The 56,579-nt window shown below is 59.9% G+C and carries 56 protein-coding genes, 1 tRNA gene and 1 pseudogene (2 of these 58 cut by a window edge); 29 read left to right on the top strand and 29 right to left on the bottom strand.

The features are described from left to right. The 7 genes from LB565_RS08515 to LB565_RS08485 form a co-directional block, all read right to left on the bottom strand. Positions 1 to 438: the 5' portion of an ABC transporter ATP-binding protein gene (locus LB565_RS08515; protein ID WP_224582759.1), read on the bottom strand. It extends 288 nt beyond the left edge of the window; 438 of the gene's 726 nt are visible here — the first part of the coding sequence; its start codon is at positions 436 to 438; its stop codon lies off the left edge, out of view. Continuing rightward, positions 435 to 1,394 (bottom strand): PQQ-dependent catabolism-associated beta-propeller protein, encoded by a 960-nt coding sequence (locus LB565_RS08510; RefSeq protein ID WP_224582757.1) that lies wholly within the window; start codon positions 1,392 to 1,394, stop codon positions 435 to 437. The genes LB565_RS08515 and LB565_RS08510 overlap by 4 nt, the downstream gene beginning before the upstream one ends. After that, positions 1,382 to 2,602, bottom strand: coding sequence for an ABC transporter substrate-binding protein (locus tag LB565_RS08505; RefSeq protein WP_224582755.1), 1,221 nt, complete (start codon positions 2,600 to 2,602; stop codon positions 1,382 to 1,384). The genes LB565_RS08510 and LB565_RS08505 overlap by 13 nt, the downstream gene beginning before the upstream one ends. Positions 2,603 to 2,672: 70 nt before the next feature. Beyond that, the gene (locus tag LB565_RS08500; RefSeq protein WP_224582752.1) at positions 2,673 to 3,182 is read right to left on the bottom strand and encodes a ferritin-like domain-containing protein; all 510 of its coding nucleotides are present in this window, start codon (positions 3,180 to 3,182) and stop codon (positions 2,673 to 2,675) included. A gap of 76 nt (positions 3,183 to 3,258) precedes the next feature. Continuing rightward, positions 3,259 to 4,125, bottom strand: coding sequence for a DUF3618 domain-containing protein (locus LB565_RS08495; protein ID WP_224582751.1), 867 nt, complete (start codon positions 4,123 to 4,125; stop codon positions 3,259 to 3,261). Further along, positions 4,122 to 4,514: a phage holin family protein gene (locus LB565_RS08490; RefSeq protein ID WP_224582749.1), complete on the bottom strand. Its 393-nt coding sequence runs from the start codon at positions 4,512 to 4,514 to the stop codon at positions 4,122 to 4,124. The genes LB565_RS08495 and LB565_RS08490 overlap by 4 nt, the downstream gene beginning before the upstream one ends. Then, entirely contained in the window at positions 4,511 to 5,125 is a 615-nt protein-coding gene (locus LB565_RS08485; RefSeq protein ID WP_224582747.1) for a hypothetical protein, read from the bottom strand. The genes LB565_RS08490 and LB565_RS08485 overlap by 4 nt, the downstream gene beginning before the upstream one ends. Positions 5,126 to 5,194: 69 nt before the next feature. On the opposite strand from LB565_RS08485, the gene LB565_RS08480 reads away from it, so the two are divergent. Both LB565_RS08480 and LB565_RS08475 read left to right on the top strand, forming a co-directional pair. Then, positions 5,195 to 5,491, top strand: a complete 297-nt coding sequence (locus tag LB565_RS08480) for a hypothetical protein (protein ID WP_224582745.1) — start codon at positions 5,195 to 5,197, stop codon at positions 5,489 to 5,491. A 51-nt stretch (positions 5,492 to 5,542) separates the two neighbouring features. Next, positions 5,543 to 5,869 carry a low affinity iron permease family protein gene (locus LB565_RS08475; RefSeq protein WP_224582744.1) on the top strand — a complete coding sequence of 109 codons (327 nt, stop codon included), beginning with the start codon at positions 5,543 to 5,545 and terminating at the stop codon, positions 5,867 to 5,869. 430 nt (positions 5,870 to 6,299) lie between these two features. On the opposite strand, the gene LB565_RS08470 is transcribed toward LB565_RS08475, so the two are convergent. The 3 genes from LB565_RS08470 to LB565_RS08460 all read right to left on the bottom strand — a co-directional run bounded on the left by LB565_RS08470 (position 6,300) and on the right by LB565_RS08460 (position 9,440). Continuing rightward, a complete protein-coding gene (locus tag LB565_RS08470; protein ID WP_224582743.1) occupies positions 6,300 to 6,503 on the bottom strand; it encodes a hypothetical protein in 204 nt (67 codons plus the stop codon). A gap of 469 nt (positions 6,504 to 6,972) precedes the next feature. Next, positions 6,973 to 7,362 carry a response regulator gene (locus LB565_RS08465; protein WP_224582742.1) on the bottom strand — a complete coding sequence of 130 codons (390 nt, stop codon included), beginning with the start codon at positions 7,360 to 7,362 and terminating at the stop codon, positions 6,973 to 6,975. Positions 7,363 to 7,430: 68 nt separating this feature from the next. After that, positions 7,431 to 9,440, bottom strand: a complete 2,010-nt coding sequence (locus LB565_RS08460; RefSeq protein ID WP_224582741.1) for a sensor histidine kinase — start codon at positions 9,438 to 9,440, stop codon at positions 7,431 to 7,433. A 414-nt stretch (positions 9,441 to 9,854) separates the two neighbouring features. Here LB565_RS08460 and LB565_RS08455 point away from each other — a divergent pair, with 414 nt between their 5' ends. The 9 genes from LB565_RS08455 (at position 9,855) to pqqE (ending at position 16,100) form a co-directional block, all read left to right on the top strand. Continuing rightward, positions 9,855 to 10,784 (top strand): NAD(P)/FAD-dependent oxidoreductase, encoded by a 930-nt coding sequence (locus tag LB565_RS08455; protein ID WP_224582740.1) that lies wholly within the window; start codon positions 9,855 to 9,857, stop codon positions 10,782 to 10,784. A gap of 35 nt (positions 10,785 to 10,819) precedes the next feature. Then, positions 10,820 to 11,095 (top strand): hypothetical protein, encoded by a 276-nt coding sequence (locus LB565_RS08450; protein ID WP_224582739.1) that lies wholly within the window; start codon positions 10,820 to 10,822, stop codon positions 11,093 to 11,095. Between the two features lie 176 nt (positions 11,096 to 11,271). Further along, the gene (locus LB565_RS08445; RefSeq protein ID WP_224582738.1) at positions 11,272 to 11,484 is read left to right on the top strand and encodes a hypothetical protein; all 213 of its coding nucleotides are present in this window, start codon (positions 11,272 to 11,274) and stop codon (positions 11,482 to 11,484) included. Positions 11,485 to 11,765: 281 nt separating this feature from the next. Further along, entirely contained in the window at positions 11,766 to 12,338 is a 573-nt protein-coding gene (locus LB565_RS08440; protein WP_224582737.1) for a DUF1003 domain-containing protein, read from the top strand. A 373-nt stretch (positions 12,339 to 12,711) separates the two neighbouring features. Beyond that, positions 12,712 to 12,846, top strand: a complete 135-nt coding sequence (locus LB565_RS29820; RefSeq protein ID WP_263488410.1) for a hypothetical protein — start codon at positions 12,712 to 12,714, stop codon at positions 12,844 to 12,846. A 134-nt stretch (positions 12,847 to 12,980) separates the two neighbouring features. After that, complete coding sequence (gene pqqB / locus LB565_RS08435) at positions 12,981 to 13,919, top strand: pyrroloquinoline quinone biosynthesis protein PqqB (RefSeq protein WP_224582735.1); 939 nt, start codon at positions 12,981 to 12,983, stop codon at positions 13,917 to 13,919. Next, a complete protein-coding gene (gene pqqC, locus LB565_RS08430) occupies positions 13,916 to 14,674 on the top strand; it encodes a pyrroloquinoline-quinone synthase PqqC (RefSeq protein ID WP_224582725.1) in 759 nt (252 codons plus the stop codon). The genes pqqB and pqqC overlap by 4 nt, the downstream gene beginning before the upstream one ends. Continuing rightward, complete coding sequence (gene pqqD / locus LB565_RS08425) at positions 14,671 to 14,967, top strand: pyrroloquinoline quinone biosynthesis peptide chaperone PqqD (RefSeq protein ID WP_224582723.1); 297 nt, start codon at positions 14,671 to 14,673, stop codon at positions 14,965 to 14,967. Before pqqC ends, pqqD begins: the two co-directional genes overlap by 4 nt. After that, entirely contained in the window at positions 14,964 to 16,100 is a 1,137-nt protein-coding gene (gene pqqE, locus LB565_RS08420) for a pyrroloquinoline quinone biosynthesis protein PqqE (protein WP_224582722.1), read from the top strand. The genes pqqD and pqqE overlap by 4 nt, the downstream gene beginning before the upstream one ends. Before the next feature lie 60 nt (positions 16,101 to 16,160). Here pqqE and LB565_RS30010 read toward each other — a convergent pair whose 3' ends face one another. Beyond that, positions 16,161 to 16,415 carry a DUF6894 family protein gene (locus tag LB565_RS30010; RefSeq protein ID WP_411970619.1) on the bottom strand — a complete coding sequence of 85 codons (255 nt, stop codon included), beginning with the start codon at positions 16,413 to 16,415 and terminating at the stop codon, positions 16,161 to 16,163. A 363-nt stretch (positions 16,416 to 16,778) separates the two neighbouring features. After that, positions 16,779 to 17,879, bottom strand: a complete 1,101-nt coding sequence (locus tag LB565_RS08415; protein ID WP_224582721.1) for a mandelate racemase/muconate lactonizing enzyme family protein — start codon at positions 17,877 to 17,879, stop codon at positions 16,779 to 16,781. 235 nt (positions 17,880 to 18,114) lie between these two features. Here LB565_RS08415 and LB565_RS08410 point away from each other — a divergent pair, with 235 nt between their 5' ends. The 7 genes from LB565_RS08410 (at position 18,115) to LB565_RS08380 (ending at position 26,257) form a co-directional block, all read left to right on the top strand. Beyond that, positions 18,115 to 18,783, top strand: coding sequence for an FCD domain-containing protein (locus LB565_RS08410; RefSeq protein ID WP_224582716.1), 669 nt, complete (start codon positions 18,115 to 18,117; stop codon positions 18,781 to 18,783). A 24-nt stretch (positions 18,784 to 18,807) separates the two neighbouring features. Then, entirely contained in the window at positions 18,808 to 20,469 is a 1,662-nt protein-coding gene (locus tag LB565_RS08405) for a GMC family oxidoreductase (protein ID WP_224582714.1), read from the top strand. 58 nt (positions 20,470 to 20,527) lie between these two features. Then, complete coding sequence (locus LB565_RS08400) at positions 20,528 to 21,508, top strand: ABC transporter substrate-binding protein (RefSeq protein WP_224582712.1); 981 nt, start codon at positions 20,528 to 20,530, stop codon at positions 21,506 to 21,508. 60 nt (positions 21,509 to 21,568) lie between these two features. After that, positions 21,569 to 23,122, top strand: a complete 1,554-nt coding sequence (locus LB565_RS08395; RefSeq protein WP_224582710.1) for a sugar ABC transporter ATP-binding protein — start codon at positions 21,569 to 21,571, stop codon at positions 23,120 to 23,122. Beyond that, a complete protein-coding gene (locus LB565_RS08390) occupies positions 23,119 to 24,123 on the top strand; it encodes an ABC transporter permease (RefSeq protein ID WP_224582709.1) in 1,005 nt (334 codons plus the stop codon). The genes LB565_RS08395 and LB565_RS08390 overlap by 4 nt, the downstream gene beginning before the upstream one ends. 4 nt (positions 24,124 to 24,127) lie before the next feature. Beyond that, a complete protein-coding gene (locus tag LB565_RS08385) occupies positions 24,128 to 25,096 on the top strand; it encodes an ABC transporter permease (protein WP_224582708.1) in 969 nt (322 codons plus the stop codon). A gap of 198 nt (positions 25,097 to 25,294) precedes the next feature. After that, a complete protein-coding gene (locus LB565_RS08380) occupies positions 25,295 to 26,257 on the top strand; it encodes a manganese catalase family protein (protein ID WP_224582707.1) in 963 nt (320 codons plus the stop codon). A 667-nt stretch (positions 26,258 to 26,924) separates the two neighbouring features. On the opposite strand, the gene LB565_RS08375 is transcribed toward LB565_RS08380, so the two are convergent. After that, positions 26,925 to 27,422: a response regulator gene (locus tag LB565_RS08375; protein WP_224582705.1), complete on the bottom strand. Its 498-nt coding sequence runs from the start codon at positions 27,420 to 27,422 to the stop codon at positions 26,925 to 26,927. Beyond that, positions 27,397 to 30,099 carry a PAS domain S-box protein gene (locus LB565_RS08370; RefSeq protein WP_224582703.1) on the bottom strand — a complete coding sequence of 901 codons (2,703 nt, stop codon included), beginning with the start codon at positions 30,097 to 30,099 and terminating at the stop codon, positions 27,397 to 27,399. The genes LB565_RS08375 and LB565_RS08370 overlap by 26 nt, the downstream gene beginning before the upstream one ends. A 1,452-nt stretch (positions 30,100 to 31,551) precedes the next feature. Here LB565_RS08370 and LB565_RS08365 point away from each other — a divergent pair. Genes LB565_RS08365 through LB565_RS08355 form a run of 3 tightly spaced genes read left to right on the top strand, consistent with a single transcriptional unit; the run spans position 31,552 to position 33,390 of the window. Beyond that, positions 31,552 to 32,307 carry a DUF4142 domain-containing protein gene (locus LB565_RS08365; RefSeq protein WP_224583104.1) on the top strand — a complete coding sequence of 252 codons (756 nt, stop codon included), beginning with the start codon at positions 31,552 to 31,554 and terminating at the stop codon, positions 32,305 to 32,307. 26 nt (positions 32,308 to 32,333) lie between these two features. Beyond that, positions 32,334 to 32,939, top strand: coding sequence for a general stress protein (locus LB565_RS08360; RefSeq protein WP_224582701.1), 606 nt, complete (start codon positions 32,334 to 32,336; stop codon positions 32,937 to 32,939). Between the two features lie 13 nt (positions 32,940 to 32,952). After that, positions 32,953 to 33,390, top strand: coding sequence for a hypothetical protein (locus tag LB565_RS08355; RefSeq protein WP_224582691.1), 438 nt, complete (start codon positions 32,953 to 32,955; stop codon positions 33,388 to 33,390). A gap of 62 nt (positions 33,391 to 33,452) precedes the next feature. Here the strand turns inward: LB565_RS08355 and LB565_RS08350 are convergent, their stop codons facing one another. The 5 genes from LB565_RS08350 to LB565_RS08330 form a co-directional block, all read right to left on the bottom strand. Then, positions 33,453 to 33,653, bottom strand: coding sequence for a hypothetical protein (locus LB565_RS08350; RefSeq protein ID WP_224582688.1), 201 nt, complete (start codon positions 33,651 to 33,653; stop codon positions 33,453 to 33,455). A 736-nt stretch (positions 33,654 to 34,389) separates the two neighbouring features. Then, positions 34,390 to 35,274 carry an SIR2 family NAD-dependent protein deacylase gene (locus tag LB565_RS08345; RefSeq protein ID WP_224582687.1) on the bottom strand — a complete coding sequence of 295 codons (885 nt, stop codon included), beginning with the start codon at positions 35,272 to 35,274 and terminating at the stop codon, positions 34,390 to 34,392. Between the two features lie 1,209 nt (positions 35,275 to 36,483). Beyond that, positions 36,484 to 36,768, bottom strand: a complete 285-nt coding sequence (locus LB565_RS08340; protein ID WP_224582685.1) for a hypothetical protein — start codon at positions 36,766 to 36,768, stop codon at positions 36,484 to 36,486. A 398-nt stretch (positions 36,769 to 37,166) separates the two neighbouring features. Further along, positions 37,167 to 37,385 carry a hypothetical protein gene (locus LB565_RS08335; protein ID WP_224582684.1) on the bottom strand — a complete coding sequence of 73 codons (219 nt, stop codon included), beginning with the start codon at positions 37,383 to 37,385 and terminating at the stop codon, positions 37,167 to 37,169. 62 nt (positions 37,386 to 37,447) lie between these two features. Next, positions 37,448 to 38,020: a hypothetical protein gene (locus LB565_RS08330; RefSeq protein ID WP_224582682.1), complete on the bottom strand. Its 573-nt coding sequence runs from the start codon at positions 38,018 to 38,020 to the stop codon at positions 37,448 to 37,450. A 207-nt stretch (positions 38,021 to 38,227) separates the two neighbouring features. On the opposite strand from LB565_RS08330, the gene LB565_RS08325 reads away from it, so the two are divergent. The 6 genes from LB565_RS08325 (at position 38,228) to LB565_RS08295 (ending at position 43,959) form a co-directional block, all read left to right on the top strand. Further along, entirely contained in the window at positions 38,228 to 39,562 is a 1,335-nt protein-coding gene (locus LB565_RS08325; RefSeq protein ID WP_224582680.1) for an amidase, read from the top strand. 477 nt (positions 39,563 to 40,039) lie between these two features. Continuing rightward, entirely contained in the window at positions 40,040 to 40,258 is a 219-nt protein-coding gene (locus tag LB565_RS08320; protein WP_224582678.1) for a DnaJ domain-containing protein, read from the top strand. A gap of 1,143 nt (positions 40,259 to 41,401) precedes the next feature. After that, positions 41,402 to 41,707, top strand: a complete 306-nt coding sequence (locus tag LB565_RS08315; RefSeq protein WP_224582676.1) for a hypothetical protein — start codon at positions 41,402 to 41,404, stop codon at positions 41,705 to 41,707. 412 nt (positions 41,708 to 42,119) lie between these two features. After that, the gene (locus LB565_RS08310; RefSeq protein WP_224582674.1) at positions 42,120 to 42,743 is read left to right on the top strand and encodes a hypothetical protein; all 624 of its coding nucleotides are present in this window, start codon (positions 42,120 to 42,122) and stop codon (positions 42,741 to 42,743) included. A gap of 88 nt (positions 42,744 to 42,831) precedes the next feature. Beyond that, positions 42,832 to 43,422, top strand: coding sequence for a hypothetical protein (locus tag LB565_RS08305; RefSeq protein ID WP_224582673.1), 591 nt, complete (start codon positions 42,832 to 42,834; stop codon positions 43,420 to 43,422). 276 nt (positions 43,423 to 43,698) lie between these two features. After that, positions 43,699 to 43,959 (top strand): SOS response-associated peptidase family protein, encoded by a 261-nt coding sequence (locus LB565_RS08295; protein WP_224582671.1) that lies wholly within the window; start codon positions 43,699 to 43,701, stop codon positions 43,957 to 43,959. A gap of 204 nt (positions 43,960 to 44,163) precedes the next feature. On the opposite strand, the gene LB565_RS08290 is transcribed toward LB565_RS08295, so the two are convergent. Further along, positions 44,164 to 44,358 carry a KTSC domain-containing protein gene (locus LB565_RS08290; RefSeq protein ID WP_224582669.1) on the bottom strand — a complete coding sequence of 65 codons (195 nt, stop codon included), beginning with the start codon at positions 44,356 to 44,358 and terminating at the stop codon, positions 44,164 to 44,166. A gap of 846 nt (positions 44,359 to 45,204) precedes the next feature. Between LB565_RS08290 and LB565_RS08285 the strand changes: the two are divergent. Next, a pseudogene (locus tag LB565_RS08285) lies at positions 45,205 to 45,315 on the top strand (DUF6494 family protein); the annotation flags it as partial. A 182-nt stretch (positions 45,316 to 45,497) separates the two neighbouring features. Here the strand turns inward: LB565_RS08285 and LB565_RS08280 are convergent. From LB565_RS08280 to LB565_RS08240, 9 genes are all read right to left on the bottom strand, one after another. Next, positions 45,498 to 45,794, bottom strand: a complete 297-nt coding sequence (locus tag LB565_RS08280) for a DUF982 domain-containing protein (RefSeq protein WP_224582667.1) — start codon at positions 45,792 to 45,794, stop codon at positions 45,498 to 45,500. Between the two features lie 200 nt (positions 45,795 to 45,994). After that, positions 45,995 to 48,163, bottom strand: coding sequence for an amylo-alpha-1,6-glucosidase (locus tag LB565_RS08275; RefSeq protein WP_224582666.1), 2,169 nt, complete (start codon positions 48,161 to 48,163; stop codon positions 45,995 to 45,997). 210 nt (positions 48,164 to 48,373) lie between these two features. Then, positions 48,374 to 49,468 (bottom strand): glycosyltransferase family 4 protein, encoded by a 1,095-nt coding sequence (locus LB565_RS08270; protein WP_224582664.1) that lies wholly within the window; start codon positions 49,466 to 49,468, stop codon positions 48,374 to 48,376. A gap of 1,167 nt (positions 49,469 to 50,635) precedes the next feature. Beyond that, positions 50,636 to 51,166, bottom strand: a complete 531-nt coding sequence (locus LB565_RS08265; protein ID WP_224582662.1) for a hypothetical protein — start codon at positions 51,164 to 51,166, stop codon at positions 50,636 to 50,638. Positions 51,167 to 51,837: 671 nt separating this feature from the next. After that, on the bottom strand, positions 51,838 to 52,131 hold the full coding sequence (locus tag LB565_RS08260; protein WP_224582660.1) for a hypothetical protein: 294 nt from the start codon (positions 52,129 to 52,131) through the stop codon (positions 51,838 to 51,840). A gap of 159 nt (positions 52,132 to 52,290) precedes the next feature. Beyond that, positions 52,291 to 52,551 (bottom strand): RNA-binding protein, encoded by a 261-nt coding sequence (locus LB565_RS08255; RefSeq protein WP_224582659.1) that lies wholly within the window; start codon positions 52,549 to 52,551, stop codon positions 52,291 to 52,293. 851 nt (positions 52,552 to 53,402) lie between these two features. Next, positions 53,403 to 54,854: a DUF6538 domain-containing protein gene (locus tag LB565_RS08250; protein ID WP_318012132.1), complete on the bottom strand. Its 1,452-nt coding sequence runs from the start codon at positions 54,852 to 54,854 to the stop codon at positions 53,403 to 53,405. Positions 54,855 to 54,892: 38 nt separating this feature from the next. Then, positions 54,893 to 54,969, bottom strand: a tRNA-His gene (locus LB565_RS08245). Between the two features lie 340 nt (positions 54,970 to 55,309). Beyond that, entirely contained in the window at positions 55,310 to 55,774 is a 465-nt protein-coding gene (locus LB565_RS08240) for a phasin (RefSeq protein ID WP_224515769.1), read from the bottom strand. Positions 55,775 to 56,036: 262 nt separating this feature from the next. Here LB565_RS08240 and LB565_RS08235 point away from each other — a divergent pair, with 262 nt between their 5' ends. Then, positions 56,037 to 56,579, top strand: the start of a protein-coding gene (locus LB565_RS08235; protein WP_224582656.1) for a PAS domain S-box protein. The gene runs 3,420 nt beyond the window's last position; only the first 543 of its 3,963 coding nucleotides appear in the window; its start codon is at positions 56,037 to 56,039; its stop codon lies beyond the right edge, outside the window.

Here is a 56,579-nt window from a genome sequence, read left to right as displayed (position 1 = left end):
TGCGATCTCCACGCGTCGGCGCTGACCGCCGGACAGCGCGCGGGCGGGATGATCGATCCTGTCCAGCACTCCCAGGCGGCTGAGTTCCTCCCTGGAGCGCTCCTTGCTCAGGTCTGTGGGAAGCCCATGCAAAGCCGCGTGGTAGCGCAGGTTCTCCCCCACGGTAAGGTCGAGGTCGAGCGTCGGCAGTTGGAAAACGATGCCCATTTGCGCGAGCGCGGCGGATGGGTTCGCCTCCATCGCCTGGCCAAAGACATGCACAGATCCTGCCCGCGCGTGATAGAGACCAGTGATCAGCGAGAACAAAGTCGTCTTGCCGGCGCCGTTGCGTCCAAGCAGGATGCACATCCTCCCTTCAGCCACAGCGAACGAGACCCCCTGGAGAACCCGCCGGTTTCCGAAACTGTGGCCCAGATCCTCGACCGACAAGGCGTTCATGGGCCGATCACGACGCTCCATGGGCCGCGCCCCACCGGCAGCGATTTCACCACCTCCTGATTCTCCAGGTCGATGAAGGAGATGTCGCCCGAGTTGCCGTTGGCGCTGATCAGGCGCTTCTGGTCGTCCGAGAGCGCGACATGCCAGGGCCGCTGGCCGACGAGGTAGAGGCGCCGGACCGCGAGGGTCTTGGTATCGACCTCGGCAATCCTATTGGCCGGACCGAGCGCTACATAGGCGTTCGCGCCGTCGCGCGACATCACGATACCGACCGCCTGCACGCCCTCGCGCCGAATACCCGGCACCTCGAACTCGATCTTGCCCGTTTGAGCGCGCGTCGCGGCGTCGAACACCGTGGCGGTGCCGCGGATTTCGGACGACACCCACAATTGCTTGCCGTCCGGCGAGAACGCCGCCGCGCGCGGTCGCGTGTCGATGAGCAGATTGTCAATGAGCTCGAGCGTGGCGGCATCGATAAGATGGACCATGCTCGTGGTCTCGGAGGTGCAGGCGACCGTGCGGCCGTCCGGACTAACCGCGATGCCTTCCGGCTCCACCCCGACATCGACGGTGCCGACAACCTTGGCCGCCGCGATATCCACGACCGAAACCAGATTGTCGTTCTCATTGGCCACAAAGAGCCGTTTGCCATCCGGGTGGACGACGAAGAATTCCGGATCGGCGCCCGAAGGCAATCGGCCGACCACCTGCCGCCTGGCGAGATCGATCATGTCGATGCGGTTGTCGTCGCCTTCGGCAACGAAGAGCGTCTTCTTGTCGATCGAAAGCGCCATTCCGCGCGGACGCCGGCCGACTTCGATCGTGTCCTGAAGGGTCATGGTCGCCCCGTCGACGACGGCGACGGTGTTGTCCTGCTCGTTGGAGACGTAAATCGTCTCTGCCGAGGCGGAACGAGCCATCAACATCGAAAGGACGAGCGCGATCAGAACTTGCACGTGCTCTCCTCCAGATCGATGCCCAGAGTGTCCAGCGCGGTACGTTGATGCAAGAAGCCCGGTTGTGGCGAGCTCGAGACGAGCAGGCGAGGACCAGTGATCAGGATGGGCTGGCGCATCTGCCCGTCCCACGGACGGAAACTCAGCCCCTGTCCCTTGAAGCCGGCGAGAAGGAAATCGTCACCGCGCAGATAGTTTCCGATCACGGTCGGCTCGAGACTGTGCAGCCGCGTCGCCGCCTCGCCAACGCTTCTGACGGCAAGCCAGGCGGCGTAGTCGCTGGGCAGCATCCAACGCCCAGCCAGCTTGTGGAAGCGATCCTGGAGCTGCGTGGCGCCCCACTCCTCGTTGACCGCACTCCAGCCGGTTACGACCAGTCCTTGCGTCCCGGCCACCGGTCTCGGAAGAGCGGTGCGCCCCTCGAGATAGGCGCCGAATTCATCGGCTTCGTCGGCAATGACGAGCACATCATAGTCGCCGACTTGCGTGGCGGCGGGGATCTCGGTCTGCAGCGTGACGTGCCCGGTGTCCGCGCGGCCGTTGGCGGGCCGGAACGTCCAGGGCTGGTCGACCGTGATTTCCGCTCCGAAGCGCGTCGCGGCGCGCCGGAAGGCAGCGGCCATCGCCTGATCCTGCGGATGCGGGCCGACCAGCAGGAACCAGTGCTGCCAGCGTTTCCAGATCAGATATTCCGCCAGGGCGTCGGCGAGCATGGCGTAGCTCGGAATTGTGTGCAGCACGTTCCTGCGGCAATCCTCCTGACGCAGGCGATCATCGGGTGCGCGGCTGTTGAACAGCGTCATCCGCTCGGCGCCGGGTGTTGCGCTCGCCTGCAGCAATTGGGGCGCATCCAGATCGGCAACCACAAAGCTGATGCCGGCGGCGGCGAATTCCTTGATCGCTTCGGCTGGCGTCTCGCCGACCTTGAGGATGACTTCCTGTAACCGGAATTGCTGGCCGAGAAAGCGGCCAGTGCCCGTGTCGTCGACAATGCCCAGCCGGGCGCCTTGGAGGCCATCGTCGGTGACCGTCTGATCGAGAGGTCCCAGCGGCAAAGGCGGAGTCCGCTGTTGGCCAAGATAGCCGATCACCATAGTATGCGGCTCGGCAAGCCCGGGGACAGGTGCGGCGAGGAGCATGACCAATGCCAGCGCCTGCCTTATCCGGCTCAGGTCGCGCAAGCGAAGCCTAATGTTCGAAATCGGCACGGGCACTCCAGGACCGCAGCGACCCTAATGCTTTGGAACAAGGAATGTTCCTGGTTCAAGCGGACTGAAGTCAGCGTTTCGCGCTGTCGCTATCTGCGTCTGCCCGCGTCAGGAACTGTTCCGTGACCTGCGGCAGGTTGCTCTTCAGCCACTCGGCCATGGCTTCCTCCTCACGCAGGTTCTGTTCGCACACGCGGGCAATCTCTGCCTCGCCCGCGGCATTGGCCGCGGCGATGAGGATCGTATAGGACGCGATTTCCATGTGTTCGAACGTGTAGCTCGCAAGCGAGCCTTTCATGACCTCGTCGCCGGCGAAGACGCCGCTGATCGACTGCGCCGTGGCGGTCAGCTTGCCGCCCGCGTCCTTCAGCATGGACGACCCTTCGTCCATGCCATCCAAGCAGGTCTTCAGCCGCCTGGCCTGCTCTTTCGTTTCTTCCAGATGAGTGCGAATTCGCTCGCTGAGTTCAGGGTAGCTCTCAATCCGGCTCAATTGCCCCGACAGCATCGTCTCTGCCTGTTCCTCCATGGCGTGAGCGTCCCTCAACCATTGGACAAGCCATTCGCGCGATTCAGCCATTGCGGTGTCTCCATCTATCTGACGCCGCCCGAACCGAGGGAGGCGCGCATTGTTCCTTGACGTGTTGAGAAAGCGGCTACGATTTCCGGGACGAGGACGCGTCGGAATCGGAAAGTTTCTCGCGCACCGATTCGTCGGCCTTGTCGGCCGCGGCTTTGACGACCCCGCCGACCTTGTCGGCCAGCGTGCCCTCGCTCGACGCCTGCCGTCCGGCTTCGTCGCTCGCCGTCTGGTAGGCTTCGGCCGCGACTTGCTTTGCAGCGTCGAGGCCTTCTTTCAAAGTGTCTTGGGCAGTCTCCCCAAGCCTCTCGCGATAGGCCCCCAACCGCTCATCCTCGACCTCGGTGTGGGGCAGCATGGCGCCGATCGCAGCTCCGATGGCAAGGCCGATGGCGGCCGCGGCGAGAGGCTGGTCTTGGAGCAGACTATGCGCCGATCGGCTGGCGCTCGTCGCCATATCGGCCGCAGCTGCCGCCGAGCTCGCCAGTGTGTCGGCTGCGCTGCTTGCCATGTTCGACACTGTGCCGGCTGCTTCGCTTGCCATTCCCGAGACGGTTCCGGCCGCCCCGCGGGCCGCTTCGGCGACAGAGCCTGCTGCATCCGAGGCGGTCGAACCCATTCCAGAGCCGAACGCTCCATCATCGAGGCCAGGACCGCGCCGCGTCACCCCAGCGCTGCCAGCCGAAGCACCGGAGGCGCCGCTGCCCAACATCAGCCAAGCCAGGCCCGCGCCGATCACGGTCAGCGGCAGTGGATTGTCGCGCACCTGGAGTTTCAGATTGTGAAGCATGTCGGAGCCCGCGCCGCCTTTGAAAAGCCCAGTGAACTCGTCGAAGAGCTGCCCAGGGGTCATTTTGTCGCGAATGGAGTCGGCGGTCGCTATGACCCTTGCGCGGGTGGCTTCCGCCTCGCGTTCGAGCTCGGCTGCGGATCTCTCGGTCATCGCGCTTGTTCCTTGATCACGTTCACGTCACGCTTGAGCTGTTCCTGTGTACGGTCCGGCGCGAGCTCGGAAGGCGCCATGCTCGCCATGCCGGTCCGCAACAGGATCACTCCCAGCACGGCAACGACCACGCCGACGAGTAAAGCGGACCACCCGGCGCCCAGACCAAGGCGGGCCAGGGCGATCACAAGCGCCTGCAACAAAATCAGCAGCGCTGCGAGCAGGCATATTGCGCCGCCCAGCACCTCGACGGCGCCTGCGCCAGCCTTGGTCGCGGCCTCCGATATCTCTGCTCTTAGGAGCCTCGCCTCCGTTTGTAGGAGCGTACTCACCTCTTGGGCCAGATCGGCGACCAACGTGCCGATACTTGGATTGTCCTGAGTGCTCATTTCTTCAGCTCCGCTGCCTTGCCGGGTATGCCGCCGTCGGAACCCCAATTTGCTGGAACGCTATCCCGGCGCGCGCTCGTTCCCGGGCCGGTTTGTCCGGGGTATTCGGGCGTGGTGGCATCCTGCGTCGGGTGGCGCGTGCCGGGCGGGGAAGCCTTTATGAAGCGGCCAAGTGCCAATCCCGCCAGAACCGAACCGGCAAGAAGCGCTCCAGGATTCTGGCGGCCAAAAGACTGAACTTCTTCGAGCACTTGTCCGAACGGCTTCTCCTTCAACGAGGAGGACAGCCGCTCCAGCCCGCTTGCGGCCTCCTGCATGAACTTCGAGGCCGCACTCTGGTCGCTGTTAGCCAAGTGATCGCTCGCGGCGCGCAAAGCGCCGCCGAAAGCGGACAGGCTCGATCCGATATCGCGCTGCGTCTGCTCGGCCTTTTCGGAGACGGCCTGCTGGGCTTCGGCGGCATAAGCTCCAGCCCTGCGGGCGACCTCGTCGCGGGCCTCGTGGAGAGCTTCGCCGGCGCTTTCCGTTTCTTGCCGGATTCGGTCGGAAACTTCGTCCTTCGCTTTGGCAAAGTCGGCGGACTCGGGACCCCGATCAGTCTCGCGCTGCATGGTGCCTCCTAATGAAAGCCGAGGAAGGAAAGCACTGCTAGCACAACGACAATCAGACCTATGAGATAGATGACACTGTTCATGGTGCAGCCTCCTCGATCTAGTTCGAACTTCCTGCCGGCTGCGATGTTCCCCTGGACGAGCAGCTTTTTAGCAATTCGTCATTTGCCCTGGGCTTTGCCCTCAAAGCGGCAAGCTCCTCGTCTGGGCAAAGCAGCCTGGGCCGCGACCCGGCATGGCGAGGAAGGCCCCACCTCGAAGTTCGTCACGGTGGGCTTCTGGATCTTCCTCTTGCCCATCCTCATCATGTTCTCGGCTCTCTTTGCCGCTTACGCTGTCTCTCCAAGGCGGCGTCTGACGGACTAGCGCCAAGCCGACTCGGCGGGAACCCGGATCGCCCTCAGCCGTTCGCAGGCCATGGCAGCATTGCAGTTTCGAGAAGCGCTGACCAAGGTCGGCACGTTGACGTCCCGACCGGCAGCCTTTTTGATTTTAGGCGGCTACACTGTTTCGTGGTTTGTCTTCGAGCGGGAAACGCTCGACTGGCACGGCATCGCGACGCTGATCACCTGGGCAATGACGCTGCTTATCCAAAGGGCCGAGCATCGCGACACCCAAGCCCTGCAGGCGAAACTTGATGAGCTGATCAAGGCGAACGAAAAGGCTCGCAACGAGATCGCCGAAATAGACGACAAAGAGCCGGAAGAAATCGAGGAAATGCGAGATTCGGGCGAACAAAGCTGAGCCAACACGCCGCATGACAGCTGGTCACGCCTAGAAGGTGGGGCCATGCAGGTACCCCCATACTGGAAGAGCTTGCGCCACTCGGCCCGGTTTTCGACCGCTGCAAACCATTGAGGCGTCCGTTGCGAAACGGGAGCATTAGGATCATCTCGCAATTCCGGTCTTGCGTCACCGAAGAAGCCAAACTGATGGAAGCGACCCAGGTGCCTTTGGATCGCGTTCAGCATCCTGATAGCTAGGTCATCTTTCTCGTCGGGCCGTCGACACGCTGTTCCCACATCCAGTCCGCTAACTAGCGGCCGAGGTGGATTGGAATTGGGGATCCGGTATTGAAAGCGTCGGACGGGACGCTCAGTTGAGTGAGCACAGATTAGGCGGGTGGGACGCGCCTCCAATTACGATGCCCTGATATGATGAAAATCGGCGGTTACTATCCACAGCCCTTGAAAGCAAATCGGTACACAACCTTGTCTGCCTCATCCGTAACTCGAATCCAGCGCTGTTCGTCGCCACGTGTGTTCACGACCCCACTGCCCGTTGCCGTTTCAGCTGCCACCCATGGCGTATCGGCTTCGATGGTATGTTCAGCCACAACTCTGTCCCGGTCCATCTCTTCCACTCGATAAGCCTTCATGTGCAATCTCTGCTACGTTCATTCCCTCTCCGAACACAGAGCGAGCAAGCTTTGTTCCTGCCCCGAGCGGTCGGCTTCCAAGGGCAGCTAAGGCAGATAGGCGATCGGGATGTCCTCGCCGTCTGCCTTTCTCGAGCGTGGAGGTGCCTGATGTCTAATCGTAAGTTGCTGGGGTCCTTAATTCCGCCTTGCAGGCAGCCGACCGGCCTCCGCGCCGGTCCAATTGCCGCCCAATCTGCTGTTCGGAATCAGGAACGCTCGGCATCCCGGCGCGCCGGCGGCGGCCTGACCATCTTCTTGCTCGGCAGCGGTGGGGCCTTGTCCCTGGGTCTCGTTTCCTTGATCGTCTTCTTCATCGTGCGGTTGAAGTTCTCCTGGGAGACGTTCCCAGCGGCGCCGCGGTTTGGTCCTCGGCTGCTTGCAGGCGATCCATCTTTCGGCATCAGGCGTCTAGCTCCGACGGCTCGTGTTAGGATGCGTCGATGGTCGACAGGTGGTTGAGCAACGTGGATACCGCCGTGACTATCTGTGGCATGAAGAACGGCTTGGCAATCATGATGCTGTTCGGGACACCTTCGTGAGCCCAATGCGCCGCACTGTCGCCGCTTATGTAGACGACCGGCAAGACATTATTGGTGCGGCGAAAACGTCGCGCCAGCTCCCATCCCGTCTCGCCAGAACCCAGACGAATATCGGTCACCAGCGCTTTGAATTTTTCCGGGTCGGCATCGTAGGCGGCCACCGCGCTCGCCGCGTTATTTGCCCCGACGACTTCGAAGCCAGCTTCTTCAAGCGCAGACTCCAGGTCGAGCAAAATCATTGTCTCGTCTTCAACGATTAGGACCGCACCATCGCCCATATGCAAGTACCCCCCGAGCGAACCCCAACGCCCGATCGGAACTTATGTTCCGTGAGCGTTACGGGATGTTATCTTTCCTCGCTCAAGTTCACGCGGAACGCACAATGTAAACCAGCCCGATCGTAGGTGATCTTCACCCCACCAGCGTTCTTTCCCTCGAATACCCGCTGGAGCAGCTGCGTACCAAATCCACTTTTCCCAGGGGTGACAGGTGGACCGCCCTTCTCATGCCAATCGAGCTCAAGAACCCGGTCGCCTCCAGCCTCCTGCAGCTTCCAATTGATCGCGATAGACCCCGTTGCGTTGGAGAGCGATCCATATTTGATCGCGTTTGTCGTCAGTTCATGAAGCGCTAGGGCGAAAGAGAGCGCGATGTTGGGTGGAAGCCAGACTTGTTCGCCGCTGAGGTCGAAACGGTCGAGAGATGCATGCGCCTCAACGGCGGCCGCAATCAGAGCGCTGAGGTCGGCGCCGCTCCAGTTCTCGCGGGTCAAGATGTCGTGCGCCTTTGCCAGAGACACAAGTCGGCTGGAAAGCGCCTGACCAGCCTGTGCCAGGCTGCTGGCGTTGCGCATGGTTTGGGCGGCTATGGCCTGAACCACAGCAAGGGTGTTCTTGACCCTATGGTTCAGTTCATTGACGAGCAACTGGCGCTGTTCCTCCCCCCGTTTGCGGTCAGATATGTCCAGGCTGATCTGCACTGCGCCCACCACCGACCCTTCCGAGCTGCGAATGGGCCGCGCGCTGGAAAGCAGATATCGCTGCGCCCCTGATGGAAGAGTGTAGGCAAATTCCTCGTTGGTGGTCTCTTCACCTCGCATTGCCTTGCTAAGCGGGCGGTCCTCCCGGCTGATGGTTTGGCCGTTTTTGTAGGCAAGAGTATCGATCACCAGATCCGGCTTTCCAAATGGCCTGTGAGGCTCGGGCGACAGACCCATAAGTTCCGCCGCAAACCGGTTGCGGATAACTTGGCGCGCCTGCGGGTCATAGGTAAACCAGACCGCAGCGGGAACCGTCTCTAAGACCGTTTCCAACTCGCGCGTGCGCTCCGCAATTGCTTGCTCTGCCGCGATCATGGCCTGACCAATCGTATCGAATTCCGCGACCGAGGTAAGAATCGGCTCCACAGCGTGGCCGCTGCCGAGCGCATCGGCTCGCCCGACGAGATCTGCGGTGGCCTTGGTGAACCTCCTGCCGACGAAGTAGGCCAGGGCGAGCGAGAAAAGCAGCGCCGAAAGACCGATCCCTCCGATCTGCGCGAACGACCACCAGAGTGGCGCCTGGAGCTGGGATAGTGGAATGTTGGCGGTGTAAAACCAACCAGAATAGGGTGATCGAAAGTATCCAGCCAGCAATCTCTTCCCTTCGAAATTCTGAGACTGGAAGGTTCCGGAGCGGCCCACGACCTTGGCCACGTATTCAGGCAAACCGGGCCTGCCGGCGACCTGATCATGCATTTTGGATCTGGCGACATATTTTCCCTCGCGGTCCCCGACGCCGACCGTCCATCCCTCCGGAACCGCTGGCAGCATGGCAAGGCGGATGCGCTCGGTAGGAACTGATACCGAAAGGAATAACGGTTCGCCGCTGAAGCCCGACACCTGCGCAGTGACGGCGACGCGATACTCGTTAGCCCTGTGCCCGGCGAACACGTTGCCGACGAGAATTCCAGCCAGTTTCAGTTGCTCGCGTTCGTCAACTGTAAGCGGTGTTGTTAAAGGCATGTCGGAGGCCAGCTCAGGTCCGGTGCTTGCCAACTGGCGACCGTCGAGATTCCGCAGTGTGATTACCTCGTCCGTCCCTTGGACAAGGCGGCGCGCTTCTGCGCCAAAGGCCAGCAAGTCTCCATTGACCAGAGCCGGGGACCTGGAGAGGCCGTCAAGAACCGCCTTGAGATTAGAGAGTTCGCCTTCGACCACCAGCGATACCTGTCGAGCGGTCCACAGGGCTTCCTGCTCGATCCGCGACCTTTCATGCAGTGCGTACGTCACCAATAGATAGGCAGCGAAAAGCCAGACCGGCAACACGGCTGCCGCGATTAGTCCAAGCAGATGGGCGCGTGCCGATCGACGAGACAATCTTGTCCCCTGTCCACCTTCAAAGGTACCTTAATCCCATATGCGCGAACGACAAGCGCGAGGAGCCTGCGCGAAGCGCTACATTAGCGGCGTGCGTGAGGTGTTTACGGCATCGAGGACGCCAAACGCGCCTGACAAGCAGTGACGCGCTGCGCGGAAATTCCTGAACCAAACATCGGCGTGCGCTTTAAAAGCGAAAGGGGATGCCACAGGACTGTATCGTTTATGAACAGACTAACGACAAAACTTCCATTCCGTCTGGGCAAGTTGAGGAGGAGAGCTCCCTCGCCTCGAATGCTTTTCCTTATAGACAGGTGCGAAGAGCAAGGCAGTCCTAGGCACCTTAATCCGCAAGCCCGCGGCCTGTCACGATCCACTCTCAGGGGTTCAAGTGAGCTCGTTGGGATTTAGGTCGTGACAGATCAGGGACATCATCGCGCTGAGCAAATTGACTGCTTGATAGTTGGAGGTGGCCCCGCCGGGCTCGCGGCCGCGACTTATCTCGGCCGCTTCCGTCGTCGAGTCGTTCTTTTCGATGCCGGTGAAAGCCGCGCGAAGCTCATTCCGATTACCCGCAACTGTCCCGGTTTTCCCAACGGTCTATCCGGCCCTGACCTGCTAAATCGTTTGCGGCAACAAGCCTTGCTGAGCGGCGCGGAGCTTAGGGACGAAGCAGTCCAAGATATCAAGCGCGACGGGAGCGAGTTTATTGCTGCCGGCCCAACATCCGTTCGAGCCCGTGCGGTGCTCCTGGCAACGGGTGTGGTCGACACGCTTCCTGACATCCCACTGGCTACCGACATGATTAGAGGGGGGACAATGCGCCTTTGCCCGATCTGCGATGGCTACGAGGTCATCGATAAGCGTGTCGCAGTAATGGGCCCTTTGAAAGAGGCGGTGAAGAAGGCGTCGTTCATGCGAACCTACACCCGCGACCTTACCGTACTTGCGACCGACGGGGCGTGTCGAATGGATGATTGCTCAGGCCCACTGAGGGAGGCTGGAATCCGGGTTGAGGCCTGCATTCCCAATTCGCTCCGCCCGCTCGGTGAACATGCCATTGTCGTACTCTCCGGCGGAGCGACCGGCGCATTCGATGCGATCTATCCGGCGATGGGATGCAGGACAGGGGCTAAGTTTGGGATAGACCTCGGGGCGACTTGCGACGACCTCGGATACCTTATTGTAGATGCGCACCAGCGAACCGTTGTGCCCGGTCTCTATGCCGCTGGTGATGTGGTGAACGAAATCAACCAGATCGCGGTAGCGTTCGGCGACGCCGCGATCGCGGCCACGGACATTCACAATCAACTTGCAGACACCAACCACGGCTTTCGTCACTGACCGCCATGCACCTTGTTCAAATACTGCTTCCCTGCATGGATAATGACGGTCAGCCTTTCGCCCAAGAAGACTTCGAGAGGGTAAAGGAAGAACTGGCGAGCCGCTTCGAGGGTGTTACCGCCTATCTTCAGGCTCCTGCGGATGGTTTGTGGAGAAAGGATGCCGAGTCAAACGCCGACAAGATCGTCATCTTTGAAGTCATGACCGAGGAGATCGACCTACGTGAGTGGCGTGATCGCCGTACGGCGCTGGAGAGGCGTTTCCGGCAGGAGAAGGTGATTATTCGCTATATGCCGATCACGCTGATTTAAGCCGCGAGGTCCGATAGATCTTCAAGTCAAATCATTTGCCAACTGCCGTTCACGCGCGCAACGGCAAGGGAAGCGACGTGCACTGCTCGGCCTGAATTGCGATGATCAGTCATATAAACTGAAACCTTGCGGACCTCCGCACGTTGCAGTGCTGCCAACCACAAGTGGGAGCTTTCATGCAGAGTGTGAATCGAACCGGACATCAGTGGAACCAGGCGTATGACCCGGTCGAATTCGCAGAAAAGCACGGGTTGACGGTAAGGCAGGCTATCGTCGTCATCGAAAGCAACGGTCCTTCTCGCGAAAAATGCGACCAGGCAGGTCACGCCTTCGCCGCAGCTTTAAAGCAATTTGGCCGCAGCCGTCATCAGCGCAAAAGGTCCGCTTGACCATCCCTTTTCCTGGAAGGGTGACGCTAGCGCCGCGGGGGAAAGAGACCACTCTCCGACTAGCTTCGCGGTCTGGTCGATTTTTCGGCGCACAGACATGGCCGTTAATAGGCTCTGCGGCCACGCAACCAACGCCGAGGAATGACGAGCGGTGATCCGCAGGATTCGCCAATGCGGCGGCAGCATTGGCGACAGGAACGTGGATGCGCGCGTTCGAAGCCGAGCAAAATGGAGCGAATTGTCGAACAGGGAGTTAGGCAGCCTAGATGGGAGAGACAAGAATGGGTGCCACGGCCGCCCCCGACAGCAAGGGCTACGGCACGCCAACCACCCCGGCGGCGGAAGGCCTCAGCCCTGCCCTGGCGCGGAACATAGAGGCGTTGGTCGCGAGACGGAAACGCGACGCGAAGTCTGCATCCCTGGAGCAACGCACGGCCGCAGCTATCAGCAGCTTCGCCGGCAGCATGATGTTCGTCTATATCCACCTTGTCTTGTTTGGGGCGTGGATCGCACTCAATCTCGGCATCGTAACCTTCATAAAGCCGTTTGATCCATCGTTGGTCATCCTGGCCATGTTCGCCTCGGTCGAGGCGATCTTTCTGTCGACATTCGTTCTGATCAACCAGAACCGCATGGCGGCCGAGGACAATGCCAGGGCAGACCTCGATCTGCAGGTCAGTCTGCTGAATGAACATGAGACAACCAAGCTCATCAAACTGGTCGAAGAGATTGCCAAGCGGCTGGACGTGGATACCAAAGGTGACGACGAGCTGAAGGAGCTCAAGCGCGACGTGGCACCCGAAGCTGTTCTGGACAAAATCGAAGAGGTGGGCGAACGGGCGACGCCAAGTTGATCCCGCAGCCTGTGCTGGCGCTTCGGCTCTCGCCAACCGCGCGAAGCTCGCTTGATCTGCTACTTTGCCCTGAAGCGCTTTACCCGGCTGTCGACTGGGCGTTGTCGCCGGATGCACGCTGCTGTTTTTGGCCGGAGCGATCACCGCCTACGACCCCTCGCGCCGCCAAGGACACGGGAGGAAATGCTTGGTGAATTGGCTTGGCTCGCCGCGCGGGCGCGAACGAGATGAGTTCGCCGGTCGTGAAAACGAAAGAGGCGACGGAGGAAAGGAACCGATCTTCGATTTGGTTGTTTGAGAACGCAGTGTTTCATTTGTCCATTTGTGAAGTGATGGACGAGCCATTGCGCCCGCCCGCGATGGAGCCAAAGACATGACCGGCTCCTTCGGGCTGGCAGAAGAGGAGAATGCGATGAAGAAGAGCTGGAAGAAACCGACCATGTGCCAGGTCGCTGCGGGCTTCGAAATTTCGCGGTATCTGCCTGCTGAAATTCCTCCCAGGAAGTAGGCCGCAAGGGTGCATGTCCCTGCCAGCGGGGGCATGCACCCCGCCGCATGTGAGGGCTTTGCGGCGGGAAACGCGAATATCAAACTGTCTGCGGCCGAAAAGCCGATCGGACGGGTCGTGGGGCGGGCGTTGGCATGCGCGTGAAGATCATCGGATCGGCGGCCGGAGGCGGCTTTCCGCAATGGAACTGCAATTACCGCCTGAGCCGCGCGGCTCGCACGGGCATGCCCGGCGTGCGTTCGCGAACCCAATCATCCATCGCCGTATCGACGGACGGGACAGGTTGGGTTCTCTTCAACGCGTCGCCCGATATCCGCCAGCAGATTGCGCAAGCGCCCGAGCTGCAGCCCGCGGCCGACGCACCGCTGCGCTCGACGCCTATCCGCGCGGTGGTGCTGACCAATGCCGACGTGGACCATGTCGCCGGCCTGCTGAGCCTGCGTGAGCGACAGCCTTTCGCGATCTATGCGACGGCGCAGGTGCTGGCGACGCTGGAGGCGAATTCGATCTTCAATGTTCTCGATCCGGCGATCGTGCCTCGGCGCCTGCTGGCGCCGACGGAGGAAATGGCGATCTGCGGCGCGAACGGCCACCCGACCGGCGTGGTCGTCGGCAGCTTTCCGGTGCCAGGCAAGGTCGCGCTCTATCTTGAGCAAAGAGGCGATCCCGCCGTCGATTTCAGCTCCGACACGGGCGACACGATCGGCGTCCGTATCAGCGGAACCGGCGGTCGCGGCGCGGTTTTTTACATTCCGGGCTGCGCGCGCATCGATGCCGCACTGCGCACGCGCCTAGCGGATGCCGCCTGCCTTCTGTTCGACGGCACCGTCTACACGGACGACGAGATGATCACGGCCCGCGTCGGCCAGAAAACCGGCGCGCGCATGGGGCACATCGCAATGTCCGGAGAAGCGGGTTCGATCGCCGGCCTGGCCGATGTGAAGATCGGTCGCCGTATCTTCATCCATATCAACAACACCAATCCTGTTCTGGACGAGAATTCCGCCGAACACGCGGCGGTCAAGGCGGCTGGCTGGGAAGTCGCCAGCGAGGGCATGGAGATGGAATTTTGAGCGATTTCCATGACGCGGCCCGAGGCGGACTGTCTAAGAGCGAACTCGAGGCCGTGCTGCGGCGGGTCGGCGACGAGCGCTATCACAACCGCCATCCTTTCCATCACAGAATGACCGGCGGCGCACTGTCGAAGGCCGAAATGCAGGCCTGGGCGCTGAACCGCTATTGCTACCAGGCCGTCATTCCACGCAAGGACGCCATGATCCTGGCGCGTGCCGAGGATCCGGCGTTTCGTGCCGCGTGGCGCAAGCGCATCGAAGACCATGACGGCGATGATGGCTGGAGCGGCGGCATCGCGCGCTGGCTGCACCTGGCAACCTCGCTCGGGCTCGATGCCGAAGCGGTCAAGAGCGAAAGGCTGGCGCTGCCGGCGACCCGCTTCGCCGTCGGCGCCTATCTTTCCTTCTGCACGAACCGTACGCTGCTCGAGGCAGTCGCGTCATCGCTGACCGAGATGTTCTCGCCGACCATCATCGGCGAGCGGGTGTCGGCGATGCTGGCCAGATACGACTACATCACCAAGGATACGCTGGCCTATTTCAGCCGGCGGCCCGAACAGGCATCGCGCGACGCCGAGTTCGCCCTCGCCTATGTGCTCGCCCATGCCGACACGCCCGAGCGCCAGCAGCAGGCGATCGATGCGCTGGTGTTCAAATGCGACATACTCTGGGCCATGCTCGATGCACTCCAGCATGCATATGGCGCGCCGGGAAACATACCGCCCGGCGCCTTCCGCCCGGAGGCGGGGCCATGACAGCACTGCGGGACAGAGCCATCGTGTCGTTGCAGTCGGCGCCATCGCTGCCCAGGCATGTGCGCATCCAGTACGATCCCATGCGGCAGGCCTTCGCGCTGCTTTCGCCGGAGAAGGTATTCTGGCCGAACGAGATCAGTCTCGACATATTGCGCCGCTGCGACGGCCGGTCCACCGTCGAGCGCATCATCGCCGATCTTGCGGCCGACTATGACACGGATCCGCAGGAGGTGGCGGCCGACGTCATCGCCTTCCTGCAGGAATGGTCTGACAAGCTTTTGGTGAAGCTATGAGCGCGCCCCTCCTGCCCCCTATCGGCATGCTGGCGGAACTGACGCATCGCTGCCCGCTGCAGTGCCCTTATTGCTCTAATCCGCTCGAACTGCTGAAGGCGAACCACGAGCTCGACACGCAGACCTGGCTCGATCTGTTCTCGCAGGCCGCCGATCTCGGTGTCCTGCAGGTGCATCTTTCCGGCGGCGAGCCGACGCTGCGTCGCGACCTCGAGCAATTGATCGCCGGGCTTTCGGCGCGCGGCGTCTACACCAACCTCATCACCGCCGGCATCGGCATTGCTGAGGGCCGCATCGAGGCCTTTGCCGAAGCCGGTCTCGACCACCTGCAATTAAGCTTCCAGGGCGCCCGTCCGGCGACCACCGACCGTATCGGCAACCACCGGGGCAGTCACGAGAAGAAGCTGGAGACGGCTCGCCGCGCCCGCGCGGCCGGGCTGCCCCTCACCATCAATGCGCCGGTTCATCGCCATAACATCGAGGAAGTGCCGGAATTCATCGACCTCGCCCTCTCCTTGGATGCGGAACGGCTCGAGATCGCCAACGTCCAATATGCCGGTTGGGCGCTCGCCAACCGCGACAGGCTGATGCCCGACCTGGCAGCGGTCAACCGGCAGGCGGACATCGTCGCGGCGGCGCGCGAAAGGCTCGCCGGCATCATGAACATCGATTTCGTCACGCCGGATTATTTTGCCGTTTATCCCAAGCCATGCATGGGCGGCTGGGCGCGCGACGCCTTCATGGTGGCGCCCGACGGCACCGTGTTGCCGTGCCATGCAGCCCAGACCATTCCCTCGCTGCGCTTCGAGCGCTTCGGAGACCGCAGGCTCGCCGAAATTTGGGCCGACTCACCGGCATTCAGCGCCTTCCGCGGCACCGACTGGATGCAGGAGCCGTGCCGAAGCTGCGAGCGCCGCGAGGTCGATTGGGGCGGCTGCAGGTGTCAGGCGATGGCGATCGCCGGCGATGCGGCGGCAACGGATCCGGCCTGCATCAAGTCGCCGATCCACAAGCGAATGGCGATGCTGACCGACGCCGCGCAGGCAGCGCCGGGGGGAAATGAAAGCTTCATTTTCCGGCGGATCGGCGCCACAACCCCACGTGACGCGCGCACTGATCATGGCCCCCGATAACGGCCCACCCAAAAATGTTCGGCGGCGGACCCACTTCGACGCAACCTCTTGCGACGCCTCTCACCGGCCAAATAGGTGCAAGAGCGGCAGCGATTGTGAGACCGTGAGAGTTGCTGAATATATCGCCCTGCCGGTTTCATCATAGACCGAGATCGTCAGGGTCTCATCGACGTCGCTCTCAGCTATTTCGTCGACGGCGATATCGTGCAGCGCCTTAAGCGCTTCTCGTCGCATGTCCCCCAGGCTGTCCAGTTCAACCCACGCATCGGCAAAGCGCTGCCCGTTTCTCGTAACTTCGAAAGCGTACCGTGGCATTCAGCCATTTTGAGCACTCCGGATGCTAGCGCATTTACATTTGAGTGATCGCAATGGGCTGAGGGACGAGGTCTCGCAAAAAAAGTTGATACCTTGCGCGATAATAGCGGTCGAACATTTGCCTGATTGGCCAGGTGCTCCGCTTCCGCTTGCGATAGCCCAATCAGCGATAGAACACTTCGTTTCTGCCGGGAGATCAGTGATCGGCCGTAGACCAGCCGCTCGCCGTTCGGCGGGTGCTACTTATTCGCGGCACGCTCCTTTTGCAGCGCGATAGCTTCTGTGCGCGTCGCGCCGACCGGGGCTGGTCCGCTCGGCAAGCTGGCTTTTTCCGGTCATATTCGGTCCGTTACCGATCTTGGCTTAGACCCTCTCCTCGAAGTTATCCAGCTTACGCCAGTCAAAGCTGACACCAATGCCTGGCTCGTCTGGGGCGACTGCCAGCCCATCCTGCAACCTGAGCGGACGAGTGGTGTACAGATCGATGTCAAAACTGTGCGCCTCCACCCAACCGGCGTTTGGTTGGCCCGCAACCAAACTGACATGCAGTTCCTGCATGCCGTGGCTGCACACCGGAATTCCGGCCTTGCGGGAAAGCTCGGCCACCCGCAACCAGCCTGTAATGCCGCCACAGTTCGACGCGTCGGGTTGGATGTAGGATAGCTTCGACCAGGCGAAGGCATGCTCGAACTCCTCGATCACATGCAGGTTCTCGCCCATGGCCAGCGGCATGCCCGTCGCGTCGGCAATGGCAGCGTAGCCCTGGTAATCGTCAGGTATGATGGGCTCCTCGAACCACAGCAACTCGTAAGGCGCGAATGCTTTCGCCGCTTCGATCGCCCGATGAATGTCGAGTGCGTAATTGGCGTCCACCATGAACGGGGTGTGCGGCCCAATGCGCTCGCGGATCGCCTTAACTCGGGCGACATCCTCCGCGAGGTCGTCTTTGCCGACCTTGATCTTCACAGCATTGAACCCGGCGGCGAGATAGGAGTCGATGCTCGCCTGCAACTGATCGAGGGAGAAGTTCAGGTCGATGCCGCCGCGATATGCCTTGGCTGTCTTGCCGGCCTTGCCTGCCATTTCCCAGAGTGGCCGGCCGATGCGCCGGCCCTGCAGATCCCAGAGCGCTATATCGACCGCAGAAATTGCAAAGGACGCGATGCCGCCGCGTCCGACATAATGGATGTGCCATAGCATCCCATCATAGAGCGCCTCGATGTCGGTCGCGTCCCGTCCTTTCAGGAACGGCGCCAGATCGTGCACGATCATGGCTCCGATCGCATGCCCACCTTTACCGCCAGTGTAGGTGTATCCAGTCCCTTCGCTGCCGTCCGCCAGCCTCAGGGTCGCTGTCACCAGCTCGAAATGCGTGTGAGCGCCATGCTTGGCGTCGGTCATTACTTCACGCAGCGGCACCCGGAAAAGCCGAACCTCAACGTCCGTGATTTCTGTATCGCCCATTGCGAAGCTCTCGCCGCCTGACCCCATTTCGTCATACCATAATGGCACTCAATCGGGCTAATCGCAACCGGATCGGCGACTTACCGCACTTTTGGTCCGATGATAGCTCACCAGACCTTGTGCTTTGGTCCGATCTGAGCATTAATGATTGCCTCAAGTGGAGGATGGCTTGCTAAGTACACCACAGCATCTTGGAACGCGGGCCACGAGCGGAGCTGCTCGCGCCGCAGACGCCATGGTGATCGGAATCGAAGCGGATATCGCCTCCGGCAAGCTCGGCGACGGCAGCTTCCTGCCGGCCGAGCGCGAATTGATGGCCGAGTACGGCGTCGGCCGCGGCGTAGTGCGTGAAGCGGTCGCTCGCCTGGCAAGCCGCGGTCTGATCGAAGCGCGTCCACGCTTTCGCCCAGTGGTCCGCCGGCCGGGGCTGGAGGCGGCGTTCGGCGCTTTAGAAGGTGTTGTCGGCCACCTGCTAAGCGCTCAGGCGGGAGTGAAGAACCTCTACGACACCCGGGTCTTTCTTGAAGCCTCTCTTGCGCGCAACGCCGCCATCCATGCGCGCAAAGACGACGTGGCCACGCTCAGATCAGCGCTCGAGATGAACGAGGCGGCAATACCGGATTCGGAAAAATTCTATGCCACCGACGTAGGATTCCACGCCGTGCTCTACCAGATCACGCGCAACCCGGTGATGCCCGCCGTGCACAAGGCCTTCACCGCGTGGCTGTCACCGCATTGGATGCGCATGCCTCGATCACCCGAGCGCAACCGCATCAATTTCCTGAGCCACCGCGAAATCTGCATGGCGATCATCGAGCGAGATCCAGACGGCGCAGAGCGGGCGCTGCTCAATCATCTTTCCGCGGCCTGGGAGTATGTCCGTGGCACATTTGAAATGCCGTGAGGGCCGGAGGGAGGACCGGCGAGAATGACGCAGACTTACGATCATATCGTGCTGGGGGGCGGAGCAGCGGGTTGCGTGGTCGCGGCGCGGCTGGTGAAGGCAGGACGGCGGGTCCTGCTTCTCGAAGCCGGGCATTCGCATCACCACCCGCTGCTCGATATGCCGCCGGGGATCTTCAAGATGATCAATGGCTCGAAGTTCATGCGATATTACCGCACCGAGCCGCAGCAACATCTGGATGGCCGCGAACACGAAATCTCGCAAGGCAACGTGCTGGGCGGCGGCACCTCGGTCAATGCCCAGATCTATATGCGCGGCCGTGCCTCGGACTATGACGAATGGGATGAGTTGCTGCGCGGCAACAATGCCGGCATCCGCTGGAACTGGCCGGCGGTGCTGCCCCACTTCACGGCCATGGAAGGCAACAATCGTCTTAGCGGCGACCTGCATGGGAGCGAAGGGCCACTGCTGGTCTCAGACCCCGGTCACATTGACGACGTTTCGCGTTGGTTCGTACAGGCGGTTCAACGGCTCGGACTGCCCTACAATCATGACTTCAACGGGCCGTCGCAACGCGGAGTGGGCTTCTATCAATTCATGAACCGGCGCGGGAAGCGCAGCAGCGCTGCCTATGCGTTTATCGAGCCTTTGGCTAAGGATCCCAGGCTGACGCTGAGGCTGAATTCTGCCGCGAGGCGACTGCTGATCCAGAACGGGCGCGCAAAGGGTGTAATCTACACTGACCAATCGGGAACCGAACACGAGGCCTATGCGGACGGCGACGTGATCGTCTCGTCGGGCGCGCTGGTCTCGCCGAAACTCCTTATGCTGTCAGGTATTGGCCCGGCCGAGGAACTGTCCAGACATAGCATTGCCTGCATCGCCGACCTTCCGGGCGTAGGCCAGAATCTGATCGACCATCCGGAAGTGCCGATTATTGCCACGGCAAACGGGCCTTACGGCTACTTTAAGCAAGGCCAGGGTTGGCGGATGATCAAGAACGGCTTGCATTTCAAGCTGTTTGGCGCCGGCACGATCCTGTCCGCGGGAGTCGAGGCTGGGGCTTTTGTCAATCCGGCCGATCCGGATGGCGAACCGACGATCCAGGCGTTTTGCGTGCCACATGTGTACCTGGACCGCGATATCCTGACCCTGGTCGAGAATACCTACGGCCTCACTGTGACGACCGTGGTCGTCAAGCCGAAGTCCCGTGGCTTCGTGAAGCTCCGTTCGGCAGATCCGAATGACATGCCGGTCGTCTCTCCGCACCTGCTCAAACATCAAGACGACATGAAGCAGATGATTGCCGGCCAGCGCTATTTCCTGAAGGCATTCCACGCGAAGCCGCTGGCGGATCGCATCAAGGCTGTAGCCGTCCCCCGGGAAGACGACCTCAGCGACGCGGCGCTCGAAAAGCACTGCAAGCGCTTCGTCAAAACGAATTACCATCCGGCCGGCACATGCCGCATGGGTCCGGACAGCGATCGAATGGCCGTTCTGGACGCGGCCATGCGGGTGCGCGGGATAGAAAACCTGCGCGTTGCCGACATGTCGGTGTGCCCTAACATCAACGCCGGCAACACGGCTGCACCCGCCATGATGCTGGGCGACCGCTGCGCCGATTTCATTTTGGAAGCGGGCGGAGTGACTCAATCGAGGGCGGTGTCTGCAAGCGAGCTGACCTAGCCCGCCATAGGCGAGGAATATTCAACGTCGTCAAAATACGACAACCAAGGAGGAAAGCATGATCATTACCCGTCGGAAATTGTTGGTAGGCTCCGCCGTCGGCGTGGCCGCTTTTACCCTCGCTCCACGCGCCTTCGCCGCGCTCCCGCCGCTTGCCAAGAAAGACAAGTACAAGGTCGGCTTCGCCCAGACCGAGAGCAATAATCCATGGCGGCTGGCTGAAACCAAAAGCATGCAGGATGAGGCTGCAAAGCTCGGCCATCAGCTCGTTTATACTGATGCCGCCGGATCCTCGGCCAAGCAGGCCTCCGACGTAAACTCCATGATCGCGCAGGGCGTCGACGCGATTTTCCTGCCTCCCCGCGAGGACAAGCCGTTGGTGCCGGTCATCCTGGCCGCGCGTGATGCCGGCATCCCGGTCTTTCTCATTGACCGCGATGTGGACCATACCATGGCCAAGCCTGGCCAGGATTACGTCACCTTCATCGGCTCCGACTTCATCAATGAGGGTAACCGCATCGCCGAATGGGTGGTGAAGAACGCAAATGGAAAATCGAAGATTATCGAACTGGAAGGCACCACCGGTTCCTCGCCAGCCAACGACCGCAAGAAGGGGTTTGACGACATCATCGCCAAGCACTCGGAATTCAAGATTGTCGCCTCACAGTCGGGCGACTTCGCTCGCGACAAGGGCCGCCAGGTGGCGGAGACGTTGCTGCAGGCCCATCCTGAAGCCGATATCATCTATGCCCACAATGACGAGATGGCGCTCGGCGCGATCGCAGCTCTCGAGGCCGCCGGCAAGACGCCCGGAAAAGATGTGCTGATTGTCTCGATAGACGGCGAAAAGGACGGCGTGCAAGCAATCGTCGACGGCAAGATCGGCGCCATCTGCGGCTGCAGCCCGCTTTTCGGACCGAAGGCTTTCGCCACGATGGCCGACTATGCCGCCGGAAAGCAAATCCCGCCGTTCATCAAGAACGACGATGACTTCTACGACGGCACGAACGCAAAGGACAAGATCAGTACGGCGTTCTGAAGCTATCTAGTTTATGGCGCCTCCCCGCCTCGGCGGGGAGGCTTTTTTGGAGCTTTGCAGATGACGCGGCCGCCCGACGGACCTTCCCCGCTGCTTCTCGACATGCGCGACATCCAAAAGCGTTTCGCCGGCATACCGGCGCTGGCGGACGCGTCGCTTTGCGTGCGCTCAGGCGAGGTCCATGCCCTGATAGGCCAGAACGGCGCCGGCAAATCGACGCTGATCAAGGTTTTGACGGGATACCACCGCAAGGATGCCGGGCAAGTGCTGTTCGAAGGCGAGCCCTTTGAGGTCCACTCGCCCCACCAGGCGCAAGTCAACGGCATCAGCACGATTTATCAGGAGATCAATCTGGTCCCGCTACGGTCAGTGACGGAGAACATTTGCCTGGGTCGGGAACAGCGCCGTTACGGCCTGCTCGACTGGAATGCCATGCACGCGGAAGCCGAGCGCCTGCTGAGCCGCTTCGCAATTGGCATTGATGTTCGCCGTCCGCTTGGCGAGTTCAACACTGCAACACAGCAGATGGTCGCGATCGCGCGGGCTATAGGATTCTCCGCTCGCCTTGTCATTATGGACGAACCGACCTCGTCGCTCGACGAACGCGAAGTGGGAGTGCTGTTCAGCGTCATTCATCAGTTGAAGGCTGAAGGGGTGTCCGTCATTTTTGTAAGCCACAAGCTCGACGAGTTATATGAGGTCTGCGACCAAGTCACGATCATGCGCGACGGCCGCACCGTGCGCAGCGCCGCAATGGAAGAAATCGGCAAACTGGAACTTGTCGCAGCTATGCTCGGCCGCGATGTCGCGGCTGTCGAGGGTCACGCCACAGCCTTCGGCGAGCGCGACCGCTCTAGAATTGGGGATGTGATGTTTTCTGCCCGAGGGCTTGGGGCCGGGCAGGCTGTGCGCAATGTGAGCTTCGATCTCCGGCGCGGCGAGATCGCGGGCTTTGCGGGCCTCCTCGGCGCAGGTCGCACCGAAACCGCAAGGCTCGTGTTCGGTGTCGATCGCCCAAGCGCCGGCCAGATGACGATGGAGGGTGCCGAGTACCACCCCGACCGTCCCGCCGACGCGATCGCCGCCGGCATGGGCTTCTGCACCGAGGACCGCAAGGGCGAAGGTATCGTTCCGGAGATGACGGTGGCAGAAAACCTCACCCTTGCGTTGCTTCCGAAAATCAGCCGCAACGGCGTGCTGGACGACTCGCGCCAGCGCGAAATCGTCGAGCGGTTCATCCGCGAGCTCGGCATAAAATGTTCCGGGCCCAATCAGAAGGTGCGAGAGCTTTCGGGTGGGAACCAGCAGAAAGTACTGCTTGCCCGCTGGCTGGCGATGAATCCGAAGCTGCTCATACTCGACGAACCGACAAGGGGGATCGATGTGGGTGCCAAGGGCGAGATTCAGCGTCTGATCCGGAGACTTGCAGATCAGGGCCTCGGCGTGCTCATGATCTCGTCAGAGCTGGAGGAAGTGATCGAAGGTGCGGATCGCATATTCGTTCTGCGCGATGGTGTCAGCGTGACCGAATTGGAAGCTGAAGCCGCCAACGAAGAAAAAGTGCTGACCGCGATGGCGCACGGGACAGGCGCTTCCTCGGGGGCCACGACATGACCGAGCTGCCGAGGTCATATGCGGAGCGGGATGCCGTCGCGCGAAGCTTCGATCTCTTCGGCTTTCTGTCACGCTACGGTACCTCGATCGCACTTGTCTTGCTGGTTGCGTTCAACCTCGCCTTCACACGCAATTTCGCGACAATGCAGACGCTGAACGTCAACCTCACTCAGGTCTGCACCATCGTCATCGTAGCCGTCGGAATGACGCTCGTAATAGCCACGGGCGGCATTGATCTCTCCGTCGGATCGCTAATGGCTATTTCGGGTGCGCTGGCGCCGATGATCTTCATGGGCAAGATCCTTCCGATCGGAAGCATCTACCTGGGCGTCGCGGCCGCGATGATCGTCTCAGTATTGGTAGCCGGGCTGTTGGGGCTCTTCAATGGCTGGTTGGTCGCCCGCTTCCGAATCCAGCCCATTGTTGCGACACTGGTTCTGTTCATCGCGGGCCGCGGCATCGCTCAGGTGATGACGAACGGGAACCTGCAGACCTTCCGCGTACCGGAATTTCAATGGATCGGCCTTGCCCGACCCTTGGACATCCCGGCCCAAGTCATCATCATGGCTGTCATTGTCGCGGCAGCTGCATGGGCGTTGAAAAAAACGCTGTTCGGGCGATGCATATTGGCGGTCGGCGGCAATGAAAAGGCTTCCGAACTCGCTGGTATTGCAGTCTCCAAGATCAAGCTTGCTGTCTATGGCATAAGCGGCCTTTGCGCCGGGCTGGCCGGGCTAATCGTGATTGCAATCAACTCCTCCAGCGACGCCAACCTGGTTGGCCTTGGTATGGAGCTCGATGCCATCGCGGCAGTTGCAGTGGGCGGAACTCTGCTCAGCGGCGGCAAGGCCACCATCGTCGGTAGCCTGCTGGGCGCGCTTACCATTCAATTGGTGCGCTACACCCTTCTTGCAAACGGGGTGCCTGACGCCGCTGCCCTTGTGGTCAAGGCGGGGATCATCGCGCTCGCTGTGTGGCTGCAACAGCAGCATCGCGGGTAGTCTTATGAATCGTGCCCGCCTCGTCCGCATTATTGGCACCTACGGCGTATTGATCGCCCTCGCTGCGCTTATTCTATTCGGTTTCCTGCGTTATGATCGGTTCGTCAGCTTCTACAACGTGATGACTCTCCTACGTTACAATTCCATGTTCGCGCTGGTGGCGCTTGGTATGTGCTTCGTCATCATGACAGGGGGAATCGATCTTTCCGTAGGCTCCGTCGCTGCCTTGGGCAGCGTGGCTTCGGCGTTGGCAAGTCCTTATGGAATCGTTCCTGGTCTCGCGGCCGGTATAGGCGCTGGGCTGGCCGCCGGGCTCATCAATGCGACCCTTGTCACACGCGCCAATCTGATGCCGTTCATAGCCACTCTCGCCACGATGCAGGCCGCCAGTGGCTCGGCCCTCCTGCTTGCGGGTAACCAGACCGTTTCGGTCTCCTATGAATCGGGCTTCACTGCCATCGGCCAAGGCAATTTCTGGACGTTTCCGATCCCGGCGGCTATCGCCGTCCTGGCATATCTCATCGGTTCCCTTGTCTTGAATTACACCGGCACCGGACGGGCGGTGCTGGCAATTGGCGGCGGGGAGGATGCTTCGCGTCTCATGGGCCTGCGGACCGATCGCGTGAAGTTTTTGGTCTATGTCGCGAGCGGGGGCTTGGCAGGACTCGCCGGTGTCATCCTTGCGTCGCAGTTTGGGGCGGGACAGCCCATTGAAGGAGTGGGTTGGGAATTGTTCGCCATCGCAGCCGTTGTGGTCGGCGGGACGCTGCTCACTGGCGGCTCGGGTTCGGTTGTGACCACGCTCGCCGGTGTGCTCCTGCTCGGCATCCTTTTCAATGTTCTGAATTTCGAGAACGGGATGGGATGGATCTCGCTTTCAGCCTACTGGCAATCAGTGATCCGAGGACTGTTCCTCCTGGTCGTAGTCCTCCTTCAGGCCCGACTGACACGTCGGCGTCTCAACGCGCTCTGAACGTCTCGGCCCCCCCTCAAGTATTGCATAACGTCAGCTTGCAGCAATTTTCGTGACAAAGACGGATCCGGGTGAGCACGCGACGTCAACGCGGCTCGGCGGATTCAGAAAACGCACGTTTTAAGTCATTCTGTCTTATACGCAGGAACATTCCAGGTGTTGGGAGGTTACGGAACGCCAACCCTTGGAGGAAGCCTCATGTTCATGCACAATAAACGACTGCAATACACCGTTCGTGTTTCCGAGCCCAATCCGAGGCTGGCGTGCATGATCATGGAGCAGTTCGGCGGCGCCGACGGCGAGCTTGCCGCCGCAATGCGCTATTTCACCCAAGGGCTGGGCGAAGACGATGTCGGCCGCAAGGACATGTTGCTCGACATAGCGACCGAGGAGCTCAGCCATCTCGAGGTCGTCGGTTCGATTGTTACCATGCTCAACAAAGGCCTGAAGGCGCAGCTGGCCGAGGGGCAGATGAAAGAAGCCGAGCTGTACTTGATGGTCGGCGCAAGCGGCACGACGGCTAAAGAGTCCATCTTGTTTGGCGGCGCGCCTGCGTTGTGCGACTCGGCCGGAGTCCCGTGGACTGCCGCTTATGTCGATTCCCGCGGCGAGCCTACCGTCGATCTGCGGTCTAACATTGCCGCCGAGGCGCGTGCCAAGATCGTCTATGAGCGACTGATCAACATCACCGAAGATCCCGGCGTCAAAGACGCCCTCGGATTCCTCATGACGCGCGAAATCGCGCATCAAAAATCCTTCGAGAAAGCGCTCTACGCGATCGAGAACAACTTTCCGACGGGCAAGCTTCCCGGCATTGAGAAATATGCGAGCATGTACGTCAACACGTCGCAGGGTGAAGGGGACACGAATGGCCCATGGAATTCGGGAGACGAATGGGACCGCGTGGACGATCTTGACGAAGTCATGCCGGCGGACGATGGCGATGGGACAGCAACAGTCAAGCTGGCGGCTAAAGACATGAAAGTGGTTGCAAAAATGGGAGAGCGGACCCTTTCGGATCCCTCATCCGATCCGACCACAGGCGCCGATATCGGCGCCGGGCCGGGAGCCGGACGGACCAAGAATGGCGACATGGGCGGCGCAGCCAATATCAACGAGGCGCCTGTGCGGGCCGATGCCGCCGCTCGCAAGAAAAAATAAGACTGGGGCTCGGTTTCGTCTACCCGTCACCGTCCTGACGGGTAGCACGAGCCTGCAAGAGCGGAGAGGCGGAATCGTCTCCCGCACCCGTCTGCACTTTTCGCTTGATGTTTCGAGCACCTTGGGTGCGCAACGTCAGTCAGCGTTGGTCGCCAGACGTTGTCGTTGCGTTTCGGTTGCGCAGCGTTCGCGAACTCTTCAGAACCGCTCGATTGCGCCCCCGAGCGATCATAAGCCAATAGATTGCGGCCACGCATCCAAAGGCCCCGATCCTGCGGCTGGCGAATTCGGCTCGCGATGGTTCGATTTCCTCGGCAGCGGCTCGTACATCAACCTGTTGTCGGCATCGAGGAGAACCATCCGGAGCGGAGGCAATCCCGCAGTGCTCGCCGGCCCTTCCATATCCTGCGCCCATCAGAGCGCGTGGGCACTGTCTCTCATGTCGAGGAAGGCAGGGTCACGATAGATCCGGACGGCCTTGCAGATCACAATGTTCTTCCGAGGATGAGGCGCGACAGCCCTAAACGTTAAAAAGCCGTGATGTACGAGCACGGCTGCCGCGATCGAGACGGACCTCCCGCAAGGCTAAGAGAGCAGAGCACCTTGGCACCCAAAATCAAGCACTGATGTGGCGCGCTGGGCGGATCCAACTGCCCTCCCCGCGCGTTCAGCTCTCCTTCTCGAGCTCCTGAAAGGCATCTCGAATGGCTGCGACTAGCGTCGCTATAGAATAGGGTTTCTGCACCCAGCCCAGCGGTCTGGCCGCCTCGGCTCGAAGCCTCAAGTCGCGATCACCGTGCGCGGTCGTAAAGATACATCGTATCGCAAGATCGCGATACAATTCCACGGCCGCGTCGATGCCGTCCCGCTCGCCCAACAAGCGGATATCCATCAGCGCAAGCACCGGCTTAGTCGAGAGTGCCACGCTGATCGCCTCATCGGCGCTGGTCGCGAGGCCCGCTAGCGAGAAGCCTTCGGCCAGCAGTCCGGCCTCTATATCCAACGCAATTAGGTAGTCGTCTTCGACGACCAAGATCGACTGGTTGAGAGTGGTTTCAGCGCGTCCTCCGCTCACATCATCTCGGGAGAAGACGACCTGCGGCCTGAAAGATCGATTGATGTCCCCCGCACGGCTCAACTCAGGTATCGCTGCTTTTGGTGGCAAGGCTAATCTCCTGGGGCATCTGACAAAAGGTCACGGTGCATCTGGACGGGTGCCGGCTAACTTCGAAAATCCCGCCGATCTGTCGCACCAACCCTTCGACGAGTCGCAGGCCTGACGAAGACGAGCGCACCGAATTCAGTTCGAAGCCCGGGCCCTCATCCTCGACCGCCAGACTAATGGCCGGGCCATTTTGTCTGATGGAAACGCGAATGGTTCCATGCCCATTTCCGCGCAGGCCATACTTCACGGCATTGATCAACAGCTCGTTGATAATAAGCGCCAGCGGCATCGCAACGTCGTTTGGCAGTTGGATCGGATCTGCCTCGCAGAACAATTGAACGGCTGTGGGAAACATCTGTTTTGCCGTCTCGCAAACAGCGCTCAGGAAAGGTTCGGCACCGAAGTTGATGGCATCGGGCGTGTCATAGAGGACCCGCTGAGCGGCAGCCATCGCGGCCACCCGCTTGCTGGCCTCATCCAGAACGGTCCGGGCCTCCGAACTCTTGCTGGTCCTCGCCGCAACCGAAAGCAGGGACTTCAGCATCATCATGTTGTTCTTCACGCGATGATTGAGCTCGTCGAGCAAGATCCGTTGCTGGGTTTCGGCCTGCTTACGCTCGCTCACATCGACCAGCATATTTATGGCGCCGGTGATGTTTCCAGCGGCATCGCGCATCGGGGTCGGATAGGGAATGAATGGAACCCGGCTACCATCCGGCCGCTCGGCCACCGCCTCATATCCCCGGATGGGCCGCCCTTCGCGCAGTGAGATGGCCATGGGGCACTGATCGTGAGGAAGCGGCGTTCCATCCGGCCAGTAGAGCTTCCATGTCACGCACCATTCGTCGGTGCCAATAACGGGCGTTCGGCCGGCGAGTTGCACCGCCGCTTCGTTGAAGTATGTGATCTTGCCGTCGCGATCCGTGGTGTAGATCGCGGCAGGAATGGCGGCGAGCAAGTCTTGAAGGTGGCGCTCGCTGTCTTGTATCTTCGCTTCCGCTACCTTTTTGTCGGTTACGTCTCGGGCGATTTTGGAAGCTCCGACGATACGGCCTGACGCATCTCGAACCGGCGATATTGTGAGAGAGATATCTACCAGCGTTCCGTCCTTGCGGCGGCGAACCGTCTCGAAATGATCCACGAGTTCGCCGTTGCGGATGCGGCCCAGTATCAGGGGCTCTTCGTGCTGCCGATCCTCAGGAATGATGGTGGTGATGGGCTTGCCTATCATCTCCGCTGCCGTATACCCGAAGAGGCGCTCGGCGCCGCGGTTCCAGGTCGAGACGATGCCGTTGAGATCCTTGCTTACGATGGCGTCATGGGACGATTCCACGATTGCCGCCAGTCGCTGGGTCGCATTCTGTGCTGTGACACGTTCAATGCCGAACGCGAGCTGGCGCGCGATTGTCCGGGCGACTTCCATCTCTTCTGCCGAGCATTCGTGCGTCTCGTCGAAATAGGCCATGAACTTGCCCAGCAGACGCCCGCCTTCGATTATCGGAATGAAACAGACCGCGCCGATGCCTTCTGTTCGGATTGCGTGTCTTAAGTTGCTGGGGAGTTCGGCCTGTTCCACATCCCGCAAACAAACTGGCTGCGGATCGTGGTCTGCCGCGGACCAGAGTGAATGGCCTTGCACGGCGCTTCGATACGCGTCCGACAAGCCCCGCCAGGCGGCAAACTTCATGATCCCGCCTTGCAAAACCAGAATAGAAGCGCGCTGACATCTCAGCCCGCGCTGGATCGCATCGAGCGCAGCCTCGTAGACGTCTTCGCGGGTAAGGGCGTGCTGCAGCATTTCCGTCAATTGATGCAGCGCAGCCTGCTGCTCGGCCCTTTGGGCCAGTGTAGCCTCAATCTCTTTGCGCTCGGTGATATCGTGCTGCACCCGTACTGCATAGTGAAACCGTCCGCTGCCGTCGTAAACGCTGGAAGAAGTTACGGCAGCCCAGAAAAGCGACCCGTCCTTGCGGACGAACCGCTTCTCGATCGTGTAGCTTTTGATCTCGCCGGCGACCTGTCGGCGATATTTCGTGCGATCCGCTTCGACATCGGAAGGAAAGGTCTGATCGAAAATCGATCGGCCAACAAGATCCTCCTGCGTGCAGCCCAAAAGACGGCACAAATGTCCGTTCACCCGCAGCAGCCGGCCTTCGGCGTCAGCTTCCACGATTCCCACACCAGCGCTGTGATAGGTCAGGGCAAGTCTCTGCTCCTGTTCGCGCAACAACTCTTCCGCTTCGACCTTCTTCGTTACGTCGATGGTGATGCAGCGCGTGTCGAGGAACCGACCACCAGCCGAACGAACATTTGACGTTATCTCCACCCAACGGATGGAGCCGTCTTTGGCGCGCAACCTCGCGCGATAATGTTGAAGCTGCTCATGCCGAGAAAGGCGGTTCAAAATGTCGTCGATTGCGGCGGCATCGGCGTGAAATTCGCGGATGTTGCGGCCGACATATTCCTCCGCGGAATAGCCGAGCAAGTCCAGTTCGGCTCGATTGGCGCGCAAAATGGTGCCGTCATTGGCCACCAGGTGGAGAGCCACGGCTGCATTCTCGAAGAAATCTTCCATCTCGTTGCCGAGGAGCAGGACCGCACGGGGCCCTTCGACCTCCTCGCCATGGGCCAAGGATTTCGCGCTAGAAACGCTGGAGGGCAAGGCTCGTTGTTCCATGAAAGGTTGAAGGCCCCTAAACGCAGCTTAACACCCGATTTCGCGAGAGGTTCCAACGGGCTGCACAATTCACCCAGCCAGTAACGGCAAGTGTTGATGCTTCAAGGCGTTCGCCGGCGCTGCTCAGCAAATCCGGCAATTCGATGATGCCGCTATTTTCGAGCCATTCGCCGCAGGCTTGCTCGGCACCGCGCTTTCCTAGACCTATGCAAAAAGCAGCCAATCAAAGTCAGGGTTCCCGGCTCCGAGCAGGACAAGCACAATGGATGCTGCGGAGCGCTTAATATCGTTCTGGACTAATATAACCCGCTACATATTTAACGATCGGGCAGCTGTCGGAGGAGACCGCCGCGGCTGCGCTGGACGCTTCGGCGCGGGTTCCGGAGGCGCCACCACGGCCGGCACGAAAGCCGGGGATTCCTGCTGCACCGAAGCGGCCTGTTTGCGCGCTTCGCGCCGCCAGGCGAACACCTGCTGTGAGTTTCCGGTCCGAACACGCCGTCCTTGTGCGCCGAAGTTTTGCGATGGCCTAAAACATGGCCTGATCCGGCAGGAAAGCCGCGCTAGCAAGTGGCGGAATCTTTGGTCAGACCTATCCCCAATGTTTCCTATATCTCCCGCCACCATGCCGGGTGCAGACAGTGACGCATCTGGCACTCGCACGTCTTCTTCCAAGGCACTTGGGACGAATCCTATGTGCTCGCTGGACACCTCGTGGTGGTGCATGGCGAGTCGGTCATCGAGGGCGGACTCGAATACTTCCGAACTGAACCCTATGCCATGTGGAGGGTCAAACCTTCGCAGTTGGGCAACGCACAGCATTTGGATTGGCATCAGCTCTGGTCGATGATGTGAAAACCGCCGTGATCTCTTACGTCAAGTTTCATCCGGAGAAGGATCGGCCGCGATATAAGTACATTGCTTGGATCGAAGTCCCAATCTATCGGACTCCGAAATTGGAGTGTAACAGCCTCGGTGCAAGTGGGCTCGATGATCCTGTGCAGGATCTGAAGATGCAAATACGCTGGCTCTACCGCTCCGATGCAAGAGCTCCGGGTAGGCCGTAAATTTCGCTGTCATGAGTTATGGTCACCGGCAGCAAGGACATCCGTCTCGCCGCCCCGCTACCGCCGAGCCGTAAGCGTGACGAGCAGAAGGACTAACCGAATGAAATGGCAGGCCATACCCGCCGTTGCATTGCTGATGGCGATGCGCTCTACATCCTGCAAACGGCGGCTGACCGCGGCTAAGGTCGAACGCGACAGGAGAGCCGGCCCGCGCTTGGCTCGTCGCGATTGGGGCGGCGCGAATCTCGACGCACCTCGCCTTACAGACGACCTGGCGCCGCCTCCTGAGCAAGAGGCATTCCTGTAGTGGCCTAAATTGTCCTTGGACCGGAACAAAGGGGTCTGGCGCTTGTTGAGTGACACCCATTCAACAAGGAACTTATCGATGAAACACCGCCTTATGATGGCAGCGCTCTCCACCTGCGCGGTCCTGACATTTGCCGCGCCTTCCTACGCCGCCGATAAAGCCCAGGACTTCGTCGACAAGGCCGCCGCCGGAGGCATGTTCGAGGTCGAGTCAAGCAAGATCGCACAAGGCAAGGCTCAGGATCAGGCAGTCAAAGACTTCGCCCAGAAGATGATCGACGATCACGGCGCGGCCAACGCCAAGCTCGAGACAATCGCCGGCGAGCAGAAGCTGAAGGTGCCTGCCCAGACAGACGCCGCGCACAAGAGCGAACTCGACAGCCTGAACACTGGTAAAGAACCATTCGACAAGTCCTACGTGAAGATGCAGCGGGACGCACATGCCGACGCTGTGAAGCTGTTCGAAGGCTACGCCAGGGACGGCGACAATGCTCAGCTCAAGACATTCGCGCAGGAGACGTTGCCGACGCTCAAGATGCATCAGGAAATGATCGAAAAGATCGCCTCCGGCACCAACGACAAGTCTTCCACAACGAGCTCGACGACGCCCGCGGTGTCGACGAGCGACACCAACAATCCGGCCGCGCCCGTACCTGGCGCCAACAGCTTCACCGAAGCGCAGGCGAAATCACGGATCCAGGATGCCGGATTTTCGAATGTCAGCGCACTGACGAAGGACGACAAAGGCATCTGGCGCGGCACCGCCCAGAAAGACGGAAAGCAGGTGACCGTAGCGCTCGATTTCCAAGGCAACGTGGTTGCCGGCGCTCAATAACCGAACTCAGAAATGGAGTGAAAACAATGACCACTGTCACCGGACTTTTCGATGACTATCAGGACGCCTCCGACGCCGTAAGCGAATTAGAAGCGATCGGCGTGCCGCGAGACGACATCAGCATCGTGGCGAACAATTCCGACAATTGGTATCGGCAGGATGAGACTTCAGAAACCAGTGAAGATGCCGCCGCTGGTGCCGGCCTGGGCGCGCTCGTCGGGGGCGCGGGCGGCCTGCTCACGGGGCTCGGGATCATGGCGATCCCCGGTGTCGGGCCGGTCGTGGCGGCAGGCTGGCTCGCTGCTACGGCCGTCGGCGCGGTTGGCGGCGCTGTGGTTGGTGGAGCCGCAGGCGGCATAGTCGGGGCGCTGACGGAATCCGGTGTTTCGGAACGTGATGCCCATGTCTATGCCGAGGGTGTTCGCCGGGGAGGCAGTCTGGTGACTGCCAGAGTGGACGATCGGCTGACCGGCGAGGCCGAGCGCATCCTGCGAGGAGAGCGTTCCGTCAATCTTGACGAACGGCGCAGCGCTTACGAGTCCGCCGGATGGACAGGATTCGACCCTGGCGCAGAGCCCTTTGATGACATCCAAGCGGAACGCGATCGCGTTCGCCGAACGACACCGCTGTAATCGATGAGGCCGCGTGGAACTCTCCACGGGGCCTTTTCTTCTCGGGCAGATCGGGTCCTCACCGCTCGCGCAAGTCTCGAAGAGAACGTTCGGCTTCTTCCTTGAACTCGCTCCCAGAGAGAAGTTTTTCGACCTGCCAATTCGGCGGAACCGACGAACGAGATTGCCGTTCTCTCTTCCCAATCAGGAGCGCTCAATGTTCAATCTATGCATCGATCTCTCACTTTCGATACTGGAGGCGCAGCAAGTGATCTGGCTTAGAGGTATGCGAATTGCTACTGGCGGCAAAGCGGCTGAACGCGAAGCTAAGTTGATGATCAGTGAAAAAATCGAGGCTGCCGGTCGCTCAATTATGATGCTCGCTATGGGCGCACCAGCAGATAAGTTTGTAACTTACTATGGCGGGAAGATTAGGGCCAATAGAAAGCGGCTATTGCGGTCGCCTGCTTGACCTAGCAGCTTGCGATCCGCCACAATGCAGTCGGCCAGTTTGCTATCGGACGAGCGGCTTGTTCAGCCAACGCGGCGTAGGTTCTTGCGCGACTGAGCCCCCAAGGTATCAATAAGGTCAAACTCGTTCATCATCGCTCTCTGGAACAGATAGACCAAGTTAACGGCGACGTTCTGCGCATCGTCCGAGTCAAGTTGATGCCCGCGCGGATGGATAGTGGACATTCCATTGCTGGTCCGCTTGGGTGGCACGGTGCGGTTCACGGCGTCACCACTCGATCTGCTGACCGTACGTCACCGTGGACGTTCGGTTCGCGACTAGTGGAAGACTCATCTTTTCCCAAACCTACCTGGCTCAGACCGGAACAAACCGTCGGGTCAATAAATGGCACGCAGGATATTTTTTCCGCAATTGCATCAAATCTTATTCCGACATGGGAGCTCGCGAGCGTAACCATGCTCCATGAAGATGTACGTCGTCGAAGTGCTGGATGGCGAAATTGTCACCTCCAGGTAGTTGGTCGAAGCCCACACAGCTGCTGCGGCGGCGTCTCGTGCAACTGGGCGAGCAGTCCGGATCCGGGCTAATGAAGAACTCTGGGTCAGAGTGACGGACGAGCAGAATCGGACCGTCTACAAGTACGCTTTCAGTGCACGGGCTGAACCGGGGTTGCATCTTACGCAGGCGAGTACGCGCGATTCTTTCAATAGGGAGCCCGCGCTCCTCGGCAAGGGCGCGGGACGGTGTTGCACAGCAACCTGGGAGGCTCAAAGAGGGAACCCGTCGCAGATGTTCTCCAACAATGCTTGAAGGGCTCTGTTCCGAATTGCAAAACCCAGCGACCGAAGCCGGCGGGCAAGCGCGTGCCTCGCCAACAATTTGCTGCTCGATGTCACGTGAGCTCCGTAAACGCAAGCCATATGTAGGCCAGCGTAAGCTGAAGCAGCGCCCAAACCTAAGAAATCACAACCTATCCACCCCATCTTCGGCGAGCCGCCGTCACTCGGTGAGGGTAGGCCCGGCCGCACCTCGCCTCCCGGCGGCAGACCCGGGCCGACTCATTCCGTTGGCGTATACAAGGTCAGCGAGGCGAGAAAGGAAATTAAGTAGTCCCGTTTCAGGATCTGGATCGTCGCCCGTCACCGCCGTAATGCCCCAACGCGCCAGCACAGCTTCCTCGACAGGATCACGATGTGCCATGAAGATAAACGAGGGGGGCCGATCCGCCTCATAGCCCGACCGGCTCCAAGTCTGCCAGAGCCGATGCAGAAGCAGCCGGATATTCAGGTCGGAAAGGCTGTAGCCAATAAACAGAACCGTACTGCCCAATGCGTCTGAACGGAACCTCACGTCGAGCGGCGAGTCGAACGACAGTCGATCAAGATAATCGGTTTCCGTGAGGACTAAGGAGGAATCGTCGTCGAAGTCGCCATGGAACTTCACGATGTACGGGACGTCCCTGCGAGCCTTCGAGACATCCCTCGCATTGGCCACCTTCACATATTCGACGCCATGTATTTCAAAGGCAACTTCAAGGTTTCGATCATAGTTCGTCGTATAGATCACCGGGAAGTTCAGCGCGACGATGAGGCGGTGCAATTCGGACTGTTCGATCTTATCGCGACTGACGGTCCAGTGCCGGTCCATCCAACTGCGCAGCGGTCCGATGCTGCCGTGCTCGATGCGGTAATACTCGGCCAGAGTCTGGAAGCGGCCGCGTTGCCTGCCAAGGTCCACTTCCAAGCCCAGTTCATCCGCCATTCGCTCGATCAGCTTCTCCCAGGACGGCAGGCCGACGCTCATCGAGACGCCTGCCCCAACAAACAGCACCGCGTCGCGTTCTCGAATGGATTTCGCGAGCGGAACAAGAGGATCGCTGGTCATTGCCGATCCAAGAGAGGATGATTGCCCGCCACTGGATCGGCAGTCGTCGCAACGGCAGCATCGACACGTTGTACGCCAACGCGCCAATCACGTCCTGCCCAGCTGTTGCTCTTCCCAGATCGACGCAATTTTACCTACCAAGCGGCTTATGCGAGAGCTCCCTCAACTCCCGCTCGTCTGACATGCCAGTCATATAATTGGCGACCAGTCGCAATGAGCGCGCCTCTCTCTGGGCTTCGCTTCATTGGTCGTTGCGCCAGCTTCGAGCACGTGCCTCAAAAACCTCACCTTATCCGGCGTGAATGTGCCCTTCGAACTCTTGTGATTGGCATCGTCTTCTCCATAGGCGAGCTGATCTGCATCGCTTGCCGAAATGCGATTGGGATCCCGGACGTCGCTTTCAGCGCTGTCACTTGCGAAACTGAAAATAGTCATACGGCCGCGCACGACGTGCTCGCATCAGCTTGTGGGTCCAGCCTGCTTGCCGAAAGGGTTGCGCAAGGAATGAAAATTGGCCTGGTCCCCCTCGGGGCTTAGGCCGCGAACTTCCGGTCGTTTCGTTTAGACACATGATTGGCCGCTCTCCGCCTAGACGCGACCAAACTACGCCCAAAAGACATTGTTCCCGACGGCGATGTTTCCAGCGATGGTCTATTAGATCTGCAAGGTTCCCCCGCGATCGCCATGGTCCCAGGCGGCCAACGCCTTCCTTGACCTTGTGGTGGACGATAAACGCGCAGGTTAACGCTTCTGGGGCCGAACCCGACAATCAGTATTGGATAGACGCTGTTGAAGAAGAGGTGAGCGGAGCTAGCTACGCCGTCTGATGCGATACCGTCTCAACTCCGACGGGTGACGTCGACGGAGAGGCCCGAGCCATCGAGAGCGAGCCCAACGGTGCGTGCTGCCGGGCAGCCGCCATTTCGAGAACCACAAGTTCGACCCATCATCCCGGTTCCTCCGGGGGGTTGGTCCTTCAAAAATCAATCGGCGCCAGGGCGTTTTGTTCCTGCGACGGTCGGGCGCAGCCGGGTCATAGCAGCCCCACATCGGCCGGCCGACTTGCGTATTCGTCAATGGCGGTTTCCAAGGTGAACTGCACCAGGTCGTCGCCGGCCTCCTGGTCACCCCGACAGAGGATGCCTTTCCTCCGCAGATCAGCAAGGATGCGCCTAGCGGTCTGCTGCGTACGTTTACCCGACCGCCCTCTCATTTCTTGCCGTTCGGCGCCACATGGCTCGTGACAAGCCGCACAGCACCGCGCTTGATCGTAATCCCCAGATCCTTGCCACCGACCGTTACAGTGTCATCATCCATGCGCAGGACTTCCCCGGTTAGCTCGATCTGCTGCCCGCTGCTGATGTTCCGCGACGTGTCCACGATCGAATGTGGCTGATGGTAGGAAGGGATCAGCACCCTGCCCCTGTCCTCTGTCACGCGCTTGCGGATTGTCTCGGTGATCGCAACCGTATCGCAGGGCTTGATGCTGCTCATCGCCGTACCATGGCTCTGGCGTTGCACGCTCAGTCAAGTAATCGGTAATGGACCGTCGAGCTTTGGGTGAGGTTGATTAGTCAGCCGGCGCGCTAGGCTGCTTCCTTTCAGAGCGCGTCGCGTCGGGTGGGGGCCTTCCGCAATCCAAGGCTTCACGCTCGATGAAGAGCTCTAGTGCACATGGCAGGCGGGCTCTTTCACATGCCGAGTAGACCATAGCAGGTAGCATAATGGGACCTCAGTCCTCATTGCAGCACGAGGGATTATCGAACAACTCTTACTTACCGCCGAGTTTGAAACCACTTCCCCCCGGAATAGGTGTCGGCGGCCTAGGCCCGGCTCGCATAATCCTGTGTCACCCGCGATCTGCGAGCCGGGCTTTGCGCCGAAGCAGTTCCTCATTTGGCAAAATCTTTTGGCGGCTCCTCTGCAATGCTGAATTCGTGGACCGTGCCTTCGCGTTCGTCGACAACCCGAAACCAGTGCTCTTGCAAGGCCTTGGTGGAGATCGCCTTTCCCGTCAGGGTCTCTGCGGCGCTGAGCGCATCAGGTGCCTCTGCAGATGTCGTGGCAACGATGCGTTCGCCATAGATCTCTTCGATTTGAAAGCGCGCCATCCGAACCTCCTGAATCCAATGGCAACGCTGCCCGAAAGAGAAGGTTCAAGGTCCAACTAAGATCAGCGGAACCTAATATGCGGCTCCCGCTTTTGGAAAAATGAGCACACGCGGCGCCAATTTCCTCGAGCGTTGGATGGCAGAGCATTTGCCCGAAGTGGTGACGGACGACCCTGCCCGCGATAAGCGATCTGACCGACCAAGCGATGGAAGCTGCGGACCGAGAGGGAATCGAGGTCAGCGAGATTTACGAGGAAGTCGGCAGCGTGTTCGAGGTTATCGCCCAGGCGATGCAGCACCGCGATGGCAGTTTGCCCGAGACCGATCTCACCGAATTCGACCTCCTGGCCGGCCGACTGTCGCGAGAAGCGAATCTCACGGAAGCACAGGCTCCTGATCTGATTGAGCGCTTCGGTACTGATTGGGAAAAGCTCCTCAATGAAGCTCATTTCCTGAAAGAGCTTGAAGGCCGGCTGGGGCAGCAATAAATCCCTCACCGGTGCGACGACCCTTTTCAGCACGAGCATCGAAACATCCGTTCTCAGAAAGCACGCTCGGCAGCAAGCTTCGTTAGCAAACAGGCTGCGCGAACCGACCGACAACACGAACTGCAACTGCCGGATATCCATCATCATCTCTTCTCCAGCGGCGCAGCCTCAAAAAACGTGGTTCAATGTAGTCTCTTTTCGATAAGATACTTTACAGAAACTTTTGAGATGACTCGAGCGAGGTCCTGTGAGCGACGCTGTGGATGATGTGCGAAACGCCTGGAGCCGAGAGCGGCCCGACGTTGATAATTGGCCGGTGGGAGTGGTCGGGCGCGCGCACAGCGGCTTGCCCGCGTGCTCGATGACCAACTTCAGAGTTTTTTCCGGCAGTATGGTTTAGATACGAGCGAAGTGGACGTCCTGTTCACTCTGCGTCGGTCGGGTGCTCGCACTGCTCAAGGACTACTTGGAAAGGCTGCTCCCCATTCCTCACTCCAAAAAGAAGCGAGGTCGGTTGTCATGAACAAAAACGCGTTACCCAAGACCATCACTGAACTCCGGCATCAAATTGAAACCAAGGCACTGACGATCGAGGATATCCGGCGAGACATCAAAACGCGGCTTGATGCGAACAAGGAGCTCAACGCCTTCATTACGGTGATGCTGGAAGACACCAGTACAGGAAAAACCACGCTCCCTCTTGCCGGAGTACCGGTCGGCCTCAAAGACTTTTTCGACACCGCCGGGGTGCGCACGACTGCGGGCTCGGAAAAGTTCGCCAATCGCGTTCCAGCTGAGGATGCTGATGTGGTGCGTCGGCTGCGATCGGCTGGGGCGCTGATCGTGGGCAAGACGAATATGCACACCCTCGGGATGGGGACAACATCCCTCGAAAGCTATTTTGGTCCGGTTCGCAATCCGTGGATGAAAGACCGCGTCGCGGGAGGCTCGTCCGGGGGTTCTGCAGCGGCGGTCGCAAGGGGGATATGCTTTGCCACCATCGACACCGATGCTGTCGGCTCTGCCAGGCTCCCGGCGGCCTGCTGTGCGGTAACGGCCTTCAAGCCCAGCTACGGTCGCATCTCCTCGGCTGGAATTCTTCGTGGGGAGCCAGTCGACCCCGCAATCGTTGCCTTGAACCACACTTCGATTACGGCGCGTGTGGTCGAGGATGTTGCTGTCGTATTCGGTATCTTGGCCGAGGGCGTCCTTGCCGAGCCCAAAGACAAGCTGCGGCTCGGAGTGGTGGGCAACTATTCTGCTTCCGATGCAATGAGGCGCAAGTTCGAAACTGGTCTGTCCTCGATCAGGAGCATCGTTGATTCGAGTGTGGAGGTGACAGTGCCGTTCTCGGAGGCGCGGTTTGATCCCGCAGGAATCGAGTCGGCACGCTATGCTATCAACGAGCGGCTGTTCTCAGACGTGGACATAGTCGTGTTGCCGACGCTCGTGGATCCCGTTCCGCCAGTTGAGCAGGCGCTTCGCGACGGTGATCAAGCCGTCTCACCTGCAAACACCTTCTTTGCCAACTATTTTGGACTACCTGCCATCAGCATCCCACTCGAATTTGACGATCAGCTTGGGCCGGTGGCCCTGCAAATCGTCGGTCCGGCCGGTGCCGACCTGAGCGTTCTGAACTTCGGAAAGCGTGTCCAGGAGCAACAGCAACCGAGCCTCATTCGGCCGTGAGGCGACAGGGCCGGTGGCGTCCCAGGTCGGGCTCGTGGCGGCTGCGGTGTTTCTGGGCGAGATGCTGACACTGGCACAGGCCGCCGGCGCGACGCTGGTGCTCCTGGGCACACGGTTGGCCTCTACACGAGGACCAAAACGCCCTCGCCGGACTACAACAAAGGAAAAAGCAAAGGGCGGGTTGGTCAGGTGGCAAGGCTCGTTTACGGCTTCCCACTCAGCGTCCTATTTCCGATAGCTGGCCTGCTCGTAGGAGCCCGTCTGCTTCAGAATATGAATCGTCAGGACGTGCCATCCAAGACATACCCGAAATGGTCGCCATCACTACGGGCGCGCTATCGCCGGGCTTTTGCCGCACGGACCCTATAATGTGCGCGACGCTTTCTGCCCCGGTGGAATACAGCGCAAGCCAACTTGCTTGTGCTGTGAATATGCATGATTTTAATAGCGGGGGTCGTGGCTTGGGGAAGCGCCACGATGTCGGCATTTGTCGATTATTACGATCTGCTGGAAATCAGCCCGAGGGCGACGCCAGAAACGATTGAGCGGATATTCCGCTACTTCGCAAAACGCTATCACCCAGACAACCAGGAGACTGGCGACGAGCGGCGTTTTAGCGACCTGGTCGAAGCGCACATACGCTCAAAGATCCTGCCGCTCGCGCGCAGTACGATGTTCTACATAGGGAATATCTGACGCATAGCCGTGAGATGGCTCAGGAAGCCAGCATCCCCTCGTTGTCGAGAAGGATGCGATCGTCCAGGCCAGAGTACTCGCACTGCTCTGCGAGAGGCGCCGGCAAAACGTCAACAATCCCGGCATTGGAGACCAAGAGTTAGAACGCTTATCCAGTTGCCAACGCGAGCACCTCGAGTTCCACCTTTGGTATCTCAAGGCAAAAGGGTTCATCGCCAGGACTGAGAACGGGACATTTGCCACTACCGTAAACGGCATTGATCGCGCCTATTCAGAGCGGCACGACAGCAGGCCTATCGCTACGAGATTGCTAGAGAGCCTCGGGGCCGAGTAATCTGGTCACGGGCAAGGCGTCCAGCCCTTGCGCTGCTCTGGCGTCATCGCAAGATTCGTGAACTGCAGATTTCGGTCGTCTCGGCCGGCGCTCCGGCACTCAGCGCAGAAGATGATCTTGAGAAGATCCCAATGCAGGCACCGCTGGTCTGGGCCGAAACGCTTGACTAGCGCAGGAACGTCTAGGATTGCCCTTCGCCTGCATGTGAGGCAGTCCACCGACAAGCCTGTGCCCGTCGCGAGTTTGCCCCCGAGCGTGCCGTCTGAGAGGTATTCTTTGCCCATGGCGATCTCCATAAAGAGGTCGCCCCATCCGATTGAGATATGGCGTTCCGAGATCATCGTTGGCAAGAGGCCGGAGCAAAGATCATTCCTCCCTTTGAAGGATGATGTCCGGCCGCGCATCACGCTAGGCGACGGGCCCGCCTTGAGGCCGCTACGGCGCACGTCTTAACACCCTCTAGAATGCAAAGCCCGCTGCCGGGGGGTCCAACAGCGGGCTCCAGCAATTGGCTACACCCCTGCAGGATCGACCATTTACCGTATATTAATCATCACGTCTGGAAGCCGCCGCCGTCAAGCCTCCCAAGCTTCCGCGATCACACCATGTCGATCGCAGATGTTTTAGCTACGTTGCATATTGCGGCGGACCACGGTTCGCCAGGCCGGTGCCCCCTTAGGCAATCTCCAAAAAAGAGAGGCGCCGGCCACCCTTAGCCCGTCGCTGGTGTGGGGGCACACCAGCGGCGGGCTATCGAACATTAGCAATCTCTTGACGAAGGCCTTGGCCCGCGCCAGACTCATCAGGGCATGGCGAAGGGCATCAAGGTTGGCGACGAGGTCGCCATCACCGCAACGGTGCGCAAGCGCGTGACCGAAGATAGGGTCAGCGTCTCGATCCCGAACTATGGGTTTCCACACTCGATAGTTGACCGCACATCGACGCTGAAGAAAGGCCAGCGGATTGAACTCACCGGTGATGTCCTTCGGGTCGACGAAAACACTGTGACGGTGAATTTGTCCCCGCCGGTAACAGTGGACATCGATGTAGCGCGGTTGGTCACCAGCTACGTCCCGCCGAAGCGGAAGGCGCCGCTGGTCGACAAGGCGACTTAACTCGGCCAACAGAGCACCGTCTGACTACTACCAGTGTAATATCCAGGTATATCTCGCCTTTTCTGAGATTCAGCGGTCTCGACGGCTCTGATTTACCAGAAAAAGCATCGTCATTTGCAGAACGATTAACTTTGCGAGATGCTATCCCTCGGCTTGGAAGGGCGGGGGGATGAAAATAGAGGCCATGCTGGCACTTGGTGCCATTGCCGCGCTTTGCGGCTATCAGACTAACAATCAAGCAGATTACATGCAGATCGGCTACGGCCCGAGCTTTGATGTCGCATGCTCAATGCGAGATGCAAAAGGAGTCGGCAGACCAAGGGTATATTGGAATCGGATCGCCGGGCTTTGTGGCCGGTGCCGGGATCGGAAATGCGCTCGGCAACCTGGCCCTTGTCCAGGTTGGCCCTGGATGGCGCCGAGCGAAGAGATGACCCGAACCTGCATTAATGCGGCGGCAGGGCCGACCGGCGCGACCGGGCCCGCGGCATCGGTCGGTGCGACCGCGCTACTGGTCCGGCCGGGCAACTGGTCCCGCCGGGCCGACGGGCGCGACCCGACCGAACGGCGCAACGGGTCCAGCCGGTTCCGCGGCGGCGCCGGCGCAACTGGCGCGGCCGGTCCGACGGGCGCCACAGGAGCGAGCGGTCGGGATGCCGGCCTTCGCTATTTTGTGGGACACTGGCACCGCGAACTCCGATCCCGGCTCCGGCAAGGTCCGCGGCAACAACGCGACCATCGGTTCGATCACGTCGTCATCCTGACTGCGCTCGACGACAGCACGACTACTGGTAATCGATCGAACCTCACTATTCGCCAGATTGGCACGCCGGCGACTTTCGTCACCTTCTCGGGAAACGGCGCACTGACCGATAACGCGGACTACGATGGGATCCCGGTCGCGGTCGTCGCCAGCGGCGGCACCCTGGCGAACGACGGGGGCCAATCGGCGTCACCGGGACCGACGGGGGCGACAGGCGCCACTGGACTGAACGGAGCGACCATCAACAGCTTACGCTCGTTCTGGGCGACGTGAGGAACATATTCCTGCCCAGTCAAGAGGCTCTTGACTCCAGTGTTCTCATTTTGTTCACTGATGCCCTGACAGCCACAGGAGGCCGGTCATGGACATTATCATGGACGCCAGGGGAGCCACCCCTGAAGAAAAACAGCGCGGTCTCGCCGCAGCTTGGGCTGTGATCGAGCAATCTGGCTTGACGGCCGAGGAAGCGGCGGAAGGCTCATTCGCAGTCGAAGGCTGGGATGAAATGGGTTTCCCGCCTGATCAAGAGCCATCGGAAGATGAGTATGCTGCGGCGGAGGTTTGGTGGACGGCCAGCAATGCCGCAATCAAGGCGTGTTGCGAAGGCTGGCCGGACGAGAAGCGCATGCAAGTCGGTGGCCTGCAGTTGCTGCACAATCCGGATGTGCAGCTAGTCGACCGCACCACTGCACTCCGTCAGATGCGCGGCATCGTCCAGGCTGAAGACGGCAAGCATGAATATCACGACGACAGGGTCTTCTTACTTGCTCTTGCCGCCACTGCGGACGTTCCGGATAGTTCGAAAGCGCAGCAACTCGTCAGCGCTGTAACGGTTGCCTATACGTCTCTGTCGCTCGCAGGGTTCCACCCAGATGAGCCTATCGAGCCAAAGCGCCAGGCAGTGCTCGATGCGATCGACGCTCTTGAGGCGGGATCAGCGCCGCTCAATTGAGAAAGGCCATTGAATGACCACGCACGTCCTTGCTGTTTCCTATGTACGGCCCGGCCGATCAGTAAAGCGAAGAGCGGGCGATCCGAACCGCCAAAGCACTGGCTGACAAACACGTCGGTGTCATCGCTTGGAGCCGGGATGCCGATCCGGCGCTTGGGGACTACGGCCCGCCAAAAACGTTGTTTGTGAGCGGTGATGTGCCCTACATGGAGTGATAACATGCGCGGCTACACCCGATATCTGCCTTGACCGGAAATCCATCGTCTCTATAGGCTGATGGCGCCGGCCGATGTCGGGCGCAATGATGCGCCGCGCTACAACATCGCGCCGACTGATGAGGTGCTTTTCATCACCGCCGCAGATGACGGCAACCATAAGGCTTCGCGCGGGCCGTTGGGGTTTGTGCCTTTTTGGGCGAAGGAAATGCCGAGGGCCGCCACCTTAAACGCGCGCATCGAGACGGTCGACACCACCCCCGCCTTTCGGCGGTATGAACTTCAGACGCACCCACGCGACCCCGACACCAATCGAATTTGATCAATATGACTCGGCCGAGGTGCGGCGTTTCGCAAACAAGGTTGGGCTCACGGTTCAACAGGTGCGCGATCTGATCAAGCAGCATGGCAACGATCGGAGAACGCTGGAACGAGAGGCGGAGAAGCTTCGAGGATGATGAAGCTTTCCGAAGGTCGTGAGGCACCAGTTGCAGGGGATCATGAGCCGCTTGAGATGAACGCCTAGTCAGGAACGCGGCGATAGCGGAAGTGATTGCGAATGTGGTCGTTGAAAAAGCGGCCTTTGACAAACGCCGACGGAAAGGCGTTTGTAAGTTTCTGCAGGAACCTCTTCGAAGTCGTAGCGCTTTCCGCTGGCCACGAACCAGACGGACAAGACCCTTTTTGCCGGATCGTATTCGGTTTTCGAGGTGGATGGCATGTCACACCCATCGTTGCAGATCGCAAACGATCGGCCCGGCCTTTTGTTTCAGGAACACGAACCTATAGGACGACCGAGTTTGGCGCTCGCGTTCAGAGGTGAAGAAAGAGTCGTCATCTGCGTAGCTGCGAGGCTGCCCAAATAGAATGCCGCCGAAAAGCCCGACTGACATCTGCCGGTCAAGACCTCGGGCAGCTCCTCTGCCAAGACCTTTGAAATAGCTTGCTTTTTACAAAGCGGCGCGAGGTTTTCTGGTGGCTTCTGCAGGGCTGCCCCACGGCGGATTTCTTCAGTATCCAAGGACCGACAAAAACCCGGCGCTCTGCTTCGGGCGCCGGGCTTTGTTACGCGAGACGGTCCTGTTGGACCGGTCCAACATAGTTGTAACTTGTGTGTGTGGCATCGGTTCCCGGAAACTGTCGGGACTAGGTGGTGCCGCCGGTGTGAGAAATGCCCCGGAATCGTGCGTCGAGAAGCCAATTTTCTGGATGCTGAGGGCGCCGGCAGGCCGCCAGGTATCCATGGCATGGTAGCGGGAGCTGATACTTCCGACTTCGCTGCAACGGGTGAGTGGTTGAGGCTGGCGTATTTGGCTTTGGATGCTGCCAGAACGACTGCTGTTGTCGTTTATCATCTCGCCAGCAGCACTCACCGCTTCTGGTCGCGCCGCACACAAATCCGGGAGGCGCCATCGGGATGGGGAATGAAGGAACCGTTGTCGATCTGGAAAATAGAACCTGGTCATGGGCTCTCGCCCCTTGAACAGAGCCAACTCTCGCCGAGCCGCATTGTTGCTTCAGGAAAACCGTTCTGCCTTGGCAACCAGCTACAGCACGGGCCAATTAGACGGTGCGCGAAGGGCAAATCGGCGGCAAGAAGTTGAAGGTCCGCATGACTCTCACGGCGGAAGGCACCGGCCTCAACCAGGTGGTGGACGGCGAGATCGAACTTCCATAAGCCGAGCGAAGTCGTCCGGCCGAACCGACAGCGCTTGCAGCGGCGCGGCGTCACTCAACCCCGGTTGTCTCGGATGGGAAGTGGGGCGGGGCCGAGGCCCCATATGCACGCCCCTGACGCGGCGTTTCGCTCCGGCACGTTTCCTCGCAAGCTGCGTCTGACGAAGAGCCCTTTCGCACCCCTTACAAGAGGTCTGCGTTGCTGATCTTTGGCCCAGTCATCCACGGCGGTGCTGTGGGCACGTCCTCGATCACGCCAACCTTGCGGGCCCAAGCCATAAAGGCCTTGTGCGCGGCCTCGACTGGTTTGCGACCGTCATAAGCCGAGTAGCACGCTTCGCAGGCCGCCGCGTGAAGCAGGCCACGTCTCTCCACAGGCCATTCTTCCAGAAACTCAATGGCATCCATCACGCAGTCGATCTTTTGGATGTAGCCATTCTCCCCTACGAAAACCGGCTGCTTGAAAGCATCACTTTCCATGGTGACCTCCCTTCAACAACTGACTCCGTTGGTCGTTTCCGCAGATGCACCGGTAATATTCGAACACCTGCACGCCCGGCTGGAGACCAAGAGAAAAGATTGGAAGGAGCTCTTTTCGGTTCAAGAGGAGCCCGCGAGACCTCACCAGCAGCACCTGAATGCTAAGTGAGCATCGATGGCAGGCCCTGCTGCCCGGGTTGCTAAGAGCGAACGACCAGCGGCACAACGCCCTCGTGCCGTTCGCCGAGATAGCAGACGACCCGGTCACCGACGCGCTGGAAATTGAGGTCGACCTTCGCCTCGCCCACGGCCAAGTGCCGGATGACGATGTTGTCGATGCCTATCGGCAACCGTGGGCGTTCGACATTGATCTCGCGCTTCCAACCGTCGATGCGGATCCCCAGGCAGGCCTGCAGCATCATGAACGCGGAACCGGCCGACCAGGCCTGCGGCAGACAGGCGACGGGATAGGCAATCGGCGCATCCCCGATCGCCCGGGTAAAGCCGCAGAACAGCTCCGGAAGCCGCATATTGAACCGGACCGCCGCCTCGAACATGCTGCTCATAAGTTTTACGACGCTGGTGCGCTCCTGGTAGCGGGCTAGCCCGGCGGCGCAGATCGCCGTGTCATGCGGCCAGATCGAGCCGTTATGGTAAGACATTGGATTGAACGGAATCTCATCGTCGGCCAAGGTGCGAACGCCCCAACCGCTGTGCAGATGCCCCGACAGCAACTGCTCGGCAATCGATTTCGCCCGTTCTGCCGAGGGCAGCCCAACATAGAGCAGATGACCCGCATTGGAGGCGCGCACCGCGCATTGCCTGCCTTCTCCATCGATTGCCAAAGCATAGAAATTGCGGTCCGGCATCCAGAACCGGGCCTCCACTGCGCTGCGTATTTTTTCTGCCATGGCGCTCCAGTGCGCCGCCTTGGCGGCCTCTCCGCGCTTGTCTGCCAAGGCAGCCATGCCTTGATAGGCTGCGAAGACGTAGCCTTGCACCTCGACGAGTGCGATCGGACCTCGAGGTATTTTGCCGTCAGCATGGAAGATGGCGTCGGCGCTGTCCTTCCAGCCCTGATTGAAGAGACCCGTGTCCGCCGCCCTATTATAGGTCACGAAACCGTCGCTGTTGCGGGCGCCGACTTCCTCCATCCACCCGATTGCTGCGCACAGCGAATCCCACATGCGTTCGACGAACTCGTCATCGCCGGTGCGATCGGCATAGGAGCAAGCCAGGTAGACATAGAGCGGAGTGGTGTCGACGCCGCCATAGTAGCGGCCGAACGGCAGCTCGCGCAGCACAGCCATCTCCCCCTTACGGGTTTCATGCATGATTTTGCCTGGCTCGGCATCGTCGAACACAGAGGTCTCCGTCGATTGATAGCGGGCAAGGAATGCCAGCACGCCGCGGGCAAGCTCGGGATTGAGCCACAGCATCTGCAGGGCGGAAATGACGCCGTCGCGGCCGAAGGCAGTCGAAAACCAGGGAATTCCGGCGTACGGATATGGCCCAGTTTCCAGATCGGTGGTCAGCAGGGCAATGTCGGCACGTGTGCGCGTGAGCCAGTCATTGAACACGCGGCCGGAGCTGAAAACAGTGGCGCCCTGTCGACGCTTTGAACGCATTGCAAATCGCGCTCGCGCCGCGGAGGCGCGGAACCGATCACTGGACGGGATTTCTTCGTTCTGACCAACTTCCAGATACAGCACCTTTCTATCATGCCGCCCCACCAGAATGAGAAACTCTGCATGATGGGGATGGATCTGGTCGGGCCTTATCGAAAACGCGATGACTGATTGGCGCGCCACATTATCGAGGCCCTCGTAGCAAAATGTCACGCCTGACTCGCCGACCAAGGCGTCATGTGCGCGACCGCGCCGGCTGCGCGTGGTGCCGCGCACCTCGAACATGTCACGGAAATCGGCATCGAAGTCGAACCGGACCGGCAGCAACACCTCACGCGCGGAGTAGTTCGTGAAAGTGACTCGCTCGTACATGCGGTCGTGCCAGATGAATCTGGTCCGCTCGATGTGCACGACCCCAGGCAGCGTTTCCCTACCGTCGGGCCCGATGGTAGCCAAATTTGTGAGATTGGCGGTGAATAGGATGTTGTCCTGCGACAGCGAGGCTCCGAGCAGCGACGGCATGCGGCCACCTATGAACAGCCGGAAACGCGACAGCACTCGCGTATCGTCGCGGAAAAGCCCGTCGCCGCTGCCGCGTATGTCGCCATAGCTGTCCGCGACGACGAAGCAGTCCTCATGCTTCAGCGCAAATTGCCTATGCGGCTCACGCGGGGCCGATTCATCGAGTGCGGGGAGAGCGACCGCTGGATTAAGCTTGCGTTCTTCGACTTCGATGCTCATCTCAACCCTCCTGTTCAGACGGCCGATGCTGGCGCTCATCCCATATGCCTGCGCCCGACCATCTCCTATCAACAGTATCTCGCATCAATGCTGCGATGCCCATGATCTCGGAGAGCGTCATTGAAATCTTGGCGGATATTCGGCGAAGCTTCCCCTGTTCGAGCCCGATCGAATTCGGCGGGAGCCCGGCAGCCTAACCGACAACTTAACTTAAGCGGTGCTGGCTATTTCAGCCGCGTTTTCGGCGAACCCGTTTCGCGAGCCGAGTGGAAATTGCTCGTCGCGCGCCAGCAAGCTGTAGAATCCCAAATAGTCGCTGCACATACGCCCGACCGTGAATCGCCTTTCAAAAGTTTTCCGCACTCGGGCGCGATCGAGACTGCCTATCTGCCGCACAGCTTCGACTGCTTCGTCAATGCTTTCCACTATCAGTCCGGACACGCCATGATCGATGACCTCCGGAACGGCTCCGCGGTTGAAGGCAACCACCGGGGTGCCGCAGGCCATCGCCTCGATCGTCACGAGGCCGAACGGCTCCGGCCAATCGATCGGAAATAGCAGCGCCGTCGCATTGCCCAAAAATTCCGCCTTCGCACGCTCATCAATCTCGCCTATGAACTCGACATTCGAATGACGAAGCACCTGGGGTTCGACCCTGTCGCTCCAAAATGATCGGTCCACTGCGTCGATTTTGGCCGCGATCTTGAGCGGCATCCCTACGCGCGCGGCGATTTCTATCGCGGCTTCCGGTCCCTTTTCGGGTGAGATGCGACCGAGGAACGCGAGGTATCCAGAGGCTCTCGGCCGGAATGGGAGGATATCGTTCGGCAGGCCGTGATAGACCGTTCCAAGCCAGTTGACCGGCGGCATGGGCCGGCGCTGTTCATCCGAAATCGAGACCAGTGGAATATCGTTGAACATCGCGTATAGCTGCGCCAGGTCCGGAAGGTCGAGCCGGCCATGAAGCGTAGTAACGGTTGTCTGCGCGAACTCTCTAATTATCGGAAAATGGAGAACATCGACGTGGAAATGCAGCACGTCGAATTCGTCCGCCCGTCTGCGGACCTGCTCAAGCATCATGACGTGGTAGGGAATCGGATTCCTTGCTTTGGGATTGAAGCGTAGCGCAACGTCGCAACATGCCACCAGTTCGGCCGAAGTACGCGAATCGCCGCTGGCGAACAGCGTCACGTCATGGCCCCTTCGAACCAGCTCTTCCGTTAAATATGAAACGATGCGCTCGGTCCCGCCATAGAGCTTGGGCGGCACGGACTCAGTCAGGGGGGCGATCTGGGCAATCTTCATGTTCAGGGCATCCTGGAACGAAAGTCGGCCTCAACGAACCGGCTCGGCAGGGGTCCTTCTCCGTTGTCGCGAACTTTCGAACTGCTAATTTGTTCCCGGTATCAAGCGCTTCGCCGTGCTGTTACACAAACTGGGAAAGGGGCGCGCCACATGGCATAAACTGCCGGACGGGCAAGCCTGTTGGCGAACATGGCGGCAATCGAGGCGCTTCGCACCAAGCTGCGCGGGACTAAGATGTCACGGCAGAACCGGTACATGATGTAAGCCAGTCTGCAGCGCACTCCCCGGGCTTGGGCACGGTGAGTCCCAGTCGATCGCCACGGATCCTTTCAGAACGTCAGCTCCGAGCCGCATTCTTCCTTCGCTGAGCAACAGCGAGCAGCCAAGAGCGGGATCGATCGCCAAGCGTGGCTGCGGGTCCATCCTCTGCGATCAGCCAAAACCGTCGTGGCGCCGACAGCGGCCGGCAGCGGGGCGGGCAGTTGGCGTGACAGGTCGGCTTCGCACGCCGCTTGCGCCTGGCCCGATGAGCCGATGCAAGTGGCCGCTCAGCACTCGCGGCGATGCGGGCGATGGCGACGACGCGCTCGGCGTTCTCGCGCGCGATCCCTCCGTCGGCTCATTCCATAGCGAGTTCTCGAACCCCACACGAACATGACCGCCTCGTGCGATGGCCGCCGGGCCATCTTTGGAATTGCTTGATCCAAATTTTCACGTGTGGCGGCGCGCTGCCGTCGACTGTCGCGGCTTTGGTCAAATTGGCCGATAGGGCGCAGCCGTGCAGAACTATTCCCATAGCACATCCTTTGATTCGCATGACAAGGATGCGCCATTAAGCCCGGGATCAAACAGCTGCCCTGTCGGATGCACAGGCGGTGTAAGTTCTATGGCGTCGTGCAGGCGCGCTAGTCGCGATCGAGGCATTGCGCCGGACCAGCGAGCTGTACGGCAGTCGAACCAGGTGTTCGCGGGCCGCCCTGAACAGCAAGTCGCCAACACCGTAAATGTCGCGCCATAAACGCTTTTTGCCTTTGACCCTCGCGTCAATTCCTCGACACCACTGGTCTAGCGCGCAGCAGAGACCAGGCTTCAGCCATTCGGCTTTTTGCTGCCGAGCCCTTTGGTGGCGGCGCGCTTGGCGACCTCGTTTTGCGAACGCTCGCGGACTTACCCCCGATCATACCATTCCCCCTCGAGGTCGCGCCGGATCCGTCTACTCTCGATAAGTTCGTTGGCCTTGGCGCGCTCGACGCACATATTGCGCGAGAATTTGCCAATCTCTGTTTCAATGCGGAATATAGCTTCCTGAAGACTGCGTTCATCCGACGTGTCGACGGTCAGTATTGATCTCCCTTTGCTGAGAAGGAGGCTTTTGATCCGGTTGATGATCGGCATCGATTGCAAATTCGTCGTGGGATCTGCCTCAAACAGCCGCTCCATATAGCTCTGATGAAAGAGCCGGTCTCTCAAACGTTCCGACAACAAAGGCTCGGTGGCATCCAAACTTACAGCAAGGTCCGAAAAGGGGATCAAATCCAGGGCCGCTTCTAATGACTCCGCATCCGCAGTGCCGCTAAACAGGCCAAGAGAGCAGACGGCCTGAATGAAACCCTGATCGAAGGTTACAATTTGGCGACTACTGAGTGACTGGCGCCAAACCCTAGATAGATTCAGGATATACTGGCTGAACCTGATCAACCAGATCGGATTTCTCGGTGCTAGAATTCGGACTAACCTGACCGTTAGCCTGAACCCATCAGCGTTGTCCAAGGGATGATGAGCGAAGGCGGCCGTTCGTATCGTCGCCCCGCCGATACGCTGGAGAGCATACCAAAGCCCACCAGGATCAATCGAGGCATGAACGCCGGGTTGATAAGAAAGCACGACCTTCGCAGCATAACCCGAGCCTGGAGACGGCTCGCAAGCGCACGCGCCAAAGTTGTCTTGCCCGAGCCCGAGGGCCGAATAGCTCGATAATCACGTAATCTGGCTCCGAGATACGTTCCAGACCTAGACACCCTCGCCCCACCTGCGCCCGTAAAGCTTTCAATCACATCAGGGTGCCATATCTCATACGTTCGCATGAAACGTGGTGCCGGCTAAACTTTTTTACAAAAGCGTACACCACGGCTGATGATATTTATAATGGGGTGGGCCCAGAGGATGTATCCAGAGCATTAATTCCATTGGCCTCTTCGTGGGCCAAAATCAGAAACCTTCCCGTATCGTCCGCATGATCCCGCAGCTGATTTAGATCATTGGCGACCATCGCTGGCGCGAATATCCAATCACGTGTCTTGGGCCCGTAAGCGGTCGGACCGCCTCCGGGACGGCCGGGCTGGTCTAGAAAGCCGAGCTTGGATAGTGTCTCAGTTTGAAATTTGAATCGATCGACAAATCGTCCAATAGACCACCAGGTGGGTAGCTCCGAACATGGCGAACGTGGCGAAAAAGACTCCGATGAAAGCGAGGTAGGGATACCAGGTCATCATCGGCTCATCACCATCGTTCTCTCGGAGTTTTTCGAAAACCGATTTCCAAGTAGCGATGAAGCGTAGCCCTGTCCAAAGAGCGGCCCATGCAACAACGAAATCAAGGGGCCAGCCACTGGCAGCGAAATAAATTGGGCCGATAAGAGACAATAATGGAACAAAGATGTTCATTGAGTGCTGCGCTTTTTATACGGCCCGCGCGGCCCCGGTTTCGGCGCAAGGGCGTCCATCTTCTCGCAAAGGTCATCCATAGACCAGCGCGTCTTGGACACGCCAGCAGCCATTGCCGGCGTCATTTTCAGCTTACCGAAGGGTTGCTCGATAAGAACGCTAAACGCGCTCTTCCCTACCCGGAGCAGCTTGACCTTTTCCCCAACGGATAGCGGCGGCCTTTTTTGCAATTTCCTTGCGTTCTCTCGCTGTAACATTGCGAGCGCGGGCCTTCCCGCCCTTCGAACCAACTTCTTTGGCGGCGGCGCTCTTGCCGTCTGGCGCGTCGTCGCTTTCTTCGCCGCGCGCAATGCGCATGACGCGGACGGCATTGCCGATCACATCGGCTGGTCGCTTCTGGCCTTTAGGTCCGGTGGACATGAAATCTCCAAATGCTGGCGAAGAGGTAAGGAGTGAGCTGCCTTTTCTCACTCGGTGCCCAAAGATCCTGGGCGCGGTCAGCATTACCCTCTGGAACGTCCTGCGAGGCTAGACTAATTTGGCACTGTGGGGCGGTTCGGCTCACCACGCGGTCGCGTGGCGGAGACCGGTGCGAGAAGCAGCCGAGCGCCGCCGATCGTCACTTTTGATTGACAGTCCACTTGCCGAAAGACGGCGCCCAAGAATAACGGCGTATAAACCGCAGTCCTGTGCGCGTCCCTGACAATGACGATTGTCGCGCGCAGGACGGAGGAAATTCGCCTCCGCCGCGGGCGGTGATCAGGACAGCCGTAGGAGCGTCAGCATAGCGCCGGCCGCAGGACGGGACGCGGGACCGACTGTTCCCGCCCGCGGTGGTCGGCATGAGGCCTGTGAATGGCCATTCCACATCGTGACATATCTTTGGTGCGTGCCTGAGTATACTGTCGGACGCCTGCTGCCACATTTCGACCTGGATCGTCCGTGCGTGCACCCCGTCCTAAGTGCACGCCATCGCCGCCGTTCGCCGGCCGAGCTAAAGCTACACCTTTCCTTCCTGATAAAAATCCGCCTACGCAGAACCTATGCTGAGTTCGTAGCTTCACCGGAAGATCGAGCCGTGAGGCGGCCCGTGCCCATTCGTCAGGAAATTACTGCAGAACGCATTGAGCGTGCGCTCGACCGGGTGGCGGAAATCATCGTTGCGCGAGGCCAACAGGGTGAGGTGTTGCTTCCACTATACGACCATCTGGAACGAGCCCTGCAGGATCACCAGGCCAAGGAACAACGTCTCGCAGCGGTGCGCCAGCGCGTCATACGATCGCGGGATCGAACGGCAGTGCGATCTTCATGAGTTCCTCCTGCCACATCTTCATGTCGCCACCCTCGCCGTATCTCGGGCGATCGATCGTATGCCCCATCAGCATACGGCGAAGCTCTTCATCCAGCCGGGCGTTTTTCATCCGGTCTTCAAATGAGTGGCGCAGCGAGTAGAGGGTGTGCTCGTTCGTCGGAAACAGACCGTGCTTCTTGAAATGTTTGTTCACCGCGGCCGACAGCTGAGCTTCGCGATCCTTGTATCGGGGAAAGCCTTCCGGATGCCTCTTGAATACCTCAAGCGCTACGCCGACCAAGGGTACCCTGCGCACAGACGATTCCGTCTTGATCTCCCGCGGGTCCTCAGGGTCCTCCCTAGGCTCGACAGAGATATGAGGCACTTCGTGATCGAGATGGATGACACCGGCATGCAGGTTTGCGAGTTCGCTCGGCCGGCATCCTGTCTCGACGAACGCCAGGACGATACCTCTAGCCTGATCGTTGAGCTGCGCCAAAGCGCCGGGCGCCAGAATCGTGTCCTTGATCCAGTCGGTCGGGAACGGCGGCCGGGTGCGTTTTGATTTATCCTTGAACGAGAGGTCCGCAAACGGGTTCTTCTGTTCGGGAAAGCCAAGATGGCGGTAGTAGTCGCCATACAGCGTTCGGAGGTTGCCCATGTTGCGGTTGCCGGTCGACGCCGAACGGTCGCCCGGTCCCTCCTCCGGCGCGACCCGGTCCAGCCAGTATTTGTGGACCTTGCGCGCGTCCTCACGAGTGATCCGGCTCATGGGCTTGTCTTCGACCAATTCGATGAACACGTCGACGCTCATCTTGCGCTTGGCCTTCCAGCGCTTGCGCTGATCAGGGCTTTTCGTACGCAGCTCGTCTCGGACTATTTCGGTGAAGTACAGCTGAAGCGCATCGGATATCTTGTCGTCTGGAGGCGCCACCATGCCTGTGACCGCGTCAACGATGGCAGATTTCGCCGGTTCCGGGACAGTGCTCTCGACACGCCGCATGATGGTCTCGAGCGGTTCGGAGGCGAGGATCTCGCCGAGTGGGCGATAAACGAATCCTAGCGATTCCGCTCGCTTCACCGCCAGCTTGTAGCGGGCTCGCGCCGCTTGAGGGTTTTCCCCGAGCAGCAATGCCGCCCAGAGCCCGTTATCCGCTGCTTCGTGGAGGTCGCGCGCGGTTCTAGCCTTTGATCTGTCCCGCGTGTCGAGCGATCGACGCACGAACTGCCCACGATCATCAAGGCCCCGGAGTTCGGTGGGTACCCTCCGCCTGTAATGGAAATAGCCGCCCCTCAGATGCAGGTAGCGGTCAGGATCGTCGCCTTCTCGCCGTCGTCCCATGGGTTCAGATTGTTTTTGTATCACAATAGGTAGCACAATTTGTGACACAAAACTGCGTTTGGAGCAAGCATGGCGCTTGCGTTTAAGCATTTAACGAAGGAAACTCAACGGCTTACGGGAAAAGCCGATGGTACCGTTGGCTGGGCTCGAACCAGCGACCCCCAGATCCACAATCTGGTGCTCTAACCAACTGAGCTACAACGGCACGCGTGACTGAGCTGGATCGAGGTGAAGCGTCTTTCTCCGTGATCCGCCCTGTCGTTCGGCGATGCGTCAAATACGGGCTATCGGATTCTAATTCAAGGGCCTTGATGAGGTAAAGGACGGGTTTCCTCATCCGCCTAGTTCAAGGCAAAGAAAAGGCCGGCGGGAGGAGGTGCCGGCCTTTTCCTGTTCCGAGCCAGCGGGAGGAGGTGCTGGCTGGTCACCCCGGAGACGGAGGGAGGAGGTTCCATCCCCGGGTATCTGGTTATTCAACCCTATCGCACGACTATTTGTCTGACGAAATGCGACGTTTTGATGCATCGCAGGGTTGCGCGCCGAAATCAGGCAGCCTTGACGTCCTTTATCGCCTTCTCGAAGGCGGTCTTGACCGGCTTGGAGACATCCTCGACCGCCTTGGTGGCAACGGTCTGGAACTCCTTGGCCTGCTCGACGGCCATTTCGACGCGCTTGCGCAGGAACGCAGTCTGCAGTTCGACGACTTCCGAAAGGGTCTTGGCGCCGACAAGGGCTTCGAGGTGCGAGAAATTGGCCTCGGCATTGGCACGCAGCGCGGCGATGGCCTTCAGCGAAACGTCGCTGGAAACGGTCTTGGCGGTCTCGTAGGTCGACTCCAGAACCTTCTGGGTCTCCTCGGCGCCGGTCTTCAGCTTGGCGTAGGCTTCCTTCGACTGCTCGACGCCCTTCTCGGCGAAGGCGCGGATCTGGTCGGTGGCCTTGGAAGCGTCGAAGCTCGGGAATTCGACGTTTTCGATGGTCTCTGCGGTCTTGGCAGTGGTCTTGGACATTTTCCAACCTTTTCAGGATAGCGGCTTTGACAGAAAGCCGTCTCGTTCATGTATGGTAGCAATATATAGATTTTTTTGTGCGTTGCAATATCTTTGTTGCAGTGCACCATAAAAATCTTCCCGTACGTCAGCCGTAAGTGCCGTTAACCACGAGCCCAGAGATTTCGACCGATGCAAGCCTAGGCTTGTGGACCTCAAGGCCATGGGCTTTTATTAACAAAGCGTTAACTGAAAATGCCCGCTCTGGAGGGTCGGCCAGCGCATGCCGCCTGAAAACTACTCCTTCCTCGACGTCGCCGTGCTCGACGCGGTGCGCCAGCGCTTTGCCGCGGGCGATGCCTTGGCCATTTTTTCAGCCGACCTCGAACAGGTGATCTGGGCGAACGGTCCGGGGGCGTCGGTGTTCGGTTATCCGGATATCGAAGCCATTATCGGCACCTCGGCGCAGCTGCCGCTGGTCGCCCGGCGGCAGATCATGGCGACCAGCGGTTTTCCGGATATCGGCAGCGACCGCGCCATCACGGTGAGGCTGGCCACCGGCATGGTGAGCCGCGCCGTCGGCTTCCTGGCCAGCGCCGTAACGATGCCGGACGGCGAGAAGGCAATCCTGCTCGCGGTACCGGCGGCGCGGACGAGCTCGCGTAGCGCCGGCGAAATCGCCGGCCGCGCCATCGGCGGTTTCACCGAGGCCGGGCATTTCATCGCCTTCGTCGACGCTCAAGGCGAGGTCGAAGCAGCCTCGGACGGCTTCGCGGCGCTCGGCATCGAGCCGCGGACGCTGGCGGCCCTGGTTGCGGATGTGGCA

This window comes from Mesorhizobium sp. CA14 (assembly GCF_020165195.1).
GTDB lineage: Bacteria > Pseudomonadota > Alphaproteobacteria > Rhizobiales > Rhizobiaceae > Mesorhizobium.
Note: the sequence above shows the minus strand (reverse complement) of the source record. Positions and strands in the feature narration are given on the sequence as shown.

Excerpts from the sequence above, each read along its gene's own strand:
- LB565_RS08500 (WP_224582752.1), bottom strand. The coding sequence starts at position 3,182 with ATGGCTGAATCGCGCGAATGGCTTGTCCAATGGTTGAGGGACGCTCAC.
- LB565_RS08495 (WP_224582751.1), bottom strand. The coding sequence starts at position 4,125 with ATGACCGAGAGATCCGCAGCCGAGCTCGAACGCGAGGCGGAAGCCACC.
- LB565_RS08490 (WP_224582749.1), bottom strand. The coding sequence starts at position 4,514 with ATGAGCACTCAGGACAATCCAAGTATCGGCACGTTGGTCGCCGATCTG.
- LB565_RS08485 (WP_224582747.1), bottom strand. The coding sequence starts at position 5,125 with ATGCAGCGCGAGACTGATCGGGGTCCCGAGTCCGCCGACTTTGCCAAA.
- LB565_RS08480 (WP_224582745.1), top strand. The coding sequence starts at position 5,195 with ATGACACTGTTCATGGTGCAGCCTCCTCGATCTAGTTCGAACTTCCTG.
- LB565_RS08475 (WP_224582744.1), top strand. The coding sequence starts at position 5,543 with ATGGCAGCATTGCAGTTTCGAGAAGCGCTGACCAAGGTCGGCACGTTG.
- LB565_RS08470 (WP_224582743.1), bottom strand. The coding sequence starts at position 6,503 with ATGAAGGCTTATCGAGTGGAAGAGATGGACCGGGACAGAGTTGTGGCT.
- LB565_RS08465 (WP_224582742.1), bottom strand. The coding sequence starts at position 7,362 with ATGGGCGATGGTGCGGTCCTAATCGTTGAAGACGAGACAATGATTTTG.
- LB565_RS08450 (WP_224582739.1), top strand. The coding sequence starts at position 10,820 with ATGGATAATGACGGTCAGCCTTTCGCCCAAGAAGACTTCGAGAGGGTA.
- LB565_RS08445 (WP_224582738.1), top strand. The coding sequence starts at position 11,272 with ATGCAGAGTGTGAATCGAACCGGACATCAGTGGAACCAGGCGTATGAC.
- LB565_RS08440 (WP_224582737.1), top strand. The coding sequence starts at position 11,766 with ATGGGTGCCACGGCCGCCCCCGACAGCAAGGGCTACGGCACGCCAACC.
- LB565_RS29820 (WP_263488410.1), top strand. The coding sequence starts at position 12,712 with ATGACCGGCTCCTTCGGGCTGGCAGAAGAGGAGAATGCGATGAAGAAG.
- pqqB (WP_224582735.1), top strand. The coding sequence starts at position 12,981 with ATGCGCGTGAAGATCATCGGATCGGCGGCCGGAGGCGGCTTTCCGCAA.
- pqqD (WP_224582723.1), top strand. The coding sequence starts at position 14,671 with ATGACAGCACTGCGGGACAGAGCCATCGTGTCGTTGCAGTCGGCGCCA.
- pqqE (WP_224582722.1), top strand. The coding sequence starts at position 14,964 with ATGAGCGCGCCCCTCCTGCCCCCTATCGGCATGCTGGCGGAACTGACG.
- LB565_RS30010 (WP_411970619.1), bottom strand. The coding sequence starts at position 16,415 with ATGCCACGGTACGCTTTCGAAGTTACGAGAAACGGGCAGCGCTTTGCC.
- LB565_RS08415 (WP_224582721.1), bottom strand. The coding sequence starts at position 17,879 with ATGGGCGATACAGAAATCACGGACGTTGAGGTTCGGCTTTTCCGGGTG.
- LB565_RS08410 (WP_224582716.1), top strand. The coding sequence starts at position 18,115 with ATGGTGATCGGAATCGAAGCGGATATCGCCTCCGGCAAGCTCGGCGAC.
- LB565_RS08405 (WP_224582714.1), top strand. The coding sequence starts at position 18,808 with ATGACGCAGACTTACGATCATATCGTGCTGGGGGGCGGAGCAGCGGGT.
- LB565_RS08400 (WP_224582712.1), top strand. The coding sequence starts at position 20,528 with ATGATCATTACCCGTCGGAAATTGTTGGTAGGCTCCGCCGTCGGCGTG.
- LB565_RS08395 (WP_224582710.1), top strand. The coding sequence starts at position 21,569 with ATGACGCGGCCGCCCGACGGACCTTCCCCGCTGCTTCTCGACATGCGC.
- LB565_RS08390 (WP_224582709.1), top strand. The coding sequence starts at position 23,119 with ATGACCGAGCTGCCGAGGTCATATGCGGAGCGGGATGCCGTCGCGCGA.
- LB565_RS08385 (WP_224582708.1), top strand. The coding sequence starts at position 24,128 with ATGAATCGTGCCCGCCTCGTCCGCATTATTGGCACCTACGGCGTATTG.
- LB565_RS08380 (WP_224582707.1), top strand. The coding sequence starts at position 25,295 with ATGTTCATGCACAATAAACGACTGCAATACACCGTTCGTGTTTCCGAG.
- LB565_RS08370 (WP_224582703.1), bottom strand. The coding sequence starts at position 30,099 with ATGGAACAACGAGCCTTGCCCTCCAGCGTTTCTAGCGCGAAATCCTTG.
- LB565_RS08365 (WP_224583104.1), top strand. The coding sequence starts at position 31,552 with ATGAAACACCGCCTTATGATGGCAGCGCTCTCCACCTGCGCGGTCCTG.
- LB565_RS08360 (WP_224582701.1), top strand. The coding sequence starts at position 32,334 with ATGACCACTGTCACCGGACTTTTCGATGACTATCAGGACGCCTCCGAC.
- LB565_RS08345 (WP_224582687.1), bottom strand. The coding sequence starts at position 35,274 with ATGACCAGCGATCCTCTTGTTCCGCTCGCGAAATCCATTCGAGAACGC.
- LB565_RS08340 (WP_224582685.1), bottom strand. The coding sequence starts at position 36,768 with ATGAGCAGCATCAAGCCCTGCGATACGGTTGCGATCACCGAGACAATC.
- LB565_RS08335 (WP_224582684.1), bottom strand. The coding sequence starts at position 37,385 with ATGGCGCGCTTTCAAATCGAAGAGATCTATGGCGAACGCATCGTTGCC.
- LB565_RS08330 (WP_224582682.1), bottom strand. The coding sequence starts at position 38,020 with ATGATGATGGATATCCGGCAGTTGCAGTTCGTGTTGTCGGTCGGTTCG.
- LB565_RS08320 (WP_224582678.1), top strand. The coding sequence starts at position 40,040 with ATGTCGGCATTTGTCGATTATTACGATCTGCTGGAAATCAGCCCGAGG.
- LB565_RS08315 (WP_224582676.1), top strand. The coding sequence starts at position 41,402 with ATGGCGAAGGGCATCAAGGTTGGCGACGAGGTCGCCATCACCGCAACG.
- LB565_RS08310 (WP_224582674.1), top strand. The coding sequence starts at position 42,120 with ATGGCGCCGAGCGAAGAGATGACCCGAACCTGCATTAATGCGGCGGCA.
- LB565_RS08305 (WP_224582673.1), top strand. The coding sequence starts at position 42,832 with ATGGACATTATCATGGACGCCAGGGGAGCCACCCCTGAAGAAAAACAG.
- LB565_RS08295 (WP_224582671.1), top strand. The coding sequence starts at position 43,699 with ATGGCGCCGGCCGATGTCGGGCGCAATGATGCGCCGCGCTACAACATC.
- LB565_RS08290 (WP_224582669.1), bottom strand. The coding sequence starts at position 44,358 with ATGCCATCCACCTCGAAAACCGAATACGATCCGGCAAAAAGGGTCTTG.
- LB565_RS08280 (WP_224582667.1), bottom strand. The coding sequence starts at position 45,794 with ATGGAAAGTGATGCTTTCAAGCAGCCGGTTTTCGTAGGGGAGAATGGC.
- LB565_RS08275 (WP_224582666.1), bottom strand. The coding sequence starts at position 48,163 with ATGAGCATCGAAGTCGAAGAACGCAAGCTTAATCCAGCGGTCGCTCTC.
- LB565_RS08270 (WP_224582664.1), bottom strand. The coding sequence starts at position 49,468 with ATGAAGATTGCCCAGATCGCCCCCCTGACTGAGTCCGTGCCGCCCAAG.
- LB565_RS08260 (WP_224582660.1), bottom strand. The coding sequence starts at position 52,131 with ATGAACATCTTTGTTCCATTATTGTCTCTTATCGGCCCAATTTATTTC.
- LB565_RS08255 (WP_224582659.1), bottom strand. The coding sequence starts at position 52,551 with ATGTCCACCGGACCTAAAGGCCAGAAGCGACCAGCCGATGTGATCGGC.
- LB565_RS08250 (WP_318012132.1), bottom strand. The coding sequence starts at position 54,854 with ATGCTTAAACGCAAGCGCCATGCTTGCTCCAAACGCAGTTTTGTGTCA.
- LB565_RS08240 (WP_224515769.1), bottom strand. The coding sequence starts at position 55,774 with ATGTCCAAGACCACTGCCAAGACCGCAGAGACCATCGAAAACGTCGAA.